The 56879-nt window shown below is 60.6% G+C and carries 54 protein-coding genes, 1 tRNA gene, 4 pseudogenes and 1 riboswitch (2 of these 60 cut by a window edge); of the genes and pseudogenes, 40 read left to right on the forward strand and 19 right to left on the reverse strand.

The window, feature by feature from the left end:
- The 3 genes in view from gcvT to gcvP are tightly spaced (at most 31 nt apart) and all read left to right on the forward strand, a layout consistent with a single transcriptional unit that may run on beyond the window.
- Positions 1 to 1108, forward strand: partial view of a glycine cleavage system aminomethyltransferase GcvT gene (gene gcvT, locus CEW89_RS16610; RefSeq protein WP_096806646.1) — the 3' portion only. The gene continues 32 nt to the left of window position 1, outside the view; the window shows 1108 of its 1140 coding nt (coding positions 33–1140); its start codon lies beyond the left edge, outside the window; its stop codon occupies positions 1106 to 1108.
- A 31-nt stretch (positions 1109 to 1139) separates the two neighbouring features.
- Complete coding sequence (gcvH, locus tag CEW89_RS16615; protein ID WP_096807279.1) at positions 1140 to 1499, forward strand: glycine cleavage system protein GcvH; 360 nt, start codon at positions 1140 to 1142, stop codon at positions 1497 to 1499.
- A gap of 12 nt (positions 1500 to 1511) precedes the next feature.
- A complete protein-coding gene (gene gcvP, locus CEW89_RS16620) occupies positions 1512 to 4358 on the forward strand; it encodes an aminomethyl-transferring glycine dehydrogenase (protein WP_096806647.1) in 2847 nt (948 codons plus the stop codon).
- On the opposite strand, the gene CEW89_RS16625 is transcribed toward gcvP, so the two are convergent.
- A complete protein-coding gene (locus CEW89_RS16625; protein ID WP_096806648.1) occupies positions 4359 to 4541 on the reverse strand; it encodes a hypothetical protein in 183 nt (60 codons plus the stop codon). It abuts the gene before it with no gap.
- 71 nt (positions 4542 to 4612) lie between these two features.
- On the opposite strand from CEW89_RS16625, the gene trxC reads away from it, so the two are divergent.
- The 4 genes and pseudogenes from trxC to CEW89_RS16645 form a co-directional block, all read left to right on the forward strand.
- Entirely contained in the window at positions 4613 to 5074 is a 462-nt protein-coding gene (trxC, locus tag CEW89_RS16630) for a thioredoxin TrxC (protein ID WP_066701792.1), read from the forward strand.
- Positions 5075 to 5134: 60 nt separating this feature from the next.
- Positions 5135 to 5210: transfer RNA gene (locus CEW89_RS16635), tRNA-Ala, on the forward strand.
- 138 nt (positions 5211 to 5348) lie between these two features.
- On the forward strand, positions 5349 to 5933 hold the full coding sequence (locus tag CEW89_RS16640) for a recombinase family protein (RefSeq protein ID WP_096806649.1): 585 nt from the start codon (positions 5349 to 5351) through the stop codon (positions 5931 to 5933).
- A gap of 178 nt (positions 5934 to 6111) precedes the next feature.
- Positions 6112 to 7028 (forward strand): annotated as a pseudogene (locus tag CEW89_RS16645) (IS3 family transposase); the annotation flags it as partial.
- A 1551-nt stretch (positions 7029 to 8579) separates the two neighbouring features.
- On the opposite strand, the pseudogene CEW89_RS21280 reads toward CEW89_RS16645, so the two are convergent.
- From CEW89_RS21280 to CEW89_RS16660, 3 genes and pseudogenes are all read right to left on the reverse strand, one after another.
- Positions 8580 to 9218, reverse strand: a pseudogene (locus CEW89_RS21280) (Mu transposase domain-containing protein); the annotation flags it as partial.
- A 237-nt stretch (positions 9219 to 9455) separates the two neighbouring features.
- Positions 9456 to 11048: pseudogene (locus CEW89_RS16655) on the reverse strand (ABC transporter ATP-binding protein); the annotation flags it as partial.
- Positions 11049 to 11315: 267 nt separating this feature from the next.
- On the reverse strand, positions 11316 to 12170 hold the full coding sequence (locus tag CEW89_RS16660; protein ID WP_096806650.1) for a DUF4394 domain-containing protein: 855 nt from the start codon (positions 12168 to 12170) through the stop codon (positions 11316 to 11318).
- A gap of 133 nt (positions 12171 to 12303) precedes the next feature.
- Between CEW89_RS16660 and CEW89_RS16665 the strand changes: the two genes are divergently transcribed.
- The 5 genes from CEW89_RS16665 (at position 12304) to acmB (ending at position 16593) form a co-directional block, all read left to right on the forward strand.
- A complete protein-coding gene (locus tag CEW89_RS16665) occupies positions 12304 to 12885 on the forward strand; it encodes a sigma-70 family RNA polymerase sigma factor (protein ID WP_096807280.1) in 582 nt (193 codons plus the stop codon).
- Positions 12882 to 13574, forward strand: coding sequence for an anti-sigma factor (locus tag CEW89_RS16670; RefSeq protein WP_096806651.1), 693 nt, complete (start codon positions 12882 to 12884; stop codon positions 13572 to 13574). Before CEW89_RS16665 ends, CEW89_RS16670 begins: the two co-directional genes overlap by 4 nt.
- 188 nt (positions 13575 to 13762) lie before the next feature.
- Entirely contained in the window at positions 13763 to 13972 is a 210-nt protein-coding gene (locus CEW89_RS16675) for a hypothetical protein (RefSeq protein ID WP_096806652.1), read from the forward strand.
- A gap of 317 nt (positions 13973 to 14289) precedes the next feature.
- Complete coding sequence (locus CEW89_RS16680) at positions 14290 to 15303, forward strand: AraC family transcriptional regulator (RefSeq protein WP_096806653.1); 1014 nt, start codon at positions 14290 to 14292, stop codon at positions 15301 to 15303.
- A gap of 96 nt (positions 15304 to 15399) precedes the next feature.
- Entirely contained in the window at positions 15400 to 16593 is a 1194-nt protein-coding gene (gene acmB / locus CEW89_RS16685) for a methyl acetate hydrolase AcmB (RefSeq protein WP_096806654.1), read from the forward strand.
- A 174-nt stretch (positions 16594 to 16767) separates the two neighbouring features.
- On the opposite strand, the gene CEW89_RS16690 is transcribed toward acmB, so the two are convergent.
- Positions 16768 to 17571: an IclR family transcriptional regulator gene (locus CEW89_RS16690; RefSeq protein WP_066706349.1), complete on the reverse strand. Its 804-nt coding sequence runs from the start codon at positions 17569 to 17571 to the stop codon at positions 16768 to 16770.
- 184 nt (positions 17572 to 17755) lie between these two features.
- On the opposite strand from CEW89_RS16690, the gene CEW89_RS16695 reads away from it, so the two are divergent.
- A complete protein-coding gene (locus CEW89_RS16695; RefSeq protein WP_096806655.1) occupies positions 17756 to 19066 on the forward strand; it encodes an NAD(P)/FAD-dependent oxidoreductase in 1311 nt (436 codons plus the stop codon).
- 123 nt (positions 19067 to 19189) lie between these two features.
- Here CEW89_RS16695 and CEW89_RS16700 read toward each other — a convergent pair whose 3' ends face one another.
- The 7 genes and pseudogenes from CEW89_RS16700 to CEW89_RS16730 all read right to left on the reverse strand — a co-directional run bounded on the left by CEW89_RS16700 (position 19190) and on the right by CEW89_RS16730 (position 25882).
- Positions 19190 to 20704, reverse strand: coding sequence for a succinyl-CoA:acetate CoA-transferase ScpC (locus CEW89_RS16700; RefSeq protein ID WP_066706394.1), 1515 nt, complete (start codon positions 20702 to 20704; stop codon positions 19190 to 19192).
- Between the two features lie 319 nt (positions 20705 to 21023).
- Positions 21024 to 21212: a hypothetical protein gene (locus CEW89_RS16705; protein ID WP_096806656.1), complete on the reverse strand. Its 189-nt coding sequence runs from the start codon at positions 21210 to 21212 to the stop codon at positions 21024 to 21026.
- A 106-nt stretch (positions 21213 to 21318) separates the two neighbouring features.
- Positions 21319 to 22530, reverse strand: a complete 1212-nt coding sequence (locus tag CEW89_RS16710) for a TCR/Tet family MFS transporter (protein WP_096806657.1) — start codon at positions 22528 to 22530, stop codon at positions 21319 to 21321.
- 52 nt (positions 22531 to 22582) lie between these two features.
- On the reverse strand, positions 22583 to 23353 hold the full coding sequence (locus tag CEW89_RS16715; RefSeq protein ID WP_244906092.1) for an alpha/beta fold hydrolase: 771 nt from the start codon (positions 23351 to 23353) through the stop codon (positions 22583 to 22585).
- An 85-nt stretch (positions 23354 to 23438) separates the two neighbouring features.
- A pseudogene (gene pcaD, locus CEW89_RS16720) lies at positions 23439 to 24221 on the reverse strand (3-oxoadipate enol-lactonase); the annotation flags it as partial.
- Complete coding sequence (locus CEW89_RS16725) at positions 24218 to 25051, reverse strand: alpha/beta fold hydrolase (protein ID WP_096806659.1); 834 nt, start codon at positions 25049 to 25051, stop codon at positions 24218 to 24220. The gene CEW89_RS16725 and the pseudogene pcaD, both read right to left, overlap by 4 nt.
- A gap of 51 nt (positions 25052 to 25102) precedes the next feature.
- Entirely contained in the window at positions 25103 to 25882 is a 780-nt protein-coding gene (locus CEW89_RS16730; protein WP_096806660.1) for a zinc metalloprotease, read from the reverse strand.
- A 262-nt stretch (positions 25883 to 26144) separates the two neighbouring features.
- Between CEW89_RS16730 and CEW89_RS16735 the strand changes: the two genes are divergently transcribed.
- The gene (locus CEW89_RS16735; RefSeq protein WP_066706328.1) at positions 26145 to 26765 is read left to right on the forward strand and encodes a hypothetical protein; all 621 of its coding nucleotides are present in this window, start codon (positions 26145 to 26147) and stop codon (positions 26763 to 26765) included.
- A gap of 2 nt (positions 26766 to 26767) precedes the next feature.
- Here CEW89_RS16735 and CEW89_RS16740 read toward each other — a convergent pair whose 3' ends face one another.
- On the reverse strand, positions 26768 to 28357 hold the full coding sequence (locus tag CEW89_RS16740) for a GMC family oxidoreductase (protein WP_096806661.1): 1590 nt from the start codon (positions 28355 to 28357) through the stop codon (positions 26768 to 26770).
- 178 nt (positions 28358 to 28535) lie between these two features.
- Complete coding sequence (locus CEW89_RS16745) at positions 28536 to 29324, reverse strand: enoyl-ACP reductase FabI (RefSeq protein WP_096806662.1); 789 nt, start codon at positions 29322 to 29324, stop codon at positions 28536 to 28538.
- 238 nt (positions 29325 to 29562) lie between these two features.
- On the opposite strand from CEW89_RS16745, the gene CEW89_RS16750 reads away from it, so the two are divergent.
- Positions 29563 to 30279: an AbiU2 domain-containing protein gene (locus CEW89_RS16750; RefSeq protein WP_096806663.1), complete on the forward strand. Its 717-nt coding sequence runs from the start codon at positions 29563 to 29565 to the stop codon at positions 30277 to 30279.
- A 75-nt stretch (positions 30280 to 30354) separates the two neighbouring features.
- On the opposite strand, the gene fabB is transcribed toward CEW89_RS16750, so the two are convergent.
- Positions 30355 to 31584, reverse strand: coding sequence for a beta-ketoacyl-ACP synthase I (gene fabB, locus CEW89_RS16755; RefSeq protein WP_096806664.1), 1230 nt, complete (start codon positions 31582 to 31584; stop codon positions 30355 to 30357).
- Positions 31585 to 31627: 43 nt separating this feature from the next.
- Positions 31628 to 32137, reverse strand: a complete 510-nt coding sequence (fabA, locus tag CEW89_RS16760) for a bifunctional 3-hydroxydecanoyl-ACP dehydratase/trans-2-decenoyl-ACP isomerase (protein ID WP_066706315.1) — start codon at positions 32135 to 32137, stop codon at positions 31628 to 31630.
- Between the two features lie 217 nt (positions 32138 to 32354).
- Between fabA and irrA the strand changes: the two genes are divergently transcribed.
- On the forward strand, positions 32355 to 32789 hold the full coding sequence (irrA, locus tag CEW89_RS16765; RefSeq protein WP_096806665.1) for an iron response transcriptional regulator IrrA: 435 nt from the start codon (positions 32355 to 32357) through the stop codon (positions 32787 to 32789).
- A 124-nt stretch (positions 32790 to 32913) separates the two neighbouring features.
- Positions 32914 to 33519 carry a DNA-3-methyladenine glycosylase I gene (locus tag CEW89_RS16770; protein WP_096807282.1) on the forward strand — a complete coding sequence of 202 codons (606 nt, stop codon included), beginning with the start codon at positions 32914 to 32916 and terminating at the stop codon, positions 33517 to 33519.
- Here the strand turns inward: CEW89_RS16770 and CEW89_RS16775 are convergent.
- The 3 genes from CEW89_RS16775 to CEW89_RS16785 form a co-directional block, all read right to left on the reverse strand.
- Positions 33503 to 33994: a hypothetical protein gene (locus CEW89_RS16775; protein WP_096806666.1), complete on the reverse strand. Its 492-nt coding sequence runs from the start codon at positions 33992 to 33994 to the stop codon at positions 33503 to 33505. The two genes, CEW89_RS16770 and CEW89_RS16775, sit on opposite strands and share 17 nt — an antisense overlap.
- Positions 33995 to 34089: 95 nt before the next feature.
- Positions 34090 to 34518: an FKBP-type peptidyl-prolyl cis-trans isomerase gene (locus CEW89_RS16780; protein ID WP_066706306.1), complete on the reverse strand. Its 429-nt coding sequence runs from the start codon at positions 34516 to 34518 to the stop codon at positions 34090 to 34092.
- Between the two features lie 248 nt (positions 34519 to 34766).
- Complete coding sequence (locus CEW89_RS16785) at positions 34767 to 35630, reverse strand: hypothetical protein (protein WP_096806667.1); 864 nt, start codon at positions 35628 to 35630, stop codon at positions 34767 to 34769.
- Positions 35631 to 35818: 188 nt separating this feature from the next.
- Here CEW89_RS16785 and miaB point away from each other — a divergent pair, with 188 nt between their 5' ends.
- The 23 genes from miaB to trpB form a co-directional block, all read left to right on the forward strand.
- Positions 35819 to 37156 (forward strand): tRNA (N6-isopentenyl adenosine(37)-C2)-methylthiotransferase MiaB, encoded by a 1338-nt coding sequence (gene miaB / locus CEW89_RS16790; RefSeq protein WP_096806668.1) that lies wholly within the window; start codon positions 35819 to 35821, stop codon positions 37154 to 37156.
- Positions 37157 to 37412: 256 nt separating this feature from the next.
- Positions 37413 to 37985, forward strand: a complete 573-nt coding sequence (locus CEW89_RS16795; protein WP_425321011.1) for an OmpA family protein — start codon at positions 37413 to 37415, stop codon at positions 37983 to 37985.
- 11 nt (positions 37986 to 37996) lie between these two features.
- Positions 37997 to 38326: a hypothetical protein gene (locus CEW89_RS16800; protein ID WP_066706300.1), complete on the forward strand. Its 330-nt coding sequence runs from the start codon at positions 37997 to 37999 to the stop codon at positions 38324 to 38326.
- A gap of 198 nt (positions 38327 to 38524) precedes the next feature.
- Entirely contained in the window at positions 38525 to 39535 is a 1011-nt protein-coding gene (locus CEW89_RS16805) for a PhoH family protein (RefSeq protein ID WP_096806669.1), read from the forward strand.
- An 18-nt stretch (positions 39536 to 39553) separates the two neighbouring features.
- Positions 39554 to 40042 (forward strand): rRNA maturation RNase YbeY, encoded by a 489-nt coding sequence (gene ybeY, locus CEW89_RS16810; RefSeq protein ID WP_096806670.1) that lies wholly within the window; start codon positions 39554 to 39556, stop codon positions 40040 to 40042.
- Positions 40043 to 40091: 49 nt separating this feature from the next.
- Complete coding sequence (locus CEW89_RS16815) at positions 40092 to 41024, forward strand: hemolysin family protein (RefSeq protein ID WP_066706289.1); 933 nt, start codon at positions 40092 to 40094, stop codon at positions 41022 to 41024.
- Complete coding sequence (gene lnt / locus CEW89_RS16820) at positions 41024 to 42520, forward strand: apolipoprotein N-acyltransferase (protein WP_096806671.1); 1497 nt, start codon at positions 41024 to 41026, stop codon at positions 42518 to 42520. The genes CEW89_RS16815 and lnt overlap by 1 nt, the downstream gene beginning before the upstream one ends.
- Positions 42521 to 42556: 36 nt before the next feature.
- Positions 42557 to 42607, forward strand: a riboswitch (SAM-SAH riboswitch).
- 8 nt (positions 42608 to 42615) lie between these two features.
- On the forward strand, positions 42616 to 43809 hold the full coding sequence (gene metK, locus CEW89_RS16825) for a methionine adenosyltransferase (RefSeq protein WP_096806672.1): 1194 nt from the start codon (positions 42616 to 42618) through the stop codon (positions 43807 to 43809).
- Positions 43809 to 44324: an O-acetyl-ADP-ribose deacetylase gene (locus CEW89_RS16830; protein WP_096806673.1), complete on the forward strand. Its 516-nt coding sequence runs from the start codon at positions 43809 to 43811 to the stop codon at positions 44322 to 44324. Before metK ends, CEW89_RS16830 begins: the two co-directional genes overlap by 1 nt.
- A 1-nt stretch (position 44325) precedes the next feature.
- Positions 44326 to 44790 (forward strand): preQ(1) synthase, encoded by a 465-nt coding sequence (gene queF / locus CEW89_RS16835; protein ID WP_096806674.1) that lies wholly within the window; start codon positions 44326 to 44328, stop codon positions 44788 to 44790.
- 68 nt (positions 44791 to 44858) lie between these two features.
- Positions 44859 to 45305, forward strand: coding sequence for a DMT family transporter (locus CEW89_RS16840; RefSeq protein ID WP_096806675.1), 447 nt, complete (start codon positions 44859 to 44861; stop codon positions 45303 to 45305).
- Between the two features lie 57 nt (positions 45306 to 45362).
- Complete coding sequence (gene trmB, locus CEW89_RS16845; RefSeq protein ID WP_096806676.1) at positions 45363 to 46082, forward strand: tRNA (guanosine(46)-N7)-methyltransferase TrmB; 720 nt, start codon at positions 45363 to 45365, stop codon at positions 46080 to 46082.
- A gap of 86 nt (positions 46083 to 46168) precedes the next feature.
- Positions 46169 to 47518 carry a 3-phosphoshikimate 1-carboxyvinyltransferase gene (gene aroA / locus CEW89_RS16850; protein WP_066706265.1) on the forward strand — a complete coding sequence of 450 codons (1350 nt, stop codon included), beginning with the start codon at positions 46169 to 46171 and terminating at the stop codon, positions 47516 to 47518.
- 59 nt (positions 47519 to 47577) lie between these two features.
- Entirely contained in the window at positions 47578 to 48186 is a 609-nt protein-coding gene (locus tag CEW89_RS16855; RefSeq protein WP_096806677.1) for a (d)CMP kinase, read from the forward strand.
- On the forward strand, positions 48183 to 49127 hold the full coding sequence (locus CEW89_RS16860; RefSeq protein ID WP_096806678.1) for a hypothetical protein: 945 nt from the start codon (positions 48183 to 48185) through the stop codon (positions 49125 to 49127). The genes CEW89_RS16855 and CEW89_RS16860 overlap by 4 nt, the downstream gene beginning before the upstream one ends.
- 184 nt (positions 49128 to 49311) lie before the next feature.
- Complete coding sequence (locus CEW89_RS16865) at positions 49312 to 49944, forward strand: nitroreductase family protein (RefSeq protein WP_096806679.1); 633 nt, start codon at positions 49312 to 49314, stop codon at positions 49942 to 49944.
- 190 nt (positions 49945 to 50134) lie between these two features.
- The gene (locus CEW89_RS16870) at positions 50135 to 50632 is read left to right on the forward strand and encodes a BLUF domain-containing protein (protein ID WP_157779897.1); all 498 of its coding nucleotides are present in this window, start codon (positions 50135 to 50137) and stop codon (positions 50630 to 50632) included.
- Positions 50633 to 50674: 42 nt separating this feature from the next.
- Positions 50675 to 52051: a KAP family P-loop NTPase fold protein gene (locus CEW89_RS16875; protein WP_096806681.1), complete on the forward strand. Its 1377-nt coding sequence runs from the start codon at positions 50675 to 50677 to the stop codon at positions 52049 to 52051.
- Between the two features lie 230 nt (positions 52052 to 52281).
- The gene (gene rpsA, locus CEW89_RS16880; RefSeq protein ID WP_081423869.1) at positions 52282 to 53961 is read left to right on the forward strand and encodes a 30S ribosomal protein S1; all 1680 of its coding nucleotides are present in this window, start codon (positions 52282 to 52284) and stop codon (positions 53959 to 53961) included.
- A gap of 368 nt (positions 53962 to 54329) precedes the next feature.
- Complete coding sequence (ihfB, locus tag CEW89_RS16885; RefSeq protein ID WP_066706248.1) at positions 54330 to 54611, forward strand: integration host factor subunit beta; 282 nt, start codon at positions 54330 to 54332, stop codon at positions 54609 to 54611.
- Between the two features lie 12 nt (positions 54612 to 54623).
- Positions 54624 to 54971 (forward strand): LapA family protein, encoded by a 348-nt coding sequence (locus tag CEW89_RS16890; protein WP_096806682.1) that lies wholly within the window; start codon positions 54624 to 54626, stop codon positions 54969 to 54971.
- Between the two features lie 14 nt (positions 54972 to 54985).
- Entirely contained in the window at positions 54986 to 55627 is a 642-nt protein-coding gene (locus CEW89_RS16895) for a phosphoribosylanthranilate isomerase (protein ID WP_096806683.1), read from the forward strand.
- Between the two features lie 100 nt (positions 55628 to 55727).
- Positions 55728 to 56879, forward strand: partial view of a tryptophan synthase subunit beta gene (trpB, locus tag CEW89_RS16900; protein ID WP_066706243.1) — the 5' portion only. It continues 99 nt past the right edge of the window; only the first 1152 of its 1251 coding nucleotides appear in the window; the start codon lies at positions 55728 to 55730; its stop codon lies off the right edge, out of view.

A 56879-nucleotide genomic window follows, 5' to 3' on the forward strand; every position in this document is an offset into this window, starting at 1 on the left:
GCCGCTTTATGAATTTCACCTCGCGCAAGGCGCCAAGATGGTGCCGTTCGCGGGCTATGAGATGCCGGTGCAATATCCGCTGGGCGTGATGAAGGAGCATCTGCACACGCGCGCGTCTGCCGGGCTGTTCGACGTGTCGCATATGGGGCAGGTGATGCTCGCCTCGCCTGAGGGGTTCGAGGCACTGGCTCTGGCGCTGGAACGCATTGTTCCTGTTGATGTTCTTGGGCTGAAATCGGCGCGGCAACGCTATGGGATTTTCACCAATGAGACCGGCGGTATTCTCGACGATTTAATGATTTCGAACACCGGAGACGGGCTTTTCCTTGTGGTCAATGCCGCTTGCAAGGCGGAAGACATCGCGCATCTGAACGCCACCCTGCCGGATCATGTGACGGTCACCGAAATCACCGACCGCGCGCTTTTGGCGCTGCAAGGCCCGATGGCCGAGGTGGCGCTGGCGCGTCTGGTGCCGCTGGTCGCGGAGTTGAAATTCATGGATTCGGTGCGGATCACCGTCGATACCGTCGAATGGTGGATTTCGCGCTCCGGCTATACCGGCGAGGACGGGTTCGAAATTTCGATCCCCGCCGGGCTTGCGTCTGACGTCGCAGAGAAACTTGTCGCGATGGACGAGGTTGAGCCCATCGGGCTTGGCGCGCGCGACAGCCTGCGATTGGAAGCCGGGCTCTGCCTTTACGGCCATGACATCGACACCACCACCTCGCCGGTCGAGGCCAATATCGCCTGGTCCATCCAGAAGGTCCGCCGCTCCGGTGGCGCGCGCGAAGGCGGTTTTCCCGGGGCGGAGCGCATCCTCTCGGAGTTGCTGGGTGGGGCAGAGCGCAAACGCGTGGGCCTCTTGCCTCAGGGCCGCGCGCCGATGCGCGAAGGCACGCCGCTTTATGCAACCGCCGAGAGTGCCGACCAGATCGGCGAGATCACTTCCGGCGGCTTCGGCCCCTCGGTCGAACGCCCCGTCGCCATGGGTTATCTGCCCGTCTCACTTTCTGAAAACGGCACCGAAATCTTTGCGGAACTGCGCGGTAAACGTCTTCCCGTGACGGTCGCGCCGATGCCGTTCCGCACCTCCACTTACAAACGCTAAACTCTATAGGGACCAAACTATGGCCGCTGATATCAAATTCACCGAAGAACACGAATGGCTCCGCGTCGAGGACGACCTGATCGTTGTCGGCATCACCGAACATGCCGCCGAGCAACTGGGCGACGTGGTGTTCGTCGAACTGCCGGAAGAGGGCGCCACCGTGTCGAAGGACGACGAGGTTGTGGTGATCGAAAGCGTGAAAGCCGCCTCCGACATCCTGGCGCCGCTCGATGGCGAGATCGTCGAAGTGAACTCGCCGCTCGCTGACGATCCGGGCAAGGTGGGCGAAGACCCGATGGGCGATGCGTGGTTCTTCAAGATGAAGATCGAGGACATGTCCGCGCTCGACGACTTTATGTCGGAAGCGGAATACAAAGACTTTATCGGCTGAGGAACGCAGATCGTGGCCTATACCCCGTCGACCTATAACCCCTATGATTTCGCCAACCGCCGTCACATCGGCCCCTCTCCTGCGGAGATGGACGAGATGCTGAAGGTGATCGGCGCGCGCTCGCTCGATGCGTTGATCGACGAAACCGTGCCGATGGCGATCCGCCAGATGAGTCCGCTCGACTGGGCACCGATGACCGAGCATGAGGTCCTGGGCCATATCCGCAAGGTGGCCAAGAAGAACCTCGTGATGACCTCGCTCATCGGGCAGGGGTTTTACGGGACGGCCACGCCCCCCGCGATCCAGCGCAATATCTTGGAAAATCCGGCGTGGTATACGGCCTATACGCCCTACCAGCCGGAGATCGCGCAGGGGCGTCTGGAAGCGCTTTTGAATTTCCAAACCATGGTGTCGGACCTCACGGGGCTTCCGGTCGCCAACGCCTCTCTGTTGGATGAAGCCACCGCCTGCGCCGAGGCGATGACCATGGCGCAGCGTGTGGCGAAATCAAAAATGGGCGCCTTTTTTGTGGATAAGAACTGCCATCCGCAAAATATCGCCGTGATCGAGACGCGCGCGGCCCCCTTGGGGATCGAGATCATCAAGGGCGATCCTGCCGATCTCAACCCCGGCAAAGTCTTTGGCGCGATCTTCCAATATCCGGGCACCTTCGGCGCGGTCACGGACTTCACCGACCAGATCACTGCGCTGCATGAGGCGAAAGCCGTCGCGATCCTTGCGACCGATCTCATGGCGCTGACCATGCTCAAGGAACCGGGCGCGATGGATGCCGATATTGCTGTCGGCTCTGCGCAGCGCTTTGGTGTTCCCATGGGGTTTGGCGGTCCGCATGCCGCGTTCATGTCCTGCAAGGACGAGATGAAACGCTCCATGCCGGGGCGGATTGTCGGCGTCTCCGTCGATGCGAGCGGTAACCGCGCCTATCGCCTGTCGCTCCAGACCCGCGAACAACATATCCGCCGCGAAAAGGCCACGTCGAACGTCTGTACGGCGCAGGCTTTGCTTGCCGTCATGGCGTCGTTCTACGCCGTGTTCCATGGCCCCGCCGGGCTGCGCGCCATTGGCGAACAAATCCATGCGAAAGCCGTGAAACTCGCCGAGGGGCTTAAGGCCGAGGGCTTCAAAGTTGCACCCGAGGCCTTCTATGACACGATCACGGTCGAGGTTGGTGCGATGCAGGGTGTCATCTTGCGCTCTGCCGTGGCCGAGGGGCTGAACCTGCGCAAAGTGGGCAAGGATCGCATCGCCATCGCCATGGATGAGATGGCCGATGACGAGGTGATCGCGAAAGTCTGGCGCGCCTTCGGGCATGAGGCGAAGGTGCCGAAAGGCTTTCCGGGGCTTGGCTTCCCGGAGGCGCTTCTCCGCAAAACCGCCTATCTCGAACATCCGATTTTCGGCATGAACCGGGCCGAGGGCGAGATGATGCGCTATATGCGCCGCCTTGCCGACCGCGATCTGGCCTTGGATCGGGCGATGATCCCGCTTGGGTCTTGCACGATGAAGCTCAACGCAGCCGTTGAGATGATGCCGATCACCTGGCCGGAGTTCAACGCGATCCACCCCTACGCGCCGGAGGACCAGTCCGAGGGCTATCGCTATATGATCGACGATCTCTCCGCGAAGCTGTGCGAGATCACCGGTTATGACGCGATGTCGATGCAGCCGAACTCGGGCGCGCAGGGTGAATATGCGGGCCTTTTGACCATTCAGGCCTATCACCGCGCGAACGGGCAGGGCGGGCGGAATATCTGCCTCATTCCGATGTCCGCCCATGGCACCAACCCGGCCTCCGCGCAGATGGTCGGCCTCAAAGTCGTGGTGGTGAAAACCGCCGGGAATGGCGACATTGATCTGGACGATTTCCGCGCCAAGGCCGAAGCGGCCGGAGACAAACTCGCGGCCTGCATGATCACCTATCCTTCGACCCACGGGGTGTTCGAGGAGACGGTGAAAGAGGTCTGCAAGATCACGCACGACCATGGCGGGCAGGTCTATCTCGACGGCGCGAACCTCAACGCTTTGGTGGGGCTCGCAAAACCGGGTGAGATCGGCTCCGACGTGTCGCACCTCAACCTGCACAAGACCTTCTGTATCCCGCATGGTGGCGGCGGTCCCGGCATGGGGCCGATCGGGGTCAAGGCGCATCTTGCCCGCTTCCTTCCCGGTGCCCCTGACGGTTCGGGCGACATTGGCCCGGTCTCGGGCGCGAGTTTTGGCTCCGCCTCGATCCTGCCGATCTCCTGGGCCTACTGTATGCTCATGGGCGGCGCGGGTCTGACGCAGGCGACGAAGGTGGCGATCTTGAACGCCAACTATATCGCGGCGCGTCTGAACGACGCTTTCCCGGTGCTTTACAAAGGCAAACAGGGCCGTGTCGCGCATGAATGCATCGTCGATCCGCGCGGGTTTGAGAAGACCACGGATGTGAGTGTCGATGACATCGCCAAGCGCCTGATCGACAGTGGTTTTCACGCGCCGACCATGTCTTTCCCGGTGCCGGGCACCCTGATGATTGAGCCGACGGAAAGCGAGACGAAAGCCGAGTTGGATCGGTTCTGCGAGGCGATGTTGTCGATCCGTCACGAGATCGCGCAGATCGAGGCGGGAGAGCTGCCGCAGGACAACAACCCGTTGAAACACGCGCCGCATACGGTGAACGATCTGGTCGCCGACTGGGATCGTCCCTATCCGCGCGAACAGGGCTGTTTCCCGCCGGGCGCGTTCCGTGTCGACAAATACTGGCCGCCGGTCGGGCGAGTCGATAACGCCTATGGCGACCGCAACCTGATCTGCCTCTGCCCGCCGCCCGAAAGCTATATCGAAGCGGCGGAATGATCAGCGGCTCTTGGGCCGCAGGTCGTCTTCGGAAAACGAGATGCCCTGCGGCTCAAGCCATGCGTTGAACCGCGCGATTTTCTCATCCATCGAACAGGTATTGGTTTGCCGCGCCATCTCATCGGCGTAGGCTTCGCGCAGGCGGGCCTGCTCGGCGGGGGCGATGTCTCGGAAAGGTGTCATTTTGGTCTCTTGAACCGGGTTCCGTCAGGGTACATATATTCTTTAACATGAATATGAAAAGGAGGCAGGCCATGGCCGCCATTCTTGACAAGACCGATGTAAAACTGGCCTGTCCGACTTGTGGTCAGGTCAACCGTGTACCTGTGGCAAAGCTTTCGGCCGGGCCGAAATGCGGCACCTGTGGCGAGCCTTTGATGGCAGGGAAAGTGTCGGAATTGGATCCGAAGACGCTGAATGCGCTGTCGAAAAAGGACGATCTTCCGGTGCTCGTCGATTTCTGGGCGCCGTGGTGTGGGCCGTGCCGGATGATGGCGCCGGAGTTCGCGAAGGCCGCCGAGGCGCTGAAAGGCAAGGCGCGCTTTGCCAAGATCAACACCGAGGAGTACCCGACCGTGTCGATGAAAAACGGCATCCGGGGCATTCCGGCGCTGATCCTCTATCAGGGCGGCAAGGAAGTGGCCCGCATCGCCGGTGCGCGCCCGGCCCGTGACATTGTCGCTTTCGTAGAGCAGAATGGCAAATTGCCCGCCTGAGCTTTCCACGCCGGGGTGCTTGACATCCCGGCGCAAAAAGTTCAAATCATCGGCACAAGTGGGGTCGTAGCTCAGTTGGGAGAGCGCGTCGTTCGCAATGACGAGGTCGTCGGTTCGATCCCGATCGACTCCACCAATTTCCCCAATATGTCTGTCATTGGACCATAAGAGTGCATCTTAGTGTCAAGAACATTCTGAAACACAAGATGTAGTAGATGTTTCGCAGGTCCAACACGAACACGCTCCGTTTTCAGCTCTCTCCGAAAGGTCTCCGATGTCCGAAAATCGCTATGGCGTGATCTCTGGAATGCGAAACGCGGAGGATCGGCAGGTCGCGATTGCACGGCTTGCATCTGAAGGTATTCCGACGGACCGGATTTTCACGACCAATCCCGAAGAGCCAAATGCACCGCCCGTCTGGCTCTACTCCATGAGCGCGAATTCGGAACTCATCGCCCCGTCTCTGAGCGCCCTCAACCTCTCAACACAAGGCATCGCCGCCACTGTGGAAGCTGCGAGGGAGTTGGGCATTCAGATCCGCTGCCTTGATGAGGCATTCGACAGCCGAAACGATTGGCAATCCCAAATCGACACTCTGCTGACCGCCCTCAACCGCCTCGACCGCAAAGGCTTCTCGGACCGCACCAAGATCGCACTGCAAGAGGCCAAGGCCCGTGGCCAACGCTTGGGGCGCAAACCGAGCATGACAGACCTGCGCAAAGCAGTCGCTATCCAAATGATCGAGGCAGGGTACAAAGGGACAAGAATATGGAAAACCCTTGCGGTTCTGGAAGGTCCGCCGATCAGCCAATCGGCCTATTACCTCTGGCAGAAAACATGGTTGGCTGAGAGGAAGTGATCAGACGCGAAGGGCGGAAATGGGGAATGAATCTACAATTATACGAAATACGCCTCAAAATCAAACATATAGTAGAGGTCGCCATCTTTGTCGCTAATGTACTCAACGTCGGCACTGGACGTGTCACGGTTTGATGCCGCTCCTTTGATAGCCTTTACTGGAACAAAGGAGACTGACTATGGGACTGAAACGGACGGACGAATTTCGCCAAGATGCAGTGCGTATTGCGCTGACCAGCGGGTTGACGCGCAAGCAGGTGGCTGATGATCTGGGCGTTGGCATGTCGACGCTGAACAAATGGATCACAGCACACCGAGACACGAAGGTGGTTTCACAAGAGGATTTAGACCTCGCCAAAGAGAATGAGCGGCTTCGACGAGAGATCCGGCTTCTCAAGGAGGAGAGGGAAATCCTAAAAAAGGCCACCCAGTTCTTCGCGGGCCTAAAGCAATGAGATTTAGGTTTGTCGAGGAACACAGGAACCATTTTCCAGCCAACCGTTTATGCAGTGTCGTTGGCGTCAGCACACGTGGCTTGCGGGCCTTCCGTAGTCGCCCTGCCAGTCGCAGACAACGATCTGATATGGTCACGCTTGCACACATCAAAGAACAGTCCCGCCTGAGCCTTGGTAGCTACGGCAGGCCGCGAATGACCGAAGAGTTGAAGGAAATCGGTCTGGACGTCGGTCATCGCCGTGTGGGCCGCTTGATGCGCGAGAACGGCATCCGGGTCGAAAGATCGAAGAAATACAAGGTCACGACGGACAGCAACCATGCGTTCAACATCGGGCCAAACCTGCTGAACCGGGACTTCCACGCCGATCAACCGAACCAGAAGTGGGCGGGCGACATCAGCTATGTCTGGACGCGAGAAGGATGGCTCTACCTGGCTGTTATTCTTGACCTGCATTCTCGGCGGGTGATCGGCTGGGCAGTCAGCAATCGCATGAAACGCGACTTAGCGATCCGAGCATTGAACATGGCCATAGCTTTCCGGGCGCCGCCCAAAGGCTGCATTCATCATACGGATCGCGGGTCGCAATATTGTTCACATGACTATCAGAAGCTTCTGCGCCAGCATGGCTTCACCGTTTCAACAACGATGATTTCCAATAGGGCTTTCGCAAAACGATTGGATTCAGGTCAGGAAGCATTCTGGTTCGTAGGCATTGCGATAGGGGGATACCTTCTAGCAACGATAAGCGTGGCGGTATTTCCTGCCATTTTTTCAATCTTTACGGTTGCTGCGGTGGGTTTTGGTCTGGGTTCTAGTGGGATTTCCACAATGTTCTCATTGGGTATGGCCTTTATGCGGGAGGGAGGTTTGACCCACGACCGCCTAAATGCATACATGCGAGCCGCGACTTCTGCCGGATGGATGGTAGGGCCTGCTATCAGTTTTTTTGTTGCGAATACTCTTGGGCGAGTACACGTGTTTGTATTTTGTGCTGTACTGGGGGTAGGCTGGCTACTACTTTGGGTCAAGGGAATCCCGAGAAATGCAAGACTTGTTGCTGCCGAAGGTCCAATTCAAAATGAGATTTACGATTATTCCTCCAGCCGGTCTTTGAAAGCTGCGCTTCTGTTTGTATTTCTCTTATCGTTAGTGAACTCTTTATCCTTTACTGCTCTTCCACTATTTTACGTTAGGGAGGCTGGGCTCCCAAACTACTCGCCTGGCGTATCATTCGCGATTAAGACGCTAGTCGAGGTGGTTGCTGTTTTTTCGACACCGGTACTGATTGTATGGCTTGGTATGCGTGCATCATTGCTCACAACATCACTACTTGCAGTTGTGGCGACGGCATTTCTTGCCAACATAGAAACTTTTCCTCAACTGCTGCTGGGGGCCACGTTGGAAGGGCTTTACTATGGATTATTTGCCAGTCTCGGTATTACCTACGTACAATCCTGTGCCAAAGGTAACCAAGCAACTGCAACGGCTCACTATTGGAACATTCTATTCGCTGGTGGTTTGGTTGGCGGGCCAGCAGTCGGTGTGATCGCAAGTGCGCTTGATTTTCAGATGGTGCTCTATGTTGCTTCAATGTTTGCACTCCTCTCTTTTTTAGTCCTTTGGGTAATCGGTGATGAGCAGCCTCATCTGACTGGTTCAAATTGATTGTGACCCGGTAATCCTCCCGAAAATTAGGGGTGATGGATTCAGCCGGTCACCGCAACACCTGTTCGAGTTTATATGCAGGGGATTGAAAGCCCAAGATCTTTCAACTTTGCGTTCTGACCGAGAAGGAAAGGCTTGGGTCGTCTTGCTCGTTTCCATGCCAGCTTGTCAGCAAGGGCTGCCCGGTACTGGCGTGAACGATACCGGGCGAGAAGAACCAAGCTCACCGTTTCGATACTGCCGCCGCCAGGTTGTCAGCAGTGATCGGCAAATGCCATGCCGCCGCGCCGTGGCTGACGCCTGGCGGTGGCCGATAAAGCATACGCAGTTTGTCATCATCTGACCAATGCCGGCGGCGATCGCCATCTGAAGTGGTCCCAGTTTTCCGGACAGCTTGGCAGCGTTTCTAAGGTGTATCCGGTTTAAGTTTCATGCTGCCAATTTCTGTTCTCGACCGTGCCAATATGCCTCCCTCGGCGTTCGATGCTCAAGGGAAGAATGGGGGCGTTCGGTATTGTAGAAGGTCATCAGGGGACGCAGGGTTTGCAGTTCGTCGGGCATCTCCCAATCGACTAAAGGGGCGGCCTGGTCCAAGGCCCCAGGCTTCGTCTCCAGAAGGGCAAAGTAATGCACAGGGTCGAAGATCATTTGTTCGCGCTCGTAGCAGCGGGCGTGCCGGGCGATGACCCCACCACCACAGCCGATCTCGACCACATCCACAAACGCACGGATCGTCACCTCCCGTAAGCCATAGGTGCTGGGAACCGAGTAATCATTGGATTTGTAGCGCACCAGAGATTGGGAGCTGACCCGGCCCGTTGCCTTGTGGCAGGCTTGGTAAGGCGTTGCGGGCAGTGGCGACATGACGGCCAGATCTCGCTTCAGCCGTTCGCCGATCGTCTCCCGGTGCCCATGCAAGACAGCCGACTGCCGTGCCAAACATTGTTCTTCGAGCCAGTTATTGAAGCTGTCCAGATCAGGGAATTCCGGCAGCGGCACCATCAGGTTGCGCCGGGACCAGCCCACCAGACCTTCGACATTGCCTTTATCATTCCCCTTGCCCGGGCGGCCGTAGCGATTATCAAAAAGGTAGTGTGACAACATCTCCGTGAACATCTGCGTCCGCCGACGCCGCCCACCGGATTCGATCTTCGCAACAAGGCACCCTACCAAAGCTTGCCGGGCGCGCAGGGCACGGTAGAGGCCGTCTTTGCGTGCCATGAGCTCCAAAGGCGTGCCGTCTTCGACGATCCGTCCACGATCAAAGACGAGGATGCGGTCCATCCGTTCGACCGTCGCCAAACGGTGGGCAATCACCAAAGTCGTGCGCCCCTCCATCAGCCGCTCTGCGGCCTGCGCAACCTTGGCCTCCGCCTCTGAATCGAGCGAAGATGTCGCCTCATCCATGATCAGAACCGGCGCGTTCGACAAAAAGGCGCGCGCGATGGCGACCCGCTGCCGCTCTCCCCCCGAAAGTTTGACGCCCCGCTCCCCCACCTTCGTGCCAAAGCCTTTGGGCAGCCGCTCGATAAAGTCGAGTGCCCCTGCGCGCTCAGCAGCCTCCCGGACATCCTGAATCGACGCGCCGGGACGGGCGTAGGCGATGTTCTCGGCCAAAGAGCGGTGAAACAACACAGGCTCTTGCGGGACAAGCGCGATGTGTTGGCGCAGCACCTCCAGGGGAACGCGCGCGATATCGACGCCGCCCAATGTGATGCTGCCGTCATTGATCTCGTGAATCCGCTGGATCAGCTTCACGAAAGTGGTCTTGCCTGAACCAGACCGCCCAACCAATCCGACTTTCTGGCCCTCAGGAATGGCGATATCCAGATTGGTGAAAAGCGGTGTTTCAGCCCCATCGTAGCCATAATCCACATGGTTGAACGCCAATGCTGCCGCGCGAGGCGGCAAGGCGGCTTCAGGCTTCTTCGCGACAGAGGTTTCTGGGGCGACGGCCATCAGGGCCACCAGTTCCTCGGCATCGTTGACCGCCTTTTGCAGACCGCGCACATGGTTGCCCATCTGGCGCAAATAACCATCGAGCATACCAAGGGCCGAGACCACAAAGGCAATTTCGCCCGCATTGGCCAGACCACGGGTATAGGCGACAAGAGCTCCGCCCAGAACCATCGCCCGCAAGGCCCAGATCGTCATGTCCTGCGACAGGCCAGACACTGTGCCGCGCCGCCATGTGCGCCGACTGCGATGTGCCCATTTGTCCAGAACAAGGCCCAGCCGCGTGTCTTCGCGCAGCTCGCCCGCATGGGCACGCACAACCCCGTTGGAGGTGATCGCATCGGCCAGCGCGCCGGAAACGCGGCTGTCTTGCGCATTGGCCAAACGCGCCGCAGGCGCCACCCAGAACAGCGTCAACGACAAGGAGAGGGTCAGAAACACAAGCGCACCGATCCCGGCGACAAGCCCGACTTCCCAGCGAAACGCCGTCAGCGTTCCGATGGTGCCCAAAAGGATCAGCGCCGAGGGCAACAGTGCCAGCAACAAAAGGTCTGCCATTTCGTCCAAGGCCCAGGCCCCGCGTGTGATCTTCCGCACGGTGGAACCGGCAAAGGCGTTTGCGTGCCAGTCGGCGGGAAGCCGTTGAACATGGGCGAAGGCTTCGGCTTCGGCGGCGCGCATCGAAGGGATGGTCAGGTCGATGATGGCAAAATAGCTTTGGATCTTGGCGACGACGGAGAGAACACCAAACACCAAAAGCGCCCCGAAGGCGGGCCAAGGCGTCTCAGACGCGGCCACTGCATCAACGAGGCGTCCCGTGAAGACAGGTATCGAGAGATCGGAAGCCGCGGAGATCAGAACCAAGGCCAGAATGGTGACAACCTTCCCCTTTTGTCGCATCCAAAGACGGAAGGTGAACGAGAAAACACGCGCAAACGCGCCGTGAGCAGAAAAATGGATCATAATGACAATCTCACAACCGGGTTGGTTGCGCCTTGCGAAGGGTTTGGAAAGTGGGTCCAGCTTGGACCAATTCATCTGTAGCTTGTGGGCGAAAGCGCCACGAAAGCGTCAGATAAGGGCGGCTCCGAAACCGGAGGTCCCCGGGAGGAAGCGATAAGCAATCGTCATGAGCGTCCTCCATGCAAGGTATCTAATCATGTGTGTTTTAGTCGGGGATTTTATGATCCGTCAAGTCCAACTTGAGGATCGGTTGAGGGAAGATGCCAAAGACGAACACCCCGATCCTGAGATCGGGGTATTCGCTTTGATCTCTGGCTGACCGCAAGCGATCAGCCGATCAACTTACATGCCTTTCGAGGCAGCAAAGCCCGTAAAGCCCCCCATCCCCAGATCGCCGAGCATGGTCAGCGCGCCGGAGGAGAGGTCTATGGAATAGAGACCTGCGGCGCTTTCGCCGTCAATCTGGAGGATGGCATAGGCGTGGTCCATGCCTTCCTCGGGAGACACGATGTCAAAACCGCCCCAATCGGTCACATCCACAGTCTCGCCGTCGAGGGTCAGATAACCGACCGAGGTCAGTTCTCCCGCATTGTTGGCCAGAGAAACCAGAGCGTTGGCGCGGGCATCGAGCGCAAATTGTGCCGTGGACGCGGCCGTCATGCCATTGATCGCATTGGTATAGGCATTGGCAAAGATCAGCGGCTCGGCGCCAGTGCTCATATCCCCTTCAGCATAGAAGGTATCGGTAAAGCGACGGACGGACCCCGCACGTTCATCGCCGTCCCCGAACCCATCGGGGAAATAGACGAGGTTCGCACCATCGGCGCCCACGGCACGCACCGCGTCGATTTTGTTGTTGAAGTCGAAGGCAACCGCGCCTTCACCGATCATCGCATCCTCCATGAACATCGCGCCAAGGTCCGTCAAAGCGCCCGACATCGGGTCGACCTCAAAGATCATGCCATCGGCATAGCCCAAAAGCTGTCCGGTCACTGGGCGATAGGCTATGGCCCGCAGCGGCATCTCCAGATCATAGGTCATCACCTCGCCGGGGGAGGCAATGTCGGCCATGGTCACAAGGGTTTTTCCGTCTTCGGCAAGCGCGTAGCCCATGGTGCCGGCATGGTCCATGGCGAGCGTGGGCGCAGCGGCGGCAAGTGCGGCAGAGGCGGTCAGGGCAAGTTTCAGGGTCGTCATCGTGGTTTCCTTCCTATGTATTGGCCTATGTATTGGCTTGCGTTGAGCCGAGATTTACGGATCAATTGCCTTTAACCACGGGGGGGCACGGGCAAGAGTTTCAGCCCGATTGATTTTTTTTGAGGACTGCAGCGTGACAGAGGCAAAAGAGGGCGACAGAGAGGATAATGCTCCACCGCCCCAAGACAGGGTCGAAGAGCTGATCGCGCGTGTATCTCTGGGCGAGCGGGCGGCCCTCTCCGAGCTCTATGACCTGACCAGCGCGAAACTTTTCGCCGTGTCGCTGCGTGTCTTGGGGGAACGCCAGTCGGCCGAGGACGCCATGCACGACACCTATGTCAAAATCTGGAAGAACGCGGGACGCTATCGCGTGACAGGTCATTCACCGATGAGCTGGCTGATCACCATTGCCCGCAATACGGCGATTGATCGGCTCAGAGCGCGGCGCAATCACGCCCATGTCGGCGATTACGAAGACACGCTGGCCGCGCCCAGCCAGACACCAGAGCAAGCAACCATCGCCGCCTCGGACGCCCGGCGCATCGTGGCCTGTCTCGACACCCTGCCCGAGGATCGACGTGCCGCCATCACCGGAGCCTATCTCGACGGGCAAAGCTATGCCGAACTGGCCGAGGCCGCCAAAGTGCCGCTCAACACGATGCGCACATGGCTGCGACGCGGGTTGATCGCATTAAGGGAGTGTATGGACGGATGACCCAATCCCATGACGATGATGAGATGCTCGCCGCTGAATTGGCGCTCGGTCTGCTTGAGGGCGACGAGCGGGCCAGAGTGCAACGCCGCGCCGCCTCCGATCCCGGGTTTGCAGGGTTGGTGCGGGGGTGGGAAACGCGCCTGTCCACGATGGCGGATTTGCCGCCCGTGACGGCGCCACCTTCGGTCAAGGCCGCGCTGATGGCCGATCTCTTTCCCGAGACCGTGAAGCCACCAATCTGGAAACGGCTCGGGGTTTGGCAGGCCCTGACAGGCGGGGCGATGGCCGTCGCGCTTGTGCTCGCTCTCATGCTGACGCCACTGAGTGGCCCAAACACGACGGGTCCGCTCTATACCGCTGAGATCACATCGGACATCGGGGATTTCCGTGTCGTCGCCGTGATCGACAAATCCCGCCAAGAGGTCATCCTGACCCGGACCCTGGGCGGCGCTCCCGAAGGGCGCATCCTTCAGGTCTGGGCACATGGCCCCGATGAACCGGCCCAGTCGGTCGGTCTGTGGCCTGCGGGCGAAAGCATCAGATTGCCGCTGCCGCCAGACATCGCCGCGGTGCGCGGGACGCTCACTCTGGGCGTTTCCGAAGAACCCCCCGGAGGCTCGCTGACAGGTTCGCCTTCAGGTCGCGTGTTCGGCACGGTCGATATCGCGAATGTCACGGGAGCGGGTTAAAAAATTTTCTGTCCATACGCTTTTAGGCAGCCCTCAATCGACGCCTTCAGCCCTGAGCGGACATTCGTGCCAAGCAGAGCGAATGGCCGAGGGCTGGCTAAGTTGCCCTTCAGACCTAGCACCGCGCACTTGCCCAACCCGCTCGCCAAGGTTGATTGGCAGGTCCGAAGGGAGCGGACGTTGCGACGTTGATCAACGGCCTGCTTGTCGGCGCGGCCTTTTCCGAAGTTCACCTGTGGCGTCCCTCCATTCCGGTTTGGGGCATCTGGAATGACAACTTCTTCATTCTGGGTGTCGACTGGATCAGTTGGACGATCCTTGCGCTGACGGTTCTGGTGGGGGCGCTGGTGAGTGCTGCCGGGGCTTATGCGCTAGGGCTACAATGGGCGGAGCGATAAAGCAGGCGCGATGAACGCATATCGGACCTTTGTAGCCCGGCATGTGAATATCGGTTTTGGGCCGATTACTAACTCGATGAATTTTGGCGGTATGCAATTTTCGCGGGAAGGCGTAGGCGCACAGCAGTTGAGTCGCTGTTGTGCTTTCCGTTGAGTTCGTCTTCCTGCCAATGATCTACGATAGGTGACTTGGGATTTGCCGAGCCTTGCCTTTCGTTTCGATCCGTTCGATCGCACTGTGTTGCCGCATTTTGTGGCACTTGTGCAAAACCGTGCTATCCTCCGGCTACTTCGAAATCGTATGGAGGAGCGCGATTTTGTTGGAGAACGCATTTATACTCGATCCGCTCGGCGATCCGGTCCGGCATGGAGGAGATACAAAATCGACAGACTGGGATGAGATCCAGGCGTTTTGCCGTGATGTCTACATGCCCTATGACGTGCGCCCCATGGAGCGCCAGGCCAAGCCCGATGCGACGATGATCTCCGCCAAGGCGGGCGGTGTGACAATGACGCGCTTTGCCTATGGGACGGGGATTTATCTCAACAATTTCGACCCTGCAGCGGGCAATATTCTCGTGCTCAATACGGTGCGCGGAGCGCTCAATCATGCGGCGGATGGCGGCTCTGTGGCAACGGGGGCGGGCGAGAGTTTCGTCGTGGATTGCTCGCGGGCGGAGTATTGGCTGGAGGGTGACCCCGACCATATGCAACTGAACCTGACGATCCCCCACGATCTGATCGAGCAGATTGCAGAACGCTGGTTCGGCTTTGTGCCCGGTGACGCGCTTTGGACAAGCCGCGTCAAGATCGGCGGGGTGCAGACGGCTTGGGGGTCTTTGCTGGACTATTCTGTTCGAGCTTTGACCCGTTCGGGGGTCGTGGCCGAGGATGCCGCTATTGCGCGCCACCTAGAGGAGATCCTCTGCGTAGAGCTTTTACGGCAGTGGGCGGGGGCAGCGGGCGTGAAGTTGGAGGGCGGCGCAAGGGCCGCGGCGCCGCGCTATGTGCGCCAAGCGGAGGCGATTATGGAGGCCGAGGCACGGCAAGCGCCGACCATCGGAGAGATCGCAAAACGGGTCGGCGTGTCGGCCCGCACGCTGTCGGGCGGGTTCCAACAGTTCCGAGGGCTAAGCCCCCGTGACTTCCTTGTCGCACGCAGGTTGGAAGGCTTCCGAGCCGATCTCGAAAAGGCCGAGGCGGATAAAACCGTCACCGATATCGCGACCCGATGGGGGTATTCCAACTTCGGTGCTCTGGCCGGGCGGTATCGGCAACGCTATGGCGAGTTGCCGTCCCGGACCCGCGCGCGGGCCATGGGTGGCCATTAACTTCTCTTCCGAAACCGGACACCCCATTCCGATAAAGAACAGCGCTGCGCTTTGCGAGCGGCCAATCTTCCCTGCACATGTTCTAGGGAGGAACCAATGAAAGACATGCAAATCGAGAATCTGAAAACGCACTGTGATTCCATTCTCGGCAATCTGAGCACGGGCGAGACCCGTGTGCCCGGTGTGGTCGCGATGGCGACTGACCGCACTGGCACGATCTATTCAGGCCAAGCAGGCGAGAGGCGCATCGGGGGCGATCCGATGACCGAGGACACGGTCTTTGCAATCTTCTCCACGACCAAGGCGATTGCGGGAACTACCGCACTGCAATGTGTTGAGGAGGGGCTTCTGGACCTCGACGCCCCCGCCAAAGAATACGCCCCCGCCATCGGAAACCTGCAAGTGATCGAAGGGTTTGAGGCCGATGGAAGCCCACGTCTGCGTGCGCCCAAGACCGATGTAACCACGCGCCAACTGCTCCTGCACACAGGCGGTTTTGGCTATGACTTCTTCAACGAAACCTACAAGCGTCTGGCCGAGGCGCATGGGCAGCCCTCGGTTGTCACGGGGAGCCGCGCCTGTATCGAAACCCCGATGCTGTTCGATCCGGGTGAGAAGTGGGAATACGGCACCAACATGGATTGGGCCGGCCAGGTGGTCGAGGGTGTGCGCGGCAAACGCCTTGGCGAAGTGATGCGCGAGCGGGTGTTCGATCCGCTCGGGATGGAGGACATCGCCTTCACTCGCACCGACGCGATGAAGGCACGCACCGCAACGATCCACGCGCGCGGCGAGAATGGTTCACTCACCCCGATGGACGACTTCGCCCTGCCCGACGCCCCCGAAGTCCACATGGGCGGCCACGGCCTCTATGCCACTGTGCCTGAATACATGAAGTTCATCCGTATGTGGCTCAACGATGGGGACGGCCCGAACGGGCGCGTGCTTAAGCGCGAAACGGTGGAGTGGGCCGTGAAAGGCGCCTTGGTGCCGCCGCAGAAGGTGACCATGCTGCCCGGCGTAATCCCGTCGCTGTCAAACGATGCTGAGTTCTTCCCCGGACAGCCCAAAGACTGGTCCTATACCTTCATGGTCAACAGCGAAGACGCGCCCACAGGTCGCCCCGCAGGCTCCATTGGCTGGGCGGGTCTGGCCAACAGCTACTATTGGATCGACCGCAAAAACGGCATCGGCGGGTACTGGGCGACCCAGATCCTGCCCTTCGCCGATGCGGCGTCCTTCACGGGCTACATGGATTTTGAGAGCGCAGTCTACGCAGCTTTGAAATAACCTAACGGCCAAGTCAAAAGCGCAATCGGGGCTATGTTTGGCCCCGGTTCATCCGGATCAGACCTCAGCGCAATCGACTATGCGTGCAAGCAGAAACCAAACGGATTCACACTTTGGGGCGGTTCTTTCACGTCCGTTTCGGGAAGCCGCGCCGCTGCACAAGGCCATGACGTGTCACTGCCAACAGTGAGTATGCCCGGTCACCGGATTGGCAGCCTGACCGATGTCGCGGGCGGCTTCCTGCATGACCGACAGGATCCATTTCTCTCGTGCGGGATCGACACGTTCGAGCACGGCAGAAAGGCCGATGGCGGCGATGGTCCTGCCACTTGGCAGCCGCACGGGGACCCCGAGGCCGAATACATCCTGAAACACCTCGCCCGGGTCGCGGGCATAGCCGTCGCGCTGAACCTGTCGGATCGCGGTACGCAGGGCGAGTTCGTCGAGGAAATAGGGACCGATCAGCGCGTGTCTGTTGGTTTCGATCACATGATCCGCCTCTTGATCGTCGAGCGCGGCCAGAAGGCAGAGACTGCTGGAGCCGAGCCCCAGAGGTGCGGTCGCGCCGACGTTGGAGTAGATCGTGCGGGCGGTGAACGTGCCCTCGGCGCGCGCAGCGCACATCGCGCGCGTGTCCTGAGCGATCACCAGTGCGATAGAGCAGCCGGTGGCTTGCGCGACCCGGCGCATCGGCTGTTGTGCGACCTTGTGCAGGGGATCGGCCTCAAAGGCGGCGGCGGCAAGAAACAGTGCGCCGCGTCCGATGCGATAGCGTTTCGCCTCGCTTTCCACCAGCCCGTGTTTCTCGAGTGCCTGCAATTGCCGATACAGCGTCGCCTGGGTCAGGCCGGTGAGGTCCGACAGCTCACGCGCGCTCAGGCCGGAGCTTTGCGAGGTTGCGATGATTCGCATGAGGCCAATGGCGCGGTCGAGGGCCTGAGTGCCGGACGCTGGAGTGGGAGGGCCGCTTTTGCGCATTTGTCAGGCTCCGTGAGAATTTGGTTTTGAGAACGAGGGACGATCAGTGGAAATTAATACTCATAATATGAGAAATACTATATTTTTTTATCATTATGTGAATTAATCTCCTTATCTTGCGTTTGGTTTTGCCTAGGCTGACGAAAAGCACGCCCGCTATGGGCTCGAACGTCGGAGACATCAGATGCGCATCACCATGGACCCAGTCGCAGGCAACGAAGACCTGCCGTCGCGCAGCGATGTCATCGTTATCGGGGGCGGGATCATCGGTGTCAGCACGGCGCTGTTCCTCGCGGAGCGCGGTGTTTCCGTCACGCTTTGCGAAAAGGGCATCATCGGGGCAGAGCAATCGGGCCGCAACTGGGGCTGGTGCCGGACGATGGGGCGCGATGCGGCGGAAATTCCGCTGACGGTGGAGAGCCTCAGGCTTTGGCGGCGGATGAATGAAATTACCGGGCTGGAAACCGGGTTTCGGGAGCGTGGCACGCTTTATCTGCTCGACGGGGAAAAGGCGTTGGCGTCCTATGAAAGCTGGATGGAGCATGCCCGCGATCATGCGCTGTCGGCACGGTTCATCGAGGGCGCGGAGATCACCAATCTTTTGCCGGGCCTCGCCAAGCCTTGGAAACGTGGGCTTTATACGCCGACGGACGGGACGGCCGAGCCGTTCAAGGCGACGCCTGCCATGGCCCGCGCGGCGCAAAAGAAAGGCGCGGTGATCCTGCAACATTGTGCCGTGCGCGGGATCGAGACTGAGGGGGGGGCGATCTCCGGGGTGGTCACGGAGCGGGGGGCGATCCGCTGTGGTGCTGTTGTCTTGGCGGGCGGCGCGTGGTCGCGGTTGTTTGCGGGCAATATGGGGCTGAATTTTCCGACCCTGCCGGTGATCAATACAGTGATGCGCACAGCGCCCGACGAGAGCCTGCCCGATCTCGCCGTCGGTGGGCCGGATTTCGCCTTTCGCCGTCGTCTCGACGGGGGCTATTCGGTGGCGATCCGCAATGACAACCTTGCGCCTCTGACACTGGATAGTTTTCGGCTGTTTTTCGATTTCCTGCCGACGGCGCTGAAATCCATGCATGAATATCGCCTCGGCCTGACACCCTATTTCTTTGAAGACTGGAAGCGGGCAAGGCGTTGGGAAAACGATGAAATTACACCGTTCGAGCTGGTGCGGACGCTCGATCCCAAACCCGTCAAACGCGATCTGAAAAACGCCTGGGCCAATACGGTCAAGGCCTATCCGGGGTTTGGAAAGCTCAAGCCGGTGCAGAGCTGGGCCGGGCTGATTGATGCCACGCCCGATGCGGTGCCGGTGATTTCCGAGGTGCCGAACCGACCGAATTTCTACATCGCCTCGGGGTTCTCCGGCCATGGGTTCGGAACCGGGCCGGGGGCGGGGCATCTGATGGCAGATATTGTCACCGGGGCTGCCCCCATTGTCGATCCGACGCCGTTCCGGTTGACGCGGTTCCGGGGGCAAAGCACGGGCTGAAACCGGTGTCGGCTTTCCGTCGGACAAGTGTCGGCAAAGTGTCGGACCTTGTCATGTACTGGAAGGGAGGCACCTGAAACAAAAAGGCCCTCGCGAGGAGGGCCTTTGCTCTTATTGTTGCTCTTACTTCATCGAGCCGGTGTCGATGAAACGCTGGTGCCAGCTCAGCGCCTCGCGCAGGTCGTGGGGCGCATGGCCACCGAATGAGCTTTTCTTGGCGCGCTCGTAATAGTCGCGCAGCATGTCGCGATAGGCGGGGTGGGCGCATTTCTCGATGATCAACTCAGCCTTCTGTTTCGGATCGAGGCCGCGCAGGTCGGCGAGGCCCTGTTCCGTCACGATGACCTGAACATCCTGATTGATGTGGTCGACATGGCTGGCCATCGGTACGATGGCGGAGATTGCACCGCCCTTGGCGGTCGAGGGCGTCATGAAGATCGAGACAAAGGCGTTGCGGGCAAAATCGCCCGAGCCGCCAATGCCGTTTTGAATGCGCGAGCCCATGACGTGGGTCGAGTTGACGTTGCCGTAGATGTCGGCCTCGATCAGACCGTTCATCGCGACACAGCCCAGCCGCCGGATCAGCTCCGGGTGGTTGGAGATTTCCTGCGGCCGCAGGATCAGCTTGTCGCGGTAGCGATGGGCCTCGGCATTGAACTTCATCGCCGCCTCGGGCGAGAGCGAGAAGGCGGTGGCGGAGGCCATGCGCAGCTTGCCCGCGTCCAGCATGTCGAGCATGCCGTCCTGAATCACCTCGGTGAAGGCGGTCATGTTTTCGAACGGGCTGTCGAGAAGACCGGCGAGCACGGCGTTGGTCACGTTGCCGACGCCGGATTGCAGCGGCAGAAGCTCTTTCGGCATCCGGCCCATTTTCAGCTCGTGGTTCAGGAACTCAAGCAGGTGACCGGCGATGTCCAGAGCGGTCTGGTCCGGTTTCGCGAAAGGCGCGTTGCGGTCCGGCGTGTCGGTCTCGACGATGGCGACGATCTTCGACGGATCAACCTTGAAATGCGGCTGGCCGATGCGGTCGTCGGGTTTGATCAGCGGAATGCCGACGCGGTTCGGCGGCAGGGCGGTGCCGTAATAGATGTCGTGCATCCCGTTGAGATATTCACTCTGCCAGGAGTTCAGTTCGAGGATGATCTTGTCGGCGCATTCCAGCCAGGTCTTGTTGTTGCCGATGGAGGACGAGGGGATCAGATCGCCCTCGGGGGTGATGCCGGAAATCTCGACAATGGCGGTGTCGAGCTTGCCGAGAAAACCCTGCCAGGCCATCGGCGCGACCTGCGACAGGTGCATGTCGAAATATTTCATCTCGCCCTTGTTGATCCGTTCGCGGGCGATCGGATCGGAGTTATAGGGCAGGCGGAAATCAATGCCGTCGGCCTTGGCCAGCGCGCCGTCAAGTTCGGGACCGGTCGAAGCGCCGGACCAGATCTTGATGCGGAACTTCTCGCCCTGGGCGTGACGTTCCTCGATCTTGGCCGCAAGTGCGAGAGGCACCGCCTTGGGGTAGCCCGAACCGGTGAACCCGCTCATGCCGACGGTGGCGCCATTCTCGACGAGGCTGGCGGCATCTTCGGCGGACATGATCTTGGATTGCAGGGATTGCGGCACGGGGCGGCGGGCAGTGGTCACGACGGTCTCTCCATTGTGGAATGCGGTCACGGGGAGAGAGGGGTAATTTTATAAGGCCAGCCTCCTCCCCGAGTTGTCCTTCATTGCGCGCACTATGCGCGGGACGCGGGGGGCTTCCAGTCACTTTTGCGGAATTTTTGCAGGAGCATACCCGGTATGCATCCGTGCACAGATTTTTGAATCAATATTTGCAATCGGGATTTGTGTGGATGGGTTTGCAAAGAGTTTTCGGCACGAATATGCAAACCAAAGGCCGCACTGTGCGGCAAGAGAACGGGCCCGTCGGAAACGGACCCGTATCGGATGGCTTCAAGACGACTCAGGCGGTACGACCGCGGTCGATCCGCAGGAACTGTTTCACGCGGGAGGCGGTTTTCGCCTCTTTGCGATCACGGTCCATTTTGTCCCACATACGGGAGCGGGCAGCACCACGGTCGAGCGCAAGGAAATGCACGAGGCGACCGCTGCCGGGGGCACGATGGGACGTGTCGGTGATATGGCGTGTCATGGTTTTTCCTCCTTTTTGCACGAGGACTCTAACACGGAATCGCCTTGCCGTCTCGTATCCAGATCAAACTGGACAACGAAGTGTGAACAGGCGCGAACGTGCCGGGTCAGATCCGCCCGTGTCGCCGTTGCCAGCTCCAGAGGATTGCGCCACCGATCAGAACGATGACCAGCGACACCAGGAACGGTGCGCCGGGCAGGTAATAACCGGTGCCGGGGCGGGAGAACGTGGCGAAGATCTCGGTCATCACCAGCGGGCTGATGATGGTGGCAAGCGCGGCGAGTGAGCCGGTGACGCCCTGCAACTCGCCCTGCTGATCGTCGGGGGTGGCGCCGCTCATCATGGATTGCAGCGCCGGGATGGAGATCGCGGAAATGCCGGAGAGTACGGACATGATCCAGACCATCGGCACGCTTGTGGTGAGGCCGAAGGTGAGGAATACAAGCGCGTCGAGCAGGATGCCGCCCATCGCGACACGGTAGGCGCCGAAGCGTTTGACCAAGGGGCCGACCAGTACGGCCTGTGCCAGCCCCATGGTCGCGCCGAAAGCGAAGAGTGTGAGCCCGATGGTGGCTGTGTCGAAGCCGAAACGCTCCTCGGTATAGAAGGACCAGATCGCCGGGTAGACGAAATAGGCCGTCTCGTAGAGAGCGAAGACGATGAGCAGGCCGGTGAGGCCCCTCAGCCGCCCGATGGCGCGGAAGGCGCCGAAGGGGTTGGCGCGACGCCAGTCGAAGGCGCGGCGTTTTTCGGGGGCGAGACTTTCGGGCATAACGAGCATACCGAAGACCATGTTGAGACCGGCGACGGCGGCGGCGGCATAGAATGGCGCGCGGGTGTCGATGGTGGCGAGCATGCCGCCCATCACGGGGCCGAGGGCGAAACCGATGCCGAGCGCGGCGTGGACATAGCCGAAATTGCGTGCGCGCTCGTCGGGTTTGGAAATGTCGGCCATGAAGGCGGCGGCGGTGCCCGGTGTGGCGGCGGAAATCCCGGCGATCAGCCGTCCGATCAGCAAAAGCCAGATGGTGTGCGCCCGCGCCATGATCAGATAGTCGATCATCATCACGAAAAGCGCGGCGATCAGCACGGGTTTGCGTCCGAACCGGTCGGAGAGATTGCCGACGAAAGGCCCGAAGAAGAACTGCATCACGGCAAAGCCGGTGGCCAGAACCCCGCCCCAAAGTGCGGCATCGGCGAGCGTCTGGCCGGTCAGTTCGCGGATCAGGGTCGGTAGCACCGGAAAGATCAGCCCGATGCCCAGGCCGTCGATCAGCACGGTGGTGACGATGAAAATCAGCGGCAGATTGCGGGGCATGGGGCTTTCCTGAAAACAACCCGGCCTTTGTGACCTGTCGGGGGGCTTCTGTCTATCCGCTCCGGTGCAGAATATGCGCCAGCGTATCGGCCAGCAGCGCGGGCTGGGCGAAATAGGGGGAATGGCCAGAGGACAGGGAATGGACGGTGCTCGCGGGCCAGTCCGCACACATCTTACGCTGTTCGGCGGGAGGGATCACCCGGTCGTTTTCGCAGATCACATAATGCCGGGGCAGGGCGGTGGAGGCGGGGGTGACGCGCAGGGGCGTTTCCTGCGGGCGGATCGCCTGCGGGCCGATATGCTCGCGGACGCAGGTTTTCACCTCTTCGGAACAGTCGTGACACAGGGCCTCGACGCCTGCCTCGGGTTTGAAGCGAAAGGCCCGCCCGTCGCCGGTCTTCTCGATCAGGCCGAGCACGGGATGGTCCTGCGCCGCGCGGCGCATATCGGCGAGGCTCATGCCGTCTTCGGGCACATAGGCGCAGAGATAGACCAGCGCGGCGATGCGGTCGGGGGCGGCCTCGGCGGCGGCAGCGATGGCATAGCCTCCGGCGGAATGACCGACCACTATGGGACGGTCGCCATGGGTTGTGATGTCGGCGAGGATCGCGTCTCGATAGCTGTCGAGGCTGATCTCGTCGTACGGCGTTCGATCCGCGCCATGGGAGGGCAGGTCGAGCGCGCGGGCCTTGAGGCCGCGGGCGTGCAATTCCGCGAGAAGATCGCGCCAACACCACGCGCCATGGGCGGAGCCGTGGATCAGGAGGACGCTCGGGTCAGTCATGGTGACAGCCTCCGGAATGATCATGATCGTGATGGTCATGATGATGACCATGATGATCGTTGTGATGATGGTCGTGACCGGACCCGAGATCGGGGATGTGATCATGCGGATTGGGATCGCGTTTCACATGGGCGATCTCGGTCAGGAACCGGCCCAGAAGCGCGGCATAGTCCTCCGGCGCGTCGACGGGCGGCAGATGACCGGAGCGGCGCATCAACTCGAACCGCGATCCGGGAATGACGCCCAGAGTCTCGCGTACCAGATCGGGTGGGGTCGAGCCGTCATAACCGCCCGCAATGCCGAGGCAGGACAGCCGAAGCCCCGAGGTCGGCGTGTAGAAATCCGTCCCGGCAATGGCGGCGGCACAACCGAGATAGCCCTCGAGCGGGGTGTCGAGAATGGCCTGGCCCCAGCGTTTCGCGGTGTCCGTCTTGCGAAATCCGGGGGCGAACCAGCGTTCGAGCGTGGGGGCGACGATGCTTTGAAGCCCCTTGTCGCGGATCCCGGCGATGCGTTTGTCCCAAATGCTGCGCGCGCCGATCTTGGCCGCTGTGTTTGACAGCACCAGCGCGCGGACCTGATCGAGCCGCTTGACTGCGAGCCCCTGTGCGATCAGACCGCCGATGGAAATCCCGACGAAAACCGCGTCTTTCACCTTCAACGTGTCGAGCAGCCGCTCCGCGTCGCGCACCAGCGTGCCCATGGCATAGGGGCCTTTCGGCACATCCGAGAGGCCATGCCCGCGCAGGTCGTAGCGGATGAGCCGCAGGCCGCCGGGCAGATGCGGCAGCACCGCGTCCCAGAGGTGCAGATTGGTGCCGAGCGCATGGGCGAAGACCACGGGCGCGCCGTCTTCCGGTCCGGTGATCTCGACATTGAGCGTGATGTTGTCGAGCGCAATCCTCATGACAGGGCCTCCAGAAATCGCGCGATGACATCGAGACTTTCGGGTTCGTCGAGAAACGGCACATGGCCGCGATCCCTGACCTCGGCTGAGATCAAGTCGGGGCGGCGGCGCTGCATCTCCGCCACGCAGGCGCGCGACAGGAGGTTGGAGTTCTCTCCGCGCAACAGGGCCAGAGGCAGGTCTTCGAAGGCGTCGAAGAAGGGCCAGAGATCGACCGCGCCGGTGACACTCTGGGCCTCGATCGCGTCGCGCAGTTTCGGGTCGTAACGCAGTTCCAGCCGCCGCTCGCCCTCGGCCCAGATCCGCCGGGCATAGGTGCGCCATTGTTCGCGGGTGACGTTCGGAAATTGATGCCCGAGCGCTTTCGGCAGTTTTTCGGCAGCATCGTCGAAGCTTTTGTAGGCGGAGGGGCGACCGAGATAGTCCATGATGTGGCTGAGGCCGGACGGGTCGAACTCCGGGCCGATGTCGTTCAGGAGCACGCCGGAGAGCCGATGTTTCGCCGTCGCGGTCAATCCCATGGCGATCAGCCCGCCGCGCGAGGTGCCGAGGATCGCGGCCTTGTCGATCCCGAGATGATCAAGCAGCGCCAAAGCGTCCGCCGCCTCCTGCGGGATGGTGTAATTCATGAAGGCCGGATCGTAATCGGAGGCGCCACGGCCGCGACTGTCGAGGCGGATGACCTGAGCCCGGTCGGCGAAATGGTCCACCACAGGCTCGAAATCGTCCATGTTGCGGGTGAGACCCGCGAGACAGAGCAGGGGCGCGCCGTCGCCCTGAATGTCATAGGCGAGGTTCAATCCGTCTTTCGTGGTGAAATGCTGAACCATTGGAATCTCCTTTGGGCGCAGACTGTCACGTCCGTGTCCGGGACGAAAGCCCTAGCGCAGCCCGTTCAGGAGCCATGAGCCGCCGAGGTAATGCACGGTGAGAACGAAGGCGTAACAGGCCATGACCAGCAGCGCCTCGTTGGAACTCAGCGGGGCCTGTTCCGGTTGGCGCCGGTGCCACAGGCTCTGGAGACCGGCGGCGGCCAGAAGCGCCATGGCGATGGAGTGATCGCGCAGCGCCGCAGAGGTGAAGGCGGCGGTCATGAAGAGGGTGACGGTGGTGCCGAACCGGGGCCAGAAGGCGCCCGAGATGGCCCGCATCACCCGCCCGCCCGCAAACGGCAGGAAGGGCAGGAGCATGATGAAGTTGAACGTCCCGAGCATGATTGCCGTCACGCGCAATAGATTGGCCACCATTGGAGCGATGGGGGCGAGGATGGGAAACAGCCCGAAGCACAGCACCATCGGTACGATGGCGAGCGCCGGGGCGTAGAGTGCTGTGAAGCTTTCCTCGAGCGCATGGCCGAAGGGGCGGTCGGAACGCGGTGCGGCCAGTAACGGCAGGGGAATGAGGCGCACGCGGGCGACCTCGTGGCCGATGATGCGACAGGCATAGGCCGAGCCTAGTTCATGCAGCATCACGGCAAGGACAAAGCCGAAACCGAAGAGCGGCGAGGTCAGGGAAACGACCGCAACGGTGATGACAAACCCGACGATCACGCCCGCACCATTGAACCCGCTCGCGCGAATGCGTCCCTGGCTTGTCAGGGGGCGCGTCACGAGCGGCAGGGCGAAAAGCCCGAGCGCGATGGCAAGCAGGAGAAAGGTCATGGTGAGTCGAATTGCGGCCTTTTTATGTCTGTGTCGGATGTGATCGGCCTTGAATGTGGCGAGAATGTGGCAATCGGGGTGCGAATGGCCCGCCCAGGCGGACGCGAGCCGGGGTTCAACGCACTGTTTCCCGGGGGCAAACAGTGGACGTCATGGAGCAACACTTCGCCGGGAAGCGATGGGCCCGTGCAAGGATGGTTTCGTTTTTTCCACGAAACGCCTTACCTTGTCGGGACGGAACGCAAAGAGGCTGGAGGGCCCGATGAACGGCACGGTGGAGAAACTGCGCGAGAGCCTGCGCGAGTTGCAGGTGCAGCTCGAAAAGGAGGCGGTCGAGGCACGCGAAAAATTCCAGTATCATCTGAGCAACGGCCGGGTGGTCTTCGAAGAGGAGGCCCGTCGCCGTGGCCGGGCGCTCAAGGTGCGCTGGTCGGTGTTTCTGCGCCGTGCGCGGCCCTGGGAGATCGTGACGGCGCCGGTGATCTACGGGCTGATCATCCCTTTTGCACTGATGGATCTCTTCGTGACGGTCTATCAGGCGATCTGTTTTCCGGTCTATGGTATCCCGAAAGTGCAGCGTAAAAAATACATCGCGGTGGACCGGCACAAGCTCACCTATCTCAACTTCATGCAGAAGCTGAACTGCGTCTATTGCGGCTATTGCAACGGCCTTCTGGCCTATGTACGCGAGGTGGCGGGGCGCACGGAATATTACTGGTGCCCGATCAAACACGCCCGCGCCCTGCCGGATCGCCATGAGCAGTATCAGCATTTTCTGGAATTCGGCGACGGCGAGGCCTGGGACGAGAAATTCATCGAGATGAAGGGCCGGGCGCGGGCTTGTGAGGGCTGCGACGGTTGCGGGCCGGGCGGCTGCCACTAAGCTCAAAGCAGTCGTGCGGGGGCGCCCATCCGATCGGCGATGTTCTCTGCGATCATCATCGTCGGCGCATTGGTGTTGCCCGCAATGATCGCGGGCATGATCGACGCGTCGACCACCCGAAGCCCCTCAACCCCTCGCACCCGCCCCTCCGGGTCCACCACAGAGGCGGCGTCCTGCCCCATGCGACAGGTGCCGACCGGATGATAGATCGTCTCCGCCCGCGCCTGGATGTCGTCGATCAGGGCGGCGTCGCTTTGGACATCCGGCCCCGGCAGACGCTCGGCCTTGACATGGCGGGCAAGGGCAGGGGCCTGCATCACCCGCCGCGCGATTTTGAGCCCGGCCAGAAGCGTCTCGACGTCTTCCGCCGTGCCGAGGTAATTCGCGTCGATCTTCGGAGGTGTCTGCGGGTCGGCAGAGGCCAGCGTGATGGTGCCGCGGGAGGTTGGCAAGAGGTCACAGACATGCAGGGTCATGCCATAGCCGAATGTGGTCCTGCGCCCGTGGTCGCGCAGATAGGCCGGGATGAAATGGAATTGCAGATTGGGCCGATCCCGCTTCGGATCTGAGCGGACAAACCCGCCCGCCTCGGCGACATTCGAGGTCAGTTCACCCTGCCTCTGTCGCGCAAACTGCCACGCGGCCCGGAGCGCACGCGGTAGATAGGAGGGTGCAATGCCGATGGGCAGACGATCTGCCGTCGCAGACATCACCGTGATGTCGAGATGGTCCGCCAGATTGCGCCCAACCTCGGGCAGATCATGCAAGACCTCGATCCCGTGGTTGCGCAACGTCTCGCCGGGGCCGATGCCGGACAGCATCAAAAGCTGCGGCGAGTTGATAGCGCCGCCGGACAGGATCACTTCGCCGCCGGGATTGAGCCGGAGTTCGCGGTCTGTCAACGCCACGCCATCGGCACGACGCCCGTCGAACAGCACACGCGTCACCTGCGCGCCGGTGAGGATGTCGAGATTGTCGCGATGGCGCACCGGATCGAGAAAGGCCCGAGCGGTCGAGAACCGTTGCCCGTCTTTCTGGGTGACCTGATAGAGGCCGACGCCCTCCTGATCCGCGCCGTTGAAGTCGCGTCGCTCTGAGAAACCGGCCTCGCACCCGGCTTTGACGAAGGCGTTCGAGAGCGGGTTGGGTGCGCGCAGGTCGGAGACCGACAAAGGCCCCTCGCTGCCATGAAAGTCACCGGCAAGCTGGGCATTGCTTTCCAGCCGTTTGAACAGTTCCAGCACCCGTGGCCAGTCCCAGAGTGCGCCTGCCGCTTGTGCCCAGCCCTGGTAATCCTCCCGATGACCGCGGATGTAGATCATCGCATTGATCGAGGAAGACCCGCCCAGCACCCGCCCGCGCGGCCAGAACAGCCGTCGCCCGTTCAGCGCCGCCTCGGGTGCGGTCCGGTGATTCCAGTTCACTCCCCTGAGACGTGCCAGAACCGCCAGACCCAGAGGAATGTGAATGAAGGGCGAGCGATCCTTGCTGCCCGCTTCGATCAGGCATACGCGTTTGCCCGTGTCGCCCGACAGCCGGTTCGCCAGAACGCAGCCCGCCGATCCGGCGCCGATGATGATGTAATCGTACATGATGGCTCTCTCCCCCCTGGGGAGAGGCTACGTCAGTTTTTCCGGGCGGCGCGTGAAACGTGGCGTCATGTTTCCTTTGCTGCGGCAAATACTCAAAATGAAAACCCCGCCGAAGAGGCGGGGTTCAAACAATCGTCTGGCCAAAACTCGTCTGGCCAAGACTCGTCCGGCAAATGGTTCAGAGGTTTTCGATCCGGGGCATGCCCATGATGTGATAGCCGCCATCGACGCGGATGATCTCGCCGGTGGTGTAGGCGCCGCCGTCAGAGGCCAGATAGACCGCCGTGGCGCCGACTGCTTCGAGCGTGGCGTTGGATTGCATCGGGGCGTTTTGTTCGGCGTGCTTATACGTCCGGCGCGCGCCACCGATGGCAGAGCCTGCAAGGGTTTTCATCGGACCGGGGGAAATCGCGTTGACGCGGATGCCCTCAGGGCCGAGATCGTTGGCGAGGTAGCGCACCGAAGATTCGAGCGCCGCCTTGGCCACGCCCATCACGTTGTAATTCGGCACGACCATGTTCGAGCCCGCAAATGTCAGCGTCATCAAGGTGCCGCCCTCGGTCATCAGCTCGGAGGCGCGTTTGGCGACATCGATGAAGCTGAAACACGAGATATGCAGCGAATTCTTGAAATTTGCCTCGGTGGTGTCACGGAAGCGTCCGGTGAGTTCGGATTTGTCCGAGTAGGCGATGGCGTGGACGACGAAATCGAGCTTGCCCCATTTCGCTTTGAGCGCCGCGAAGGCCTCGTCCATCTGCTCCGGGTTGGTCACATCGACATCGACCATCGTGTCGGAGCCAACAGAGCTTGCCAGCGGTTCAAGACGTTTGCCAAAGGCCTCGCCCTGATAGGTGAACGCCAGTTCAGCGCCCTCATCGGCACAGGCTTTCGCGATGCCCCAGGCAATGGAGCGCTCGTTGGCGACGCCCATCACGAGCCCGCGTTTGCCTTTGAGAAGATCAGCCATTTTTATCCTCAGGTTTCTTTGTGGTTTGTTTGGCCTGTTTGGGTCTTGGGGTCAAGGTTTTGGGGTGGGTGAGCGGGTGGCGCGTAATATGTGTTGTCATTCGTGAGGTCTAGCGGGCCCGTGGTGAAAATGTTTAAATCACGCTCGCGCTCGTTTTTCTAAGGTCGCGATAGACAAATGGCTTTTCGCCGTTTGTTTCAAAGAAGATACGATTTTTTCTGTTGGGGGCTACTACGTGGTGACTGATGAAAATGAGTTTAATTATGAAATTCTCGTTGATCGCGTCGATTATCTGGCGGGGGAACTCCAGGGCTTGGCCGAGGATGTCCATCTCTATCATGAAATTTTCGAGAATGCCGAAGCCGTCGAGATGTTGAATAAAACAGCGCCTCGGTTGTTTTTGCGTTTCCAGAGAGCGACGAAAGACGCGGTTTTCTCAGCGGTTTCTCGGATCACGGATAGTGCAGAGTTTGTAACACGTGAGGAACAGAGAAAAAATATTTCGGTCCGACGCATTCAGCAGGATATTCGAGAACTCCGATTGGGTTCCTGTCGAGATCGGACGCGTCTGAACAAAGCCGTGGATAAACTATGCGAGATAGCGAAACCGATACGCAATCTTCGAAACCGGCAAATCGGGCATCTCGATGATGAAGATACGCGGTTGGGCACATTACTCGTGCCAAAGGACGGGTATCAAATTGACGAATTTCTGAAGCAAAGCCAGAAGGTCCTCGACTATGTCGAGGTGTGTATGTCCAAGGGCCGTGGAGATGTGGAGACGTCCCGTAGCTATCTCGTCCAGCGCGATGACTATCAAAAACACGCAAGCGCTTTTGTGTTTTTCTTGAACTATCTGGACAAGAATTGGAACGAATTGGAAGGCGATCTGAGGAGACAAAACGTCGGGAGCGGTATTAAAGAAGTATTATCTTCACACAGGACAACGCGCTAACTTCTGGGCTACTTGAAATGGAGGCGTTCGCGCTCTTCATGCGCGCGAACGCCTCTCAAGTTCTTCCGATGCGAGTCAGTTGCGGTATTTCGACAAAAGCATCGAGCCGTTGGTGCCGCCGAACCCAAACGAGTTGGTCATCACCGTATCGAGGCCCGCATTTTCCACCAGTTTCGTGGCGATCTCACCCTCGCGGATCGCCGGATCAAGCGTTTCGACGTTGATCGAGGGGATGATGAAATCGTTTTGCAGCGCCAGCAAACAATAGACGGCCTCTTGTGCGCCGGTGGCGCCCTGAGAGTGGCCGGTCATGGATTTCGTCGAGGAAATCACCGGGGTCTGACCTTCGCCAAAGACACGACGCACGGCTTCGACTTCGCCCACGTCGCCGACGGGGGTCGAGGTGCCATGCGCATTGATGTAGCCGACCTTGCGGCCTTCTTCGAGCGTGGAAAGCGCCAGACGCATCGCCCGTTCGCCGCCTTCGCCCGAGGGGGCGACCATGTCGGCGCCGTCGGAGGTGGCGGCAAAGCCGGTGACTTCGGCGTAGATTTTCGCGCCGCGCGCCTTGGCGTGTTCCAGCTCTTCGAGCACGAGGATCGCACCGCCACCGGAGATCACGAAGCCGTCGCGGTTGGCGTCAAAAGCGCGGGAGGCTTTCTCGGGCGTGTCGTTATACTTGGACGACATCGCGCCCATGGCGTCGAACAGGCAGGACAGCGTCCAGTCCAGTTCTTCGCCGCCGCCCGCAAACATCACATCTTGCTTGCCCATCATGATCTGCTCGGAGGCAGAGCCGATGCAATGCAGCGAGGTCGAGCAGGCCGAGGTGATCGAGTAGTTGATCCCCTTGATCTGATAGGCGGTCGCGAGGTTTGCCGAGATGGTGGACCCCATGCATTTCGGCACGGCAAACGGCCCGACGCGCTTGGTCGATTTGGTGTTGAGCACGGATTGATGCGCGGTCAGCATGGCGGAGGTGGACGGGCCGCCGGAGCCAGCGATCAGACCGGTGCGCGGGTTCACGACTTCGCTCTCTTCGAGGCCCGAGTCGGCAATCGCCTGTTTCATGGCGATATAGGCATAGGCTGCCCCCGGCCCCATGAAACGCAGCGCGCGCTTGTCGACATGTTCCTTGATGTCGATGTCGATGGACCCGGCCACCTGCGAGCGGAAGCCGTATTCCTTCATGTCCTCATTGGCGGTGATGCCGGATTTCCCGGTTTTCAAAGAGGCAAGCACCTCTTCGGCAGTATTGCCGATGGAGGAGACGATCCCCAACCCGGTGACGACGACGCGACGCATGGCCTGTTCCTTCCCTATATGTTCCTTGACGGTCGGTCCGAGATCAGCTCTCGGACAGCGCAACCTTCATATCGGTGACCTGATAGATCACTTCGCCGTCGGCTTCGACGATGCCGTCGGCCACGCCCATGGTCAGGCGGCGGCTTTGCACGGCTTTCTTGAAATCGACCTTGTAGGTCAGCATCTTCCGATCCGGGCGCACCATGCCGGTGAGCTTCACTTCGCCGACGCCAAGCGCATAGCCACGCCCCTGCCAGCCGCGCCAGCCGAGGTTGAACCCGGTGAGCTGCCACAACCCGTCGAGACCGAGACAGCCGGGCATGATCGGGTTGCCGGGGAAATGGCATTCGAAGAACCACAGATCCGGCGTGATGTCGAATTCCGCCACCACATGGCCCTTGCCATGCAGCCCGCCATCACCGGAAATTTCGGTGATCCGGTCCATCATCAGCATCGGCGGCGCCGGGAGTTGCGCGTTGCCCGGTCCAAAGAGCTCGCCCGCGGCACATTTGAGCAGGTCTTCCTTGGTGAAACTCGTGGGGTAATCGGCCATGAACGCCCTTGCCTTCCTCATCATCTTTCAAAGTCGTATCCCCTCTATCACCCCGGCCCCCGCGCACGCAAGCGCAACAGGGCGGGAGACGAGCGGCGTTTTTGACGCGCTTTCGACACGGTGAAACACATGTGAAATAAGAATTAGAGGATTTCCAATTGAAATTTGCGGGGCTGATCCTGTATATTCCATCGGTATTCCTAGGAATTGGACGCCCATGACCCAGACCGAAAACATCGAAACCCGTCGCGGTGCAGCCTGGCTTGCGACTGCCGGTGTGCGCCCGACGCGTCAAAGGATCGCGCTGGCGACGCTTCTGGTGGGCGATGGCCATGACCGGCACGTTACGGCCGAAAGCCTGTTCGATGCCGCCCGCGACAAGGGAGAAAAGGTGTCGCTCGCGACCGTCTACAACACGCTTCGCGCCTTCTGTCAGGCCGGTCTGATGCAGGAGGTCACGGTCGATGGCTCCCGCAGCTATTTCGACACCAACATGGACGAGCACCCGCATTTCTTCTGGGAAGACAAGGGCGAGTTGACCGATGCGCCGTCCGAAGAGCTGAAGATCGAACGCCTGCCGGCGCCGCCCGAGGGGATGGAGATCGCCTCCGTCGATGTGGTGATCCGGTTGCGTCCGAAATCGCGCCACTGAGCGGAAAAGCCTGAGCCGAAAAGACCAGGCCGAAAAGACCGGGCCGAAAAGACCGGGCGAACAGCTTGACAGTTATGAGAAAGCCCTGCCCTCTGGCGGGGCTTTTATCATGTGGGAGAATGTCATGGAGCGTTTGTTTGTCGCAAGTGACGGGGTGAGCCGGTGCCGCTGGTGCGCTTCCGATCCTGAATACATCCGCTACCACGACGAAGAATGGGGCTACCCGGTCGCCGAGGATCGCCGCCTGTTCGAAAAAATCTGTCTCGAAGGCTTCCAGTCCGGCCTGTCATGGTGGACCATCCTGCAAAAGCGCGAGAATTTCCGCGCCGCCTTTGCAGGGTTCGATTTTCACCGGATGGCGGAGTTCGGCCCCGAGGATGTCGAGCGTCTGGTGCAGGACAAGGGCATCGTGCGGCATCGGGGCAAGATCGAAGCGGTGATCCACAACGCCGCCCGCGCCATAGAGATGGAGCGCGAACATGGCTCTTTGGCCGCTTTCTTCTGGTCCTTCGCGCCGGAAACGGACGAGAGCGGCGGCGAGGTGGTGGCCCAGACGCCGACCTCGCAACGCCTGTCAAAAACGCTCAAGAAAAAGGGCTGGAAGTTCGTTGGACCGACCACCTGCTATGCGTTCATGCAGGCCATGGGCATGGTGAACGATCATCATCCCGGCTGTGCGCATCATGCCAAGGCGGTGGCGGCGCGGGCGGTGTTTACCCTGCCGGTCTGAGCAACGGGGCAAGGCTCTTGAGCCATCGCTTTGCTTCGGCCGGATCGAAGCGCGCCAATGCCGCAAGCCCCGTCTTCGCCACCTCCAGATCCGCAATTCGGTCCCGCAACTCCGCGCGCGTGTCATCGGGCAGGGGCAAGGCCCCGGCGGTCAGAAGCATCTGATGCAGGCTCTGCACCGCACGCATCTGACGGAACGCCTCCATCATCGGGGCGGTGAGCTTGGGTCGCTTCTGCCAGTCTTCGGAAAACAGCGCCGTCACCCGCTGCCCCGCGCCAAGACAATCGAAGGCGACACAGCCGCGATAGCCCCTGTCCGCAAGATCGGCGTGAATGGAGCAGGAGAACCCATCGAGATTGTGACAGGGCAGGCCCGCCGGTTTGTCGTGGCCGAACATCTCGTCGGCATCGAAGGCCAGCGCCAGACAACAGAGCGCGGCACAGTTCGAACAGTCTGGCAAAAACTCGGGGTTCATACCGCCATTTGACGCCAAACCCGCGCACGATCAATGAAAAAGGCGGCCCGCCTATCGCGCGCCGCCCTGTTTCCTTTGCTGAGAAATACTCAGCTTCAGACGATTTCCACCAGCTCGATCGCGAAGGTGAGGTCCTCGCCCGCCAGACGGTGGTTGGCGTCGAGCGTCACTTCCTCGTCGGTCACTTCGACCACGGTGACGGGGATCACCTGACCGGTCGGGGACTGCATCTGAAGCTGAAGGCCAACCTCAAGCGGGATCTCCGCCGGGATCTGGGCGCGCGGCACGGCTTGCTGTGCATCGGGGTGACGCTGGCCATAGGCCTCATCGGCGACAGCGACGATGGTTTTCTTTTCGCCCACGGTCATGCCCGGCAGGTGCTTGTCCATGCCCGGAATGATCTGGCCGGAGCCGACGGTGAATTCGAGCGGTTCGCGGCCTTCGGAACTGTCGAACACGGTGCCGTCTGCGAGCGTGCCGGTGTAGTGAATACGAACTTTGTCGCCCGATTTAACTTCGGTCATGAAGAGTCCTAACTGTTCGGGGTGAGTTTTTGGGGCCGCGTCTTTACGGGTGCCCAATGACGATTGCGCGAAAGGATAGGCGGTGATCTGTGAAATGCAACCCGATGGTGGGAAAAAGCCGCAAAACCAATCGCAAGAACCGCATGTGAACGCGTTTTTCTAGGAAAACGCTGCCTCACATGCGGATGTTTTAGAAACGCTGCGCTTTTTGAGGCGTGGTCACGCGTTTTGGCTTGGTCAAAACGCTCTTAGAACCACTGCCCCGGTTCCATCAGCCCCAAGTCCAGCAATTGCTGGCTGTGCCATTCGAACTCCACCGAGTTGTGCCACATGAAATTGTGGATGTCATAAGTCGACCCGGCGTTGCTTTTCAACGCTTTGGCGGTGCGGAATGATGCGATGGTGGCGGTCAGGTTGTGATGCCAAGGGCAGGCGTAGGTGTTGTATTCCTCGTCGCCGAACAGATGTTCCTCGCTGAGCCGGAGCCCCTTTTTTGCCTTGAAGAGCGCGATCCGGTCGATGCGACGGCGGTGTGGCGGCATATGTTCCTCGAACCGCCATCTGAGCCCGCCGAAGAAATCGAGCTGCCGCTCTTTCGCGTGCCCTGCGGCATCGGGGCGCCCGAGCGCATAATAGCCGGAGCGGTCGAGATGGGCGTCTTCGAGCGAGACGGCATTGGGATGCGCGCTCAAATCGTCGGCGTAGAGATCGACGACATAACACAGCATCGCATCGCGGCGTTCCTCGGTGTGGAAGGTCAGCATATCGGTGATGGTGCGGGTCTCGCAGAACGGGAAGAACAGGTATTCCGCATTGTAGCAGTAATACATCCAGATCCCCGGCGCGGCGGCGATGATCCGGTTGACTGCTTTGGTGAGCATCTCCGGCGCGCGAGTGGCGTAGCGGATGCGGTGGATTTTCGCTTCCAGCCCCTCGGGGAGTTTCAGTTCGTCGGGGGCGAACAGGATCACCTGTTTGAACCCCAGCGAGAGGTGATGGCGCAGCGTCGTGTCCACTTCCACGAGATCTTCGGCAAAGATCATCGCGATCGGCCCTTTCAAAAGGGCGTCCTTGCCGTCGGTGAGAAACGTGTCGAGGCTGTCGTAGCGCATGAAAATCCTTTGCCGGGGCAATGTCCCAGTTTCCGGTAAAAAATGCATGAAGGGCAGGGGATTGCAAGGATTGTGGAAACAATTTCGTCATGAGCCTGCTTATGGCGGTCCGGTCCGAGGCGCTTGCCCTCTTGGCCCTCTTGCGCTAGGACACCGCCTCAATTCCCAGCATTCGTGGACCCATTCCCATGTCCGAGACGCCGAGCAACACCAAGAAGCTCTATATCAAGACCTATGGCTGTCAGATGAACGTCTACGACAGCGAACGCATGGCCGAAGCGCTGGGCGGGTCGGGCTATACCGAGGTGTCGTCGCCGGAAGAGGCGGACATGATCCTTTTGAACACCTGCCATATTCGCGAGAAGGCGGCGGAAAAGGTCTATTCCGAACTTGGCCGCTACAAAGACCTCAAGATTGCGAATCCCGATCTCAAGATCGGCGTGGCGGGCTGTGTGGCCCAGGCCGAGGGTGAAGAGATCATGCGGCGCCAGCCGATGGTCGATCTCGTCGTGGGACCGCAGAGCTATCACCGCCTGCCGGAGCTTGAGGCGAAGGCCGGGCACGGGCAAAAGGCGCTCGATACGGATTTCCCGGAAGAGGACAAGTTCGAGAAACTGAAATCCCGGCCCAAGGCGAAACGGGCCCCGGCGGCGTTTCTGACTGTGCAAGAAGGCTGTGACAAGTTCTGTGCCTTCTGCGTTGTGCCCTACACGCGCGGTGCCGAAGTGTCGCGTCCCGTTGATCGTATCCTGACTGAGGCGCGCGATCTGGTGGAGCGTGGCGTGCGGGAGATTACCCTTCTGGGGCAGAACGTTAATGCCTATCACGGCGCAGGCGAGGGGGGAACTTGGGGTCTCGCGCGCCTGATCCGCGAACTCGCGAAAGTCGACGGGCTGGAGCGCATCCGCTTCACCACCTCGCACCCGAACGACATGGAAGACGATCTGATCGCGGCACACGGCGATTGCGAAAAACTTATGCCTTATCTGCATCTTCCGGTGCAGTCCGGCTCCGACAAAATCCTCAAGGCGATGAACCGCAAACACACCGCCGAGGAATATCTTCGCCTGATCGAACGCATCCGCGCCGCGCGGCCTGACATCGCCATGTCCGGCGACTTCATCGTCGGTTTCCCCGGCGAGACGGATCAGGATTTCGAGGACACGATGAGCCTCGTGCGTGAGGTCGGTTATGGCTCTGCGTTCTCGTTCAAATACTCGCCGCGTCCCGGAACGCCCGCCGCCGAGAAAGGCGACAAAATGGTCGATCCTGATGTGGCGTCTGAGCGGTTGCACCGCTTGCAAAGCCTTATCACGGAACAGCAACACGCGTTTCAAGACGCCATGGTCGGTCGCGAGGTCTCCGTTTTGTTCGAACGCAAGGGGCGGCTGCCGGGGCAGATGGTCGGAAAATCCGAATATCTTCATGCGGTTCACGTCACCGATGATGTGGCCGTGGGGGACATCCAGCGCGTGAGAATCATCGAAAGCGGCCCGAATTCCCTGGGCGGGGTCCTGCTGCGCTGAGAACCGCCGGGGGTGGCAGGCGGCGCGCACCGGCAAAGTTTTCACCGCAGGGTGGAGTATCTTGGCAACAATCCCGGTGCCTGCGGGAGTTCGTCAAGATATGCGACACAATATCTGGTTATTTTTCTTCACTTGGACCCGAAGTTTGCTATCCTTTAGCCACAATCTTGGTGAGTAGGGCGCAGCAGTCTCACGGCTGCAGGGGGCGCGTGTTTTGGAACGGCCCGAAAACGCAAACAGTTGGGGGACGGTAGACGTGACCATCGAATTTCTGAAGACAACGCGACGGGGGCTGGGCCTCTGCGCGGGTGTCGCTCTTGCTTTGGCGGCGGCGACTGCCGACGCGCAAATGGTGCCGGGCACGGTGAATGGCGAAGTGTACAAACCGACGATCTGGATCGACCCGGATGGCTGTGAACACTGGGTGATGGACGACGGGGTCGAGGGCTACATGGACCTCAAGCGCGACCGTCAGGGCAAACCGACCTGCCACCCGGTGCAGAGCTGTGCCGTGATGAACTCCGATCAGCTTTTCGCCACGGACAAATACGCGATCTCCGCTGCGGGCCGCAAACGCCTCACCGATTTCTTCCAGCAGGCGGGCGCCACGGCCTATATCATCGTGGGTCATACGGACAGCCGGGCCTCCGACGAATATAACATGCGTCTGAGCTATAACCGTGCCAATGCGGTTGCCAAGATCGCGGCCTCGGTCGGGGCCAATGTCGTCGATGTGCGCGGCTATGGCGAACGCCAGCCGATCGCCTCGAACTCGACCGCTGCGGGGATGCAAAAGAACCGCCGCGTCGAAATCATCTGTGTGAAGTGAGGAGAGAGACGATGAAAGCCATCAAAGCGATCGCCCTTCTCGCCGTGCTCGGCTCCACCACCGCCTGTACCGAGGCGATGATGGGAGAGGCCGGGTATGAATCCCACAAGACGGACAAGACCGTGGACCGCGGCTTCGACACGAAACACCTGTCGACGCTGGTGGCCGGCATCTGGATCGACCCGGAAGGCTGTGACCACTGGATCATCGACGACGGGGTCGAGGGCTACCTGTCCCCGCGCGTCGACAAATACGGCATGCCGGTCTGCTCCGGTACGGCGGCTCCGAATACGGCTGTCGGCCCGTACAAGGACGGTTCGCCGTTCTATGATCCGATCTGATCGGTCCTGCGATTCCTCAAGTCGACGGCCGTCCTTCGGGGCGGCCGTTTTGCGATTTGGTGAAAAATTGGGCGATGCGCCGTTTTTTGAGCAGAGGTTCGCCGGGTCGATTGCGAAGATTTTGTGTCCCCGCTTGCCAGAAGCCCTATCCCTTGGCACCATCAGACTCAGGAGCCATTCCAGAGTCGGAGACAATATTTGGGCCTGAGCGCGTTGACACCCCCGAAATCGCAGGACGCAGTCCACGAAACGCTTCTCGAATTCCACGACAACAGGTTGTTGATTGACCTGTGTGGAGAGTTCGACCGGAACCTCGCTCAAATCGAACACAAGCTCGAAGTCCAGATCGTCCGACGCGGCAATATGTTGTCCGTCATGGGCACCGGCAGCGCCCGGGGCCGCGCTTCTGCGGTGTTGCAGGATCTCTACGGCAAGCTCGAAGCGGGGCGCGAGATCGAGCCGGGCGACATTGACGGCATGATCCGCATGGGGGAGGCTGAGAGCGACAAGGGATTGCCGGGCGATCAGATGGAGATGTTCCGCGGCGGCGAGGTAGAGATCAAGACCCGCAAGAAGCTGGTGGAACCGCGCACAGCGGCGCAAAAGGACTATGTCACCAACCTGTTCAAACACGAGCTGGCTTTCGGTATCGGCCCGGCGGGGACCGGCAAGACCTATCTTGCCGTGGCGGTCGGGGTGAATATGCTGATCAACGGCCATGTCGACCGGATCATCCTGTCGCGGCCTGCGGTTGAGGCGGGGGAGCGTCTCGGCTTTCTGCCCGGCACGCAGGACGAGAAGGTCGATCCCTATATGCAGCCGCTCTACGACGCGCTGAACGACTTCATCCCGGCCAAGCAAGTGCAGAAGATGCGCGAGGAAAAGACCATCGAGATCGCGCCGCTGGCCTTCATGCGCGGGCGGACTCTGTCGCGCGCGTTCGTGGTTCTGGATGAGGCGCAGAACGCCACCACCATGCAGATGAAAATGTTCCTGACCCGCTTGGGCGAAGGCTCGCGCATGGTGATCACCGGCGACCGCTCGCAGGTCGATCTGCCGCGCGGCGTGCAATCGGGGCTTAGGGATGCGGAGCGCATTCTGGCGGGTCTGCCGAACATCTCGTTCAACTACTTCACCTCGAAAGACGTGGTGCGTCACCCGCTTGTCGCCGCGATCATCGAAGCGTATGAGGCCGACGAAGCGCAGTAACGCAAGTCGGAGGGCCTTATGGCCGTAGAGGTGATCTTTGAGGACGACCGCTGGGACGAGGCGGGGCTTGAGGTCTTGGTGGAAGCCGCCGAGGCCGCAACGCTTGCGCATCTCGGGTTGGATGCGGAGCTTTGCGAAGGGTCCGTGTTGGCCTGTGACGATGCGCGCATCAAGGTCCTGAACGCGGATTTCCGGGAAAAGGACAAGGCGACGAACGTCCTGTCCTGGCCCGCCGAAGAACGTGCGACACCCGGTGAACGCCCGCCCCTGCCGGAGCCGGATTTCGATGGGTCCATCGAGCTGGGCGATATCGCGATTGCCTATGAAACCTGTCTGCGCGAGGCGGAGGAGCAGGACAAGACATTCGCCAACCACGTCACCCATTTGCTCGTTCATGGTCTGTTACATCTGTTGGGTTATGATCACATAACCGACAGGGACGCGGAAATTATGGAAGCGACCGAGGTCGAAATACTTGCAACCATGGGGGTCAAGGACCCATATTAGGCGAACGGTCGAAAAGACCGGTTCAAATTGTTCATATTGGAAAGGACGCATGGGCGACACCGAGCCTGGGTCTTCTACGGCAGCGCAGAGCGCGCCGATTGACCCCATAAGCAGACCGCAGAGCGACACGCGCCGCATCGTGCGCAAATCCTCTGGCTGGTTCGACCGCATGAAGGCGGCATTTACCGCCAAAACTTCCGACACGACAGCCTTGGCCGGGGCGAACTCTTCCGTGGTTCCGCCTCAGCCCGTGCAGCGCCCCGGCATGGTCAACCTGCGCCGGATGCGGGTCGATGACGTGGCGATCCCGAAAGCGGAGATCGTCGCCGTGCCTCTGGACATCAAGAAAGAGGATCTGGTGGAGGTGTTCCGCGAAAGCGGGATGACCCGATTGCCGGTCTACAAGGGCACGCTGGACACGCCTGTCGGGCTTGTGCACCTCAAGGATTTCGCCCTCACCCATGGCTTCAACGGCAAGGGGGAGCGGTTCAACCTGCGTAAGATGCTGCGCCCGCTGCTCTATGCGCCGCCGTCGATGCCGATCGGGGTACTGCTGCAAAAGATGCAGACGGAGCGGATGCATATGGCGTTGGTGATCGACGAATACGGCGGGGTCGACGGGCTTGTGACGCTCGAAGACCTTGTCGAGCAGGTGATCGGGGAGATCGAGGACGAGCACGATGTCGACGACGATGCGTTCTGGACCCAGTCCGCGCCGGGCGTGTTCATCGCCCAGGCCAAGGCCCCGCTCGACGAGTTCGAGGCGGCCATCGGCATGCGTCTGACCGACGAAGAGGAAGAAGAAGAGATCGACACTCTGGGCGGTCTGGTCTTCCTGCTCTCCGGTCGGGTTCCCGCGCGCGGTGAAGTCATCCCGCATCCGTCGGGGGCCGAGTTCGAGATCGTCGATGCCGACCCGCGCCGGATCAAACGCATTCGTGTGCGCTTGCCCTCCGCCGTGAAACCGAAAGTCGAGGCCTGATGCGCCTGCCAAGGCTGCGGCATGTTCTGACCCCGCCCCGGGCCTTCGCGCTCGGGGCGGGCTTTCTGATCGCGGCAGGTCAGGCGCCTCTGGGGTTCTGGCCGGTGGCGGTTGCAGGGCTGGTCATGGCGGCGATTGCCTGGCGCATGGCGCTGACGCCCGGTCAGGCCGCCCTGCGCGGCTGGCTTGTGGGGTTTTCCACCTTCCTCATCTCGCTCAACTGGATCGTGAATCCCTTCCTCGTCGAGCCGATGCGCGACGGTTGGATGATCCCGTTTGCGCTGTTCCTCATGGCGGGGGGGCTGGCGCTGTTCTGGGCCCTGGCCTTCTTCCTCGCGAAAATACTCAAGACCGGCCTGCCGGGCCTCGCAGGTTTCTGGGGCGCGGCGGAGCTCGCGCGCGGACATATCTTCACTGGCTTTCCATGGGCCATGCCCGGCTATATCTGGCTCGACACCCCGCTGGCGCAGCTTGCCGCCTTTGTCGGGCCTTACGGGCTCACGGCGCTGAGTTTTGCGCTTGCCGCTCTCCTGGCCCATGCCGTTTTACAACGCTCTTGGCGGATTGGCGCTGTGGCCGCCGTGCTTTTTGCCGCCGCCTTTATGGTCGGCTGGCAACGCCAATCCGCGCCCCTGCCACCGGACCTCGATCACGCCATTCGCGTGGTGCAACCCAACGCACCGCAACATCTCAAATGGGACCCGGAGTATGTCGGCCAGTTCTACCGCCGCGCGCTCTCCGTCACGCCGCCCGAGGGCGCCGATCTGGTGATCTGGCCGGAAACCTCTGTGGCAGCCCCTCTCTATGCCGCCGGGCCGGAGTTGTTCGAGATCGCTCAGACCGCAGCTCCCGCGCGCGCCGTGGTCGGGCTCAACCGGGTGGACGGGATGCAGGGGTACAACACGGCGGTTCTGCTCGACGAAAAGGGCCGGGTCGCCGATCTCTACGACAAGCATCATCTTGTGCCTTTCGGTGAATACATGCCTCTGCCGTGGCTGCTGGAGCGGATCGGTTTGCGGGCGTTCACGGCGCAGAACGGCTATGGCTACTCCGCGGGTCCCGGACCGCATCTCATGGATATGGGGGCGCTCGGGTCTGCCCTGCCGCTGATCTGTTACGAGGCGATCTTCCCCCGTGATCTACGCACCGAAACGCGCCCCGACTGGCTGTTGCAGATGACCAACGATGCGTGGTTCGGCACCTTTTCCGGCCCGCAACAGGCGCTGGCGCAGGCGCGGTTTCGGGCGATCGAGACCGGGCTGCCGATGGTGCGGGCCGCGAATACCGGGATTTCCGCGCTGATCGACGCGCGCGGCCGGGTTTGGGCGGCGATTCCGTTGGGCACGTCGGGGGCGTTTACCGCCGATCTGCCCGGTGCCCTTCCCGAGACTGTTTATGTTCGGTTCAAGGAAGGTCCTCTTTGGGGTTTGTTAACCCTTCTGGTGTTAAGTGGCGGCATCGGTACAGCCCTGAGGCGCGGCAGAAAAACAGATTGACCCTCCCCGGGGCGAGTTATATCGCATTTTAATCAAAGGCCCGCACAACGGCTTCCTGACGTGCGGGAATCATAACCCAATGGAGCACGACCCCCATGTCCCGCAAAGATTACGTTTTCACTTCGGAATCGGTTTCCGAAGGCCACCCCGATAAGGTCTGCGACCGCATTTCCGATGCCGTCCTCGATGCGTTCATCGCCGAGGAGCCGGAAGCGCGTGTCGCCTGCGAAACCTTCGCGACCACCAACCGTGTGGTGATCGGCGGTGAGGTCGGGCTGTCGGACAAGGATAAGCTACACGCCTATATGGACAAGGTGGACGGCATCGTGCGCGACTGCGTGCGCGACATCGGCTACGAGCAGGACAAGTTCCACTGGCAGACACTCGAGGTGCAGAACTATCTGCACGAACAATCCGCGCATATCGCGCAGGGCGTCGACGCGGCGGGGGACAAGGACGAGGGCGCGGGCGATCAGGGCATCATGTTCGGCTTTGCGACCAATGAGACCGAGGCGCTGATGCCCGCGCCGATCCAGTATTCCCACGCGATGCTGCGCCGTCTGGCCGAAGTGCGCAAGAATGGCACGGAACCGGCGCTCGGCCCCGATGCCAAGGCTCAGATTTCGGTGCGCTACCGCGATGGCAAACCCGTCGAAGTGACCTCTCTGGTGCTCTCGACCCAGCACCTCGACGAGGCTCTGAATTCCGCCGATGTACGCGCCATTGTCGCGCCCTATATCGAAGAGGTGCTGCCCGAGGGGTGGCTCACCGCCAATACCATCTGGCACGTCAATCCGACGGGCAAATTCGTGATCGGCGGTCCCGATGGCGATGCGGGCCTGACCGGGCGCAAGATCATCGTGGACACTTATGGCGGTGCCGCGCCGCATGGTGGCGGTGCGTTTTCCGGCAAAGATCCGACCAAGGTCGACCGGTCTGCCGCTTATGCCGCACGCTATCTGGCGAAGAACGTCGTCGCGGCGGGGCTTGCGGAAAAATGCACCATCCAGTTGTCTTATGCTATCGGTGTGGCGGAGCCGCTGTCGATCTATGCCGATCTGCATGACACGGGCAGGGTCGATGCCGCCCGTATTGAGGCCGTTCTGGCCGATGCCGACACGCTCGGATTCCGGCTGACGCCGCGCGGCATCCGCACCCAGCTTCAGCTCAACAAGCCGATCTATCAGCGCACCGCGGCCTATGGCCATTTCGGGCGTGCGCCCGAGGCGGATGGCGGGTTCAGCTGGGAACGCACCGATCTGGCCGAGGTTCTGGCGAAAGCCGTCTGATGCCGCTGCGCGTCGTCACCGGCTCGATCACCGATCTGGACGTGGACGCCGTGGTCAACGCGGCCAATTCCACGCTTCTGGGCGGCGGCGGTGTCGATGGCGCGATCCACCGTGCGGCGGGGCCGGGGCTTCTGACGGAATGTCGGGGGCTGGGCGGTTGCCTGCCGGGGCAAGCCAAGCTGACGGGCGGTTACGATCTCAAGGCGCGTTCTGTAATCCACACGGTCGGTCCCGTCTGGCGCGGCGGTAATCGGGGGGAGGACGCGGTGCTTGCTTCCTGTTACCGTGAAGCCATGCGGATCGCGCGGGCGCGTGGGCTTCGGTCCATCGCATTCCCTGCAATCTCGACCGGGGTTTACGGCTTTCCGAAAACCCGTGCAGCCCGGATCGCGGCGCGCACGATCCGCGATGAATTGAAAGCTGGGGAGGAAATGGAGGTGCTGCTCTGCGCTTTTTCCGCCCCGGATGCCGCGATTTTGCAGGCGGCTTTGGATGATTTGAACGAGGAAAACTGACATGCCCAAGACGGACACCTCCGGGCTCACGCAACTTGGTGGTGCGACGGCGCTTCCGACCAGTCCGGAAGAGGCGGTGCTCGAACGCGTGCCGCACACCCATGAGGGCGAGCGCTATGTGGCGCGTTTTACCGCGCCGGAATTCACCTCGCTTTGCCCGATGACCGGTCAGCCGGATTTCGGCTATCTGATGATCGACTACATCCCGCGCAAATGGCTGGTGGAGAGCAAATCGCTCAAGCTGTTTCTGGGATCGTTCCGCAATCACGGCGCGTTTCACGAGGATTGTTCGGTCTATATCGGCAAGCGTCTGGCCGAGCTGCTCGATCCGGAATGGTTGCGCATCGGGGCCTATTGGTATCCGCGCGGCGGCATTCCGATTGACGTCTTCTGGGCCACCGGGCCGGAGCCCAGGGATATTTGGATCCCCGAACAGGGCGTGCCGCCCTATCGCGGGCGGGGGTGAGCGCGTCGGGATCTGTTGCTTTTGCGTACAGGCCCGCTACTCTCCGGACACGGCGCGGGAGGAAGCCAATGTCAGAGAGCTTGCGAGATCCGATTGTCATGCTGCTTGCCGGGATCGGCATTCCAGTTTTTGCGGCGCTAAACGCCCAGCTCGGCGCGCGGCTCGGCTCGCCCGCTCTGGCGGCTCTGGTGTTTGCCGTGGTCGCCTTCAGCTCGATTTTCGTCTACCGGGCGGTGTTGGGGCCCAGCGTGCCGCTGTCCAACCTGCTGCATCAACCGGCGCATCTGTTTTTCGCAGGTGTGCTCTTTGCCTTCTACATCCTGTCGATCACCACGATTGCGCCGCGCTTCGGGGTCGGCAATGCGGTGTTCTTTGTTCTTCTGGGGCAAATCCTTTCGGCGGGTGTGATCGACCATTTCGGCCTGTTTGGGGCGGCGCGTCTGGAGATTTCCGGGCTGCGCGCCGCCGGAATGTTGCTGATGGCGGGCGGGTTGTTCCTGATTCAGCGTAGCTGAACTTGCCCCGGGATGGATTTCTTGGCAAAAGCCCCGCCGTAACACGCGGGGTTTTCCATGTCTGACGATCAACAGCACCAATCGGGGGCGCCTTGGCGCAACTTCTATGGCCGTATCCATGGCAAGACGCTGAACAAGGCGCAGGTGGACTATCTCGATGAGGACCTGCCGGGCCTCGCCCCCGGTGGAGTGTCCTGGGAGGAAAACCCGGAGCGCCTCAAGATCGACATGGCCAAGCGCTTTGCGGGCAAGCCGGTTTGGGTTGAGATCGGTTTCGGCGGCGGCGAGCATCTGGTGCACATGGCGCGGACTTACCCGGATGTGTACATCATCGGCTGTGAGCCGTTTGTGAATGGCGTCGCCATGTGCCTCGGCAAGATGCGCCGCGAAGGGCCGTTCGACAATATCGCGATCCATGCGGGCGATGCGCGCGATCTGTTCGACGTGTTGCCGGAGGGCTCGATTGAGAAAGCGTTTCTGAACTACCCCGATCCCTGGCCGAAAAAGCGCCACCATCGCCGCCGGTTCGTGACCGACGAACATCTCGACCCGCTGCACCGTGTGCTGAAGGACGGGGCGGAATTCCGGGTGGCGACCGACATTCCCGATTATGTGCGCCAGACCATGGAAGAAGTGCCGCGCGCCGGGTTCGAATGGTTGGCCGAAGGGCCGGAAGATTGGCGCAAACCGTGGTCGGACTGGATTTCGACGCGCTATGAGCAAAAGGCGATCCGCGAAGGCCGCACGCCGCATTATATGACCTTCAAAAAAGTCTGAGTATTTCGGCTGCCATGAAGACAGCCGATAGACCGTCTGTCCGGCTTGCGGTATCAGGTCGGCGAGGAATGTGAGGAGAGCGACCCATGTCCAGCCACGGCACCCCGATCCCGATGACCGCCCGCAAGAACGGCCCCCTGAAAGGCACGGCCTTGGTGCCGGGGGACAAGTCGATTTCCCACCGCGCGCTGATTTTCGGTGCGATGGCCGTGGGGGAGACCAAGATCACCGGGCTTCTGGAGGGCGAGGATGTGCTCGACACCGCGAAAGCCATGCAGGCGCTCGGTGCCGAGGTGGTGCGCGAAGGGGCGGGCGAATGGACCGTGCATGGTGTGGGTGTCGGCGGATTTACCGAGCCTGAGGACGTGATCGACTGCGGCAACTCGGGAACGGGTGTGCGGCTCATCATGGGCTGTGTCGCGACCTATGATTTTTGTACGACCTTTACCGGCGACGGCTCGCTGCGCAAACGTCCGATGGCGCGGGTGACCGATCCTTTGGCGCTGTTCGGGGCGCAATCGGTGGGACGCTCGGGCGGCCGGTTGCCTTTGACGCTGGTGGGGGCCTCCGATCCGGTGCCGGTCGAATATCAGACGCCGGTGCCTTCGGCGCAGGTAAAATCCGCGGTGCTTCTGGCCGGGCTGAACGCGCCGGGCAAGACGGTTGTCATCGAGAAAGAGGCAACGCGCGATCATACGGAGCGGATGCTTGTTGGGTTCGGGGCGGAGCTGACCACGGAGAAGACGCCCGAGGGCTATAACAAGATCACGCTGACCGGACGGCCCGAATTGAGGCCGCAGGAGGTTGCCGTGCCGCGCGACCCGTCTTCGGCGGCCTTCCCGGTTTGTGCCGCGCTGATCGTGCCCGGCTCCGAGGTCTTCGTGCCCGGCGTCAGCCAGAATCCGACCCGCAACGGGTTGTTCATCACGCTCAAGGAGATGGGTGCCGACATCACGTTTGAGAACGAGCGCGAAGAGGGCGGCGAGCCGGTGGCGGATCTGCGGGTCAAATATTCCAAACTCAAAGGCATTGAAGTTCCGGCAGAGCGCGCCGCTTCGATGATCGACGAATACCCGATCCTCTCCGCCGTGGCCGCCTATGCCGAGGGTACGACCACCATGCGCGGCGTCAAGGAATTGCGGGTTAAGGAAAGCGATCGGATCGACGCCATGGCGCGCGGGCTTGAGGCCTGTGGCGTGGCTATTGAGGAAGATCAGGATACGCTGATCGTGCATGGGCTTGGCCCGAATGGGGTCAAGGGGGGGGCGATCTGTGCGACTCATCTCGATCACCGCATCGCCATGTCTTTCCTGATCCTCGGCATGGCGTCGCAAGAGGCGGTGAGCGTGGACGATGGCGGGCCGATTGCGACGTCTTTCCCGGTGTTTGAGAAACTCATGACTGGTCTCGGCGCGCATGTGGTGCGGGGCAACTGATCTCTTGACCTTGGCGGCGCCTGGGTGCAGCGTGGGGCCCCCTCGGGAAAGGACAGACCATGAGTTTTTGCATCGCCATTGATGGCCCCGCCGCTGCCGGGAAAGGCACGATTTCCAAAGCCGTCGCGGCGCATTTCGGATTTGCGCATCTGGATACCGGGTTGTTGTACCGGGCGGTGGGGGCGAAGACCTTTGAGGGGCTGTCGCCCATTGAGGCGGCAGAAGGGCTGGCAGCAGAGGATCTGTCCCGCGACGACCTGCGCTCCGGCGATGCGGGGCAGGCGGCCTCGCGGGTTGCGGCCATTCCCGAAGTGCGCAGCGCTCTGGTGGATTTCCAACAGGCCTTTGCGCGGCGCGAAGGTGGGGCGGTTCTCGATGGGCGTGACATCGGCACGGTGATCTGCCCGGATGCGGAGGTCAAACTCTATGTCACCGCCTCCGACGAGGTGCGGGCCGAGCGGCGTCAGAAAGAGCTGACTGGAAAAGGCGAAGACGTGAGCGTTGAAGAGGTGCTGGCCGATCTGCGCGAGCGCGACGAGCGCGATGCGGCCCGCGCCACGGCGCCTCTGAAACCTGCCGAAGATGCGGTGGTGATCGACACCACCGAAATGAGCATCGAGGAGGCGGTCGCCAAGGTGATCGCTCTCATTGAGGCGCGCCGGGGATGACGGCGAAGCTCGTCCTCCACCTGCCCGCACACGAGCAGGCGCTTCTGGAGGCGGGCAAGATGTCGACGCTTTATCCGCGGATCAAGCGCATGGTCGAGCGGCGGGGCGGTGTGGTGGAGATCGCGCCGCGGTTTCCGCCGACCGAACCGGATGGCAATCTTCATATCGTCGACAATGCGCGCCAGCCGCATCCCGATACGTTGATTTCGGTGCTGGCCTATCTCGACCGCTGCTGGCATCTCGATCCGAAAGGCGTTCTGGCGGATAGCTCCATTGCTGATCGGGTGTTCGACCCGGAAGCGGTCGATGCGGCGCAGGCCGAGGCCTGTGTCGGCGATCTGCGCGCCCGGTTTTCCGATCCGCGTCACTCACGCTATCATCAGAAGAAACAGGTAGAAGAGATCGACCCGGAAGGCATCGTGATCTTCCTGCAAGGCCCGCCGCCCTATCGACGGGGCCATGCCTATATGGGCCGCGATAAGATGATCCGGGCCGTGCTCGACGGCGCGGGCGGGCGTCCGGTCTATATCAAGCCGCATCCGCTGCGCAAGGACGAGGGACTCAAAGTCATCCGTGCCTTCGAGGCGGAGGGCTATGCCCCGATCAAGACCAATGCCAATGTGCATGACCTGTTGCGGCAGGCGGCGGTGACGGTGTCGGCCAATTCCGCTGCCTCAATCGAAGGGTTTCTGCATGGCACGCCGACGGTGCTCTTTGCCCGCGCCGATTTCGATCAGGCCGCCGAAGTGGTGAAGGCCCCGGAGGATTTCCCGGCGGCGCTTGAGCGCGCGGTGTCGCAGCCGCAGGATTACACGAAATTCCTCTACTGGTATTTCTCGCAATGCCTCTGGCTCGACGATCCGGCGTTCGAGGCCAGGGTCTTGGAGCGCTTTGCCGAGGTCGGATTTCCGCCCGGGCGCCTCGGGTTGGGCAATCCCTGAGCCATCTTACGCGCAGTGCCGCTCAAGGGGGTGAGCATTGCCGCAGAGGATTTGGGGTGAAATCAATTATAATCAGTCGGTTGCGTGAAGTATCAGGCGGCTGTGCCGAATTTCGGGCGCTTGTCGTGACCCGATCCCTCCCCATATCCCGAAGCGAACACACATATCTGCAAGGATGTTTCCAATGTTTCTCGACAAACTGAACTGGCGCTACGCCACCAAGAAAATGGACCCTTCGAAACCGGTCTCCGAGGGTAAGGTGGCACAAATCGTGGAGGCCATTCGCATGGCTCCGACCTCATCCGGGCTTCAACCCTTCCATCTCTTCGTAATCCGTAACCCGGAGTTGAAATCCAAACTCAAGGCGGCGGCCAATGCCAAGGACCTTGTGACAGACAGTTCACATCTTTTGGTTTTTGCGGCGTATGACACCTACACAGCAGCGCGGATCGACGAGGTTGTGGCGCGTCACGCGGCGGAGCGTCCGGGCACTGAAGCGGCGCTCGACACCTATTATAGTAATCTTAAGGCAGCTTATTTGCCGCGTGATGCCCAGGTGAATTTCGAACATGCCGCACGTCAGGCCTATATCGCGCTTGGTTTTGCTCTGGCCGCGGCTGCCGAGCTTGAAGTTGACAGCACGCCGATGGAAGGGTTCGACGCGGCGAGGTTCGACGATATCCTGGGGCTGGCTGACAAGGGGCTGAAATCTGTGGTGGCTTTGGCACTCGGGACCCGTGCGGCGGAAGGCGACTGGCTCGCCCCGCTCAAGAAAGTCCGCAAGCCGGCCTATGATCTGGTGACCGATCTGAATTGAACAGGCCGGAGGAGTTCTCTGTGCTGAAATGCAAAAAACGATCGGGACGGTCGAAATTTTTCGCTCGTCCCGTTCTTTTTTGAACAGCGCTGTGCAAATTTGACTTGCTCCCGTTCACGGCTCTGGTGCAGCGTCGCGCAGCCGTGCGATCGTCGCGGTTCACCCGGTCGACATGAGGATGGAGAGGCTCGTGATTCCGTATATTCAGGTGTTGTATCGTTCCTTGGCGTGTCATGAGGATTTCCACCCGTCGGACCTCGATATTTTGCGCCGTTCCATAAAATTCAATGCAGCGCACGGGATCACCGGGCTTTTGTTGCGGATCGACGAGCAGTTCTTTCAGGTGCTGCACGGCCCCGAGGCCGAGGTTGACGCGCTTGTGGCGCGGATTGCGGTCGATCCGAGGCATAAGTACATGGAGGTGCTGTTGCGCGAAGAGGCTCCGGTCGAGACGCCCTTCGGCAACTGGTCGATGGCCTACGATGCTTTGATGGGGTTCGAACAGAACCTCGGGCTGCAAGACGACGGTCATTACCCAGAAATCACGCCCGTGCGGGCCCACGACCTGATCGCGCTTTTCGCCAAGACGTCAACCAGCGTCGACGCTTACGGCTCCGCCTTCCCTTATTCGCGCTTCCCTGGGGAAGAGGACGGGGCGTATCTGGAGCGGCTCGACGGGTTGGCTTGAGAGCGATAGACTGAGAGTTGTTTCGTTTGAAAAGTCTTTGTCATGCCACAAATTGAACCTATCTCCCCTTGGACGAACGATCTTCTCGGATATGAAAAACTCGGGGAGACCTTCACCCGGTTGATTCAGACGGTGGATGACAGCAAGGTGATCTCCATCGAGGCAGGGTTTGGTCACGGCAAGACCTTTTTCCGCAAAGCTTGGGCCGAGCATCTGCGTCAATCCGGCGAGGTCGTGGTCGAGGTTGATGCGCAACGCTCGGATCATTCCGGCGATCCTGTGGTGACTTTTCTTGGGGCTTTGCTTGCGCTCTTGCCGGAAGAAGAGAAGAACAAGGTTCAGAAAATAGGCGTAATCGGGAAGAAATACGGCGGTGTCGCGGTGCGGACCGTGGCCAAGGCGGTGCTCAAGGCCGGGGCCGATGAGGCGATTGATGCCATTTCCGGCCAACTCGGAGAGGTGTTCGAAGGACAAGAGGCCTTGCAAAGCATGGCCGACAGCGTCGGTGAGGAAATGTCCAAAACCGCCGCGCAGATGATCGCCACGCAACTGGCCGCAGAAAAGGCAATTCAAAAGGAACTCCCCGCGCAGCTCGACGCCCTCAAAGACGAGTTGACCAAGGGCAAGGATACGGATCGGGTGATCATCCTGATCGACGAGTTGGACCGGTGTCACCCGGAATATGCCATCGCGCTGTTGGAGGCGATGAAACATGTGTTCGACAGGCCCGGCTATGTGTTCTGCCTGATGGTGAATGCGGATTACCTAGAGAAAGTCGCGCAGCATCGGTTCGGCGCGCATGGTGAGGGGGAGCGCTATCTCGACAAATTCGTCGATCTGCGGCTGGCGTTGAAGGCGACGGCGCAAAGAAAAGCGGAAGCGGCTTGGCAGTTGGTTATGAAAAGACTGGAAATAGGTACGCCTTATGGCGACGATCCAGCCTTTTCTGTGCAGGCCGCTGCGGAGCTTGTGGGTAAAATCGTAAAGGCTAGCAGCTTGTCCTTTAGGCAAATCGAACGTGTGTTAGATCGGGTTGAAGTGGCGCTCAGATGTTATGTTGATATGCCTTTGGATCGTTCGTTGTTGGTGTGGATGGCCTTTAAAGAGGCGGGCTGCGTTGTTCAGGAAGAGTGGTTGCCCCGCATTGCACTGACACCTGAAATTGCTGAAAAGTTTTTAAACGTTGATCGTTGGGAAAATCGGGAAAAAGCGCAGAAGCAAGAGTACGAACGGGATCAGTTTGTTCAAAAGCAATGTGCGCCTTTACTTCGATTGGACGACAGTGCCTATAGATTGCCACCACCTGAAGGTGGCGGCGAGTACTTCGGCTGGGCTAAAGTTCTGAAAGGTCTCGGTCCCCACTACATCCCAGATCACGAAAACGTCCTTAGCCATGCTCACGCTCTCATGGCCGATTAACCCGATTTCCCTTGCTTTTCACGGGATTCGCGCCTATACGCGCGCCAGTCTATGAGGCCATCAGACGTCATCAAGGCAATGCGGGCAGGGTCGAAGAACAGCTTCGGCCCTGATTTGTGTTTTTCTCGCAGTGCCTTCTGAGCGTTGGTTCCATAGGCAATCTGAAATCAAGACCGGTGGAGACAACCACCCGGCCCGCATAAACGTTTGAAAAGGAATCTAGAGACCACATGGCTCAGAACGTATCTATGGAGGATTTCGAAGCCCTCCTGAATGAAAGCTTCGAAATCGACACCCCGGCTGAAGGCTCGGTTGTCAAAGGCAAAGTGATCGCCATCGAGGCAGGTCAAGCCATCATCGACGTCGGCTACAAAATGGAAGGCCGCGTTGATCTGAAAGAATTCTCCAACCCGGGCGAAGCACCCTCCGTGGCCGTTGGCGACGAAGTCGAAGTGTTCCTCGACCGCGTTGAAAACGCCCGTGGCGAAGCCGTCATCTCCCGCGACAAAGCCCGTCGCGAAGAAGCCTGGGATCGTCTGGAAAAAGCCTACGCTTCCGAAGAGCGCGTCGAAGGCGCCATCTTTGGCCGTGTCAAAGGCGGTTTCACCGTCGATCTCGGCGGCGCAGTTGCGTTCCTTCCGGGCTCCCAAGTCGACGTCCGTCCGGTGCGCGACGCTGGCCCGCTCATGGGTCTCAAGCAGCCGTTCCAGATCCTCAAGATGGACCGTCGCCGTGGCAACATCGTTGTCTCCCGTCGCGCGATCCTCGAAGAGTCCCGTGCGGAACAGCGCGCTGAAGTCATCGGCAACCTCACCGAAGGTCAGACCGTTGACGGTGTCGTCAAGAACATCACCGAATACGGTGCTTTCGTGGACCTCGGCGGTGTCGACGGCCTGCTGCACGTCACCGACATGGCATGGCGCCGTGTGAACCACCCGTCCGAGATCCTCTCCATCGGCGAGACGATCAAGGTTCAGGTGATCAAGATCAACAAAGACACCCACCGTATCTCCCTCGGCATGAAACAGCTTCAGGCCGATCCGTGGGATTCCGTTGAATCGAAATACCCGCTCGAATCCGTGCACACCGGTCGCGTGACCAACATCACCGACTACGGCGCTTTCGTGGAACTCGAGCCGGGCGTCGAAGGTCTGGTTCACGTTTCCGAAATGTCCTGGACCAAGAAAAACGTCCACCCGGGCAAAATCGTTTCCACCTCGCAGGAAGTGGAAGTCATGGTGCTCGAGATCGACAGCGCGAAACGTCGTGTGTCCCTCGGCCTCAAACAAACCATGCGCAACCCGTGGGAGCTCTTTGCCGAGACTCACCCGGAAGGCACTGTGGTCGAAGGCGAAGTCAAGAACATTACCGAATTCGGTCTGTTCGTCGGTCTGCCGGGCGACATCGACGGCATGGTTCACCTGTCCGATCTGTCCTGGGAAGAGCGTGGCGAGGATGCCATCCAGAACTACCGCAAGGGCGACATGGTCAAGGCCGTGGTCACCGAGGTCGACGTCGAGAAAGAGCGTATCTCCCTCTCGATCAAAGCCCTCGACGACAGCTTCTCCGGTGCGGTTGAAGGCGTGAAACGCGGCTCCATCATCACCGTGACCGTCACCGCGATCGAAGACGGCGGCATCGAAGTGGAATATGAAGGTGCGAAATCCTTCATCCGCCGCTCCGACCTGTCCCGTGACCGTGCCGAACAGCGCCCCGAGCGCTTCCAGGTCGGCGATCACGTCGATGTGCGCGTGACCAACGTGGATCAGAAAACCCGTCGTCTGGGTCTCTCGATCAAAGCTCGCGAGATCGCCGAAGAGAAAGAAGCCGTCGAACAGTACGGTTCCTCCGACTCGGGTGCGTCGCTGGGCGACATTCTCGGTGCAGCGCTCAAGGGCGGCGACGAGTGATCGCAGAGTGCGACCGGAATTGTGGAAAGGCCCCTTCGGGGGCCTTTTCTTTTGTCTGGGCCGCAACCTGTCCTTTTCGACAGGTCACCGTGCGGGGTTGATTCGAATCGCTTTGGGGAATGCCGCATCGCAGCGCTAACATCCGGGTTCCGGCTTGTGCAAAATGCAATGCCTTGAGGGATTTTTAGGCCAAATCTCAGCACATTACCGGCAAAAAACAGCCCGTGAGAGCGGAACAGACGCTTCCCCGAATACATATCCCGTCCTATAGTCTCTCCATGGTCATGCCGGGGTGCTGGGCGCCTTGGCCAAGGGCTGAATGCGATACCAGAACGTCACAAGAAACGCGTCATCCAGGGGGAGACTTCATGATCCGGTCCGAGCTGATCCAGAAGATCGCAGACGAAAATCCGCATTTGTACCAGCGAGATGTCGAGCGGATCGTGAACACGATCTTCGAAGAAATCATCGAAGCTATGGCGCGCGGCGACCGGGTGGAGCTGCGCGGATTTGGGGCCTTTTCTGTCAAGAAGCGGGATGCCAGAATGGGGCGTAACCCGCGCACCGGCGACAGCGTTCCCGTCGAGGAAAAGCATGTGCCCTTCTTCAAGACCGGCAAGCTGCTGCGCGACCGTCTGAACGAAGAATAAGGCCGATTTAAAATGCGATATATCCGTTACGCTTTCCTCGGAGCACTTGCCGTGGTGCTTGTAACCATGGCTTTGGCCAATCGGGATGTCGTAACGCTCTATCTGTTGCCGGGAGAGCTTGCGACGCTCTCCGGCATTTCGCTTTCCATCCAACTGCCGCTGTTCGTGGTGATCTTTGGTGCGATTCTTGCGGGGCTGTTGATCGGCTTCGTCTGGGAGTGGATGCGCGAATACAAACACCGCTCTGCCGCCTCGACGCATAAGCGCGAGAAGGAACAGTTGGCCCGCGAGGTCGACAAGCTGAAGGTCGACAAGGCGAAGAAGGAGGGCGACGAGGTGCTTGCCCTTCTGGAGCGCTGATTAGCGACAGACATATGGACACACGCGTAAAAATCTGCGGGCTGAAAACGCCCGAGGCGGTGGCGACGGCTGTTGAGGCCGGGGCGCATTATCTGGGCTTTGTCTTCTTCCCGAAATCGCCGCGCCATCTGGAGATTCCGCAGGCCCGCGATCTGGCGCTTGAAGTGCCGGTCGGTGTGGCCAAGGTGGCGCTTGTGGTGAATGCGACGGATGAGGAGCTTGACCGGATCACCGGTGAGGTGCCGCTCGACATGTTGCAGCTTCATGGCAAGGAAAGCCCGGAGCGGGTGACGGAAATCCGGGCGCGCTACGGTTTGCCGGTGATGAAGGCCGTGGGTGTGGCCGAGCCCTCCGATGTGCAGGCGCTCGACGCTTATGGCATGGTCTGCGATCAGTTGCTGGTGGATGCAAAGGCGCCGAAAGGCGCCGATCTGCCGGGGGGAAACGGTCTCGCGTTCGACTGGCGACTGATTTCCAAACGCGGCTGGAACCGGCCCTGGATGCTGGCGGGCGGGCTGACGCCGGAGAACGTGGTTCTGGCCATTCAGATGACCGGTGCGAAGCAGGTGGATGTGTCCTCGGGCGTGGAAAGCGCGCCGGGCGTGAAGGACCCCGCGAAAATCCGCGCCTTCATTGAGGCGATCCGCGCCGCCTGACGGGCTTTTTCGAGTATTTCGACAGCAAAGGAAACGGGCGCGCTTTACGGTGCGTGGCCCCTGCGCTACATCCATGGGCGATCCGCAAGGGAGCATCGCGATGAACGATCTTTACAACAGTTTCATGAGTGGCCCGGACGAGAAGGGGCGCTTTGGCATTTATGGCGGACGTTTCGTGTCCGAGACGCTGATGCCGCTGATCCTCGCCCTCGAGGAAGAGTATAACAGGGCCAAGGACGATCCCGAATTCTGGGACGAGATGCGCGATCTCTGGAAGCATTATGTCGGCCGTCCGAGCCCGCTCTATTTCGCGGAGAAGATGACCGAGGAGTTGGGCGGCGCGAAGATTTACCTCAAGCGCGAGGAGCTCAACCACACGGGTGCGCATAAGATCAACAACGTGCTGGGGCAGATCCTGCTCGCACGCCGTATGGGCAAGACCCGGATCATCGCCGAAACCGGCGCGGGTCAGCACGGCGTGGCGACGGCGACGGTCTGCGCCAAGTTCGGGCTTGAGTGCATCGTCTATATGGGCGCCACCGACGTGGAGCGGCAAAAGCCGAACGTGTTCCGGATGCACCTTCTGGGCGCCAAGGTCGTTCCGGTGAAATCCGGGCGCGGGACGCTCAAGGATGCGATGAACGATGCGCTGCGCGACTGGGTGACCAATGTGCGCGACACGTTCTATTGCATCGGCACGGTGGCGGGCCCGCACCCGTACCCGGCGATGGTGCGTGATTTTCAGGCGATCATCGGGCAGGAAACCCGCTGGCAGTTGGCAGAACAAGAGGGCGAAGGTCGGCTTCCCGACACGCTCGTGGCGGCTGTGGGCGGGGGCTCGAATGCGATGGGGCTGTTCCACCCGTTCCTTGATGACGAGAGCGTGGGCATCATCGGCGTTGAGGCCGGCGGCCATGGCGTCGACGACCGGATGGAGCATTGCGCGTCTCTGACCGGTGGTCGTCCGGGCGTTTTGCACGGCAACCGCACCTATCTTTTGCAGGACGAAGACGGGCAGATCCTTGAGGGGCATTCGATCTCGGCGGGTCTCGACTATCCGGGGATCGGGCCGGAGCACTCGTGGCTGCACGATACGGGGCGAGCGCAATATGTCTCGATCACCGACAAGGAGGCGCTCGAGGCGTTCCAGTTCTGTTGCCGGACCGAAGGCATCATCCCGGCGCTCGAATCGAGCCATGCGGTGGCGCATGTGATGAAGATCGCAGGAGATTTGCCGAAGGATCACATCATC

The organism is Celeribacter ethanolicus, assembly GCF_002407265.1.
Lineage (GTDB): Bacteria > Pseudomonadota > Alphaproteobacteria > Rhodobacterales > Rhodobacteraceae > Celeribacter > Celeribacter ethanolicus.

What these genes read in the sequence shown, in the direction of transcription:
- CEW89_RS16625 (WP_096806648.1), bottom strand. Translation starts at nt 4,541, where the DNA reads ATGACACCTTTCCGAGACATCGCCCCCGCCGAGCAGGCCCGCCTGCGC.
- trxC (WP_066701792.1), top strand. Translation starts at nt 4,613, where the DNA reads ATGGCCGCCATTCTTGACAAGACCGATGTAAAACTGGCCTGTCCGACT.
- CEW89_RS16640 (WP_096806649.1), top strand. Translation starts at nt 5,349, where the DNA reads ATGTCCGAAAATCGCTATGGCGTGATCTCTGGAATGCGAAACGCGGAG.
- CEW89_RS16660 (WP_096806650.1), bottom strand. Translation starts at nt 12,170, where the DNA reads ATGACGACCCTGAAACTTGCCCTGACCGCCTCTGCCGCACTTGCCGCC.
- CEW89_RS16670 (WP_096806651.1), top strand. Translation starts at nt 12,882, where the DNA reads ATGACCCAATCCCATGACGATGATGAGATGCTCGCCGCTGAATTGGCG.
- acmB (WP_096806654.1), top strand. Translation starts at nt 15,400, where the DNA reads ATGAAAGACATGCAAATCGAGAATCTGAAAACGCACTGTGATTCCATT.
- CEW89_RS16690 (WP_066706349.1), bottom strand. Translation starts at nt 17,571, where the DNA reads ATGCGCAAAAGCGGCCCTCCCACTCCAGCGTCCGGCACTCAGGCCCTC.
- CEW89_RS16695 (WP_096806655.1), top strand. Translation starts at nt 17,756, where the DNA reads ATGCGCATCACCATGGACCCAGTCGCAGGCAACGAAGACCTGCCGTCG.
- CEW89_RS16705 (WP_096806656.1), bottom strand. Translation starts at nt 21,212, where the DNA reads ATGACACGCCATATCACCGACACGTCCCATCGTGCCCCCGGCAGCGGT.
- CEW89_RS16710 (WP_096806657.1), bottom strand. Translation starts at nt 22,530, where the DNA reads ATGCCCCGCAATCTGCCGCTGATTTTCATCGTCACCACCGTGCTGATC.
- CEW89_RS16715 (WP_244906092.1), bottom strand. Translation starts at nt 23,353, where the DNA reads ATGACCATCACGATCATGATCATTCCGGAGGCTGTCACCATGACTGAC.
- CEW89_RS16725 (WP_096806659.1), bottom strand. Translation starts at nt 25,051, where the DNA reads ATGGTTCAGCATTTCACCACGAAAGACGGATTGAACCTCGCCTATGAC.
- CEW89_RS16730 (WP_096806660.1), bottom strand. Translation starts at nt 25,882, where the DNA reads ATGACCTTTCTCCTGCTTGCCATCGCGCTCGGGCTTTTCGCCCTGCCG.
- CEW89_RS16735 (WP_066706328.1), top strand. Translation starts at nt 26,145, where the DNA reads ATGAACGGCACGGTGGAGAAACTGCGCGAGAGCCTGCGCGAGTTGCAG.
- CEW89_RS16740 (WP_096806661.1), bottom strand. Translation starts at nt 28,357, where the DNA reads ATGTACGATTACATCATCATCGGCGCCGGATCGGCGGGCTGCGTTCTG.
- CEW89_RS16745 (WP_096806662.1), bottom strand. Translation starts at nt 29,324, where the DNA reads ATGGCTGATCTTCTCAAAGGCAAACGCGGGCTCGTGATGGGCGTCGCC.
- fabB (WP_096806664.1), bottom strand. Translation starts at nt 31,584, where the DNA reads ATGCGTCGCGTCGTCGTCACCGGGTTGGGGATCGTCTCCTCCATCGGC.
- fabA (WP_066706315.1), bottom strand. Translation starts at nt 32,137, where the DNA reads ATGGCCGATTACCCCACGAGTTTCACCAAGGAAGACCTGCTCAAATGT.
- irrA (WP_096806665.1), top strand. Translation starts at nt 32,355, where the DNA reads ATGACCCAGACCGAAAACATCGAAACCCGTCGCGGTGCAGCCTGGCTT.
- CEW89_RS16770 (WP_096807282.1), top strand. Translation starts at nt 32,914, where the DNA reads ATGGAGCGTTTGTTTGTCGCAAGTGACGGGGTGAGCCGGTGCCGCTGG.
- CEW89_RS16775 (WP_096806666.1), bottom strand. Translation starts at nt 33,994, where the DNA reads ATGAACCCCGAGTTTTTGCCAGACTGTTCGAACTGTGCCGCGCTCTGT.
- CEW89_RS16780 (WP_066706306.1), bottom strand. Translation starts at nt 34,518, where the DNA reads ATGACCGAAGTTAAATCGGGCGACAAAGTTCGTATTCACTACACCGGC.
- CEW89_RS16785 (WP_096806667.1), bottom strand. Translation starts at nt 35,630, where the DNA reads ATGCGCTACGACAGCCTCGACACGTTTCTCACCGACGGCAAGGACGCC.
- miaB (WP_096806668.1), top strand. Translation starts at nt 35,819, where the DNA reads ATGTCCGAGACGCCGAGCAACACCAAGAAGCTCTATATCAAGACCTAT.
- CEW89_RS16800 (WP_066706300.1), top strand. Translation starts at nt 37,997, where the DNA reads ATGAAAGCCATCAAAGCGATCGCCCTTCTCGCCGTGCTCGGCTCCACC.
- ybeY (WP_096806670.1), top strand. Translation starts at nt 39,554, where the DNA reads ATGGCCGTAGAGGTGATCTTTGAGGACGACCGCTGGGACGAGGCGGGG.
- CEW89_RS16815 (WP_066706289.1), top strand. Translation starts at nt 40,092, where the DNA reads ATGGGCGACACCGAGCCTGGGTCTTCTACGGCAGCGCAGAGCGCGCCG.
- lnt (WP_096806671.1), top strand. Translation starts at nt 41,024, where the DNA reads ATGCGCCTGCCAAGGCTGCGGCATGTTCTGACCCCGCCCCGGGCCTTC.
- metK (WP_096806672.1), top strand. Translation starts at nt 42,616, where the DNA reads ATGTCCCGCAAAGATTACGTTTTCACTTCGGAATCGGTTTCCGAAGGC.
- CEW89_RS16830 (WP_096806673.1), top strand. Translation starts at nt 43,809, where the DNA reads ATGCCGCTGCGCGTCGTCACCGGCTCGATCACCGATCTGGACGTGGAC.
- queF (WP_096806674.1), top strand. Translation starts at nt 44,326, where the DNA reads ATGCCCAAGACGGACACCTCCGGGCTCACGCAACTTGGTGGTGCGACG.
- CEW89_RS16840 (WP_096806675.1), top strand. Translation starts at nt 44,859, where the DNA reads ATGTCAGAGAGCTTGCGAGATCCGATTGTCATGCTGCTTGCCGGGATC.
- trmB (WP_096806676.1), top strand. Translation starts at nt 45,363, where the DNA reads ATGTCTGACGATCAACAGCACCAATCGGGGGCGCCTTGGCGCAACTTC.
- aroA (WP_066706265.1), top strand. Translation starts at nt 46,169, where the DNA reads ATGTCCAGCCACGGCACCCCGATCCCGATGACCGCCCGCAAGAACGGC.
- CEW89_RS16855 (WP_096806677.1), top strand. Translation starts at nt 47,578, where the DNA reads ATGAGTTTTTGCATCGCCATTGATGGCCCCGCCGCTGCCGGGAAAGGC.
- CEW89_RS16860 (WP_096806678.1), top strand. Translation starts at nt 48,183, where the DNA reads ATGACGGCGAAGCTCGTCCTCCACCTGCCCGCACACGAGCAGGCGCTT.
- CEW89_RS16865 (WP_096806679.1), top strand. Translation starts at nt 49,312, where the DNA reads ATGTTTCTCGACAAACTGAACTGGCGCTACGCCACCAAGAAAATGGAC.
- CEW89_RS16875 (WP_096806681.1), top strand. Translation starts at nt 50,675, where the DNA reads ATGCCACAAATTGAACCTATCTCCCCTTGGACGAACGATCTTCTCGGA.
- rpsA (WP_081423869.1), top strand. Translation starts at nt 52,282, where the DNA reads ATGGCTCAGAACGTATCTATGGAGGATTTCGAAGCCCTCCTGAATGAA.
- ihfB (WP_066706248.1), top strand. Translation starts at nt 54,330, where the DNA reads ATGATCCGGTCCGAGCTGATCCAGAAGATCGCAGACGAAAATCCGCAT.
- CEW89_RS16890 (WP_096806682.1), top strand. Translation starts at nt 54,624, where the DNA reads ATGCGATATATCCGTTACGCTTTCCTCGGAGCACTTGCCGTGGTGCTT.
- CEW89_RS16895 (WP_096806683.1), top strand. Translation starts at nt 54,986, where the DNA reads ATGGACACACGCGTAAAAATCTGCGGGCTGAAAACGCCCGAGGCGGTG.